Here is a 57671-nt window from a genome sequence, read left to right on the forward strand (position 1 = left end):
ATTTGATAGCACAAGTCGCGTCATGAAATGACTGACACCAATGGTGATGGCAAAATGGATAAATCATCCGTTTTTGTTGATGGACTCTTATTGCCCCGAATGATTCTTCCCCTAGATGATCGCATTCTTATCTGCGAAACAAATACGCTCGATATCTACGCTTATCGTGACACAAATAATGATGGTAAAGCCGATGAAAAGAAGGTCTGGTACAAGGGTGGTCCAAAGCAAGGGAACTTAGAGCATCAAGCCAGTGGTTTAATCTGGAATCTCGATAACTGGATTTATCTTACCAAGGGGACAAAGCGTTTTAAAATTGTGGATGGGAAAGTTATTACGGATGACCGTGGTAATGTCAGTACTCAATGGGGGCTGGCTTGCGATGATGATGGTCATTTTGCCACGGGTCACTCTGGACGAGAAGAAAGTTTTCAGTACTTTCAAACTCCGACAAAATATACGCGAGCAGAATTTCCAAATGAATTAGAAGAAGATTTTAATACAGTTTGGCCGATTGATAATATTCCCGATGCTCAGGGGGGACGCGCGCGTATGCGTGAGGATAATACGCTCAATCATATGACGGCTGCTTGTGGTCATGGTGTATACCGTGGTGAATTGATGCCTGAGTTTTATGGAAACTACCTCATTTGTGAGCCTGTGGGTCGTTTAGTGCGCATGGCAAAAGTCGACAAGAGTGGGGGTTATCGCCAATTGAGTAATCCTTATCCCAAAAGTGAATTTATACGTTCAACAGACGCCAACTTCCGACCTGTAAACCTAAAAACGGGACCCGATGGTGCACTCTATATTGTGGATATGTATCGCGGCATCATTCAAGAGGGAAACTGGACATCGAAGCGCTCTTATCTCCGTGGAGTGATAGATGAGTATGGCTTAGCTAAAAATAAAAAAATGGGGCGTATTTATCGTTTAGTCCCCAAGGGCTACAGTAAGAAATTTGAACATCCAAAATTTTTGGAGATGAGCTCAAAAGAATTGATTCCCTATCTCGGTCATCAAAATGGTAGTGTAAGAACGACCGTCCGCAAATTAATAGTTTTGAGAAATGAAAAAAGCTTACATACAGCTTTGAGAAGCGCTTTAAATCAATCCAAAAATACTCAAGAGCAAATTGAGATTTTGTGGGCGCTCGATGGGCTCGGAGCTATAGGCCCGGGCTTTATGCTAAAGTTTTTGAACAATAAAGCGGATGCTCGTTTAGCTCTCCATGGACTCCAAGCTGCAGATTCCTATTTAGCCAATGCAGATAAAGGCACCCTAAATGCTTTTAATAAGATTCTTGAGAATGAAACGCGACCAGAAATCTTAGCGCAAGCTTATTGGAGTATGATGAGTTATGGTCCCAAAAAGATTGCTGAAAATTTTGTAAAAGAATTTGAGAAGATACATGCGCAAGATCCTGTGCTAAAATTGCATATAGCGCAAAAAGCTAAAAATGATGAAGCTCAGCGCAAGCATCAAGTCTTTCTAGATGCGCTTAAAGGCAAGGGACCAATTTTTGAGAAGGCGATGCAAGCAGGTGAAAAGCATTACAAGGCTTTATGCTTTGCTTGTCATGGTCAAGATGGAGCGGGTGTGCAAATGACCGGGACTGATATGATGTTGGCACCAGCACTAAAAGGCTCTAAAAGAGTGCTTGGATCCCACGATAAACTTGCTCGAATTGTCTTGCATGGTTTAACTGGGCCAATTGATGGAAAGACTTATCCTGGAGCGATGGAGGCCTTAAAGAGTCACGATAATAAGTATCTGGCAGATGTGCTGACTTATATCCGTAACTCTTGGGGTAATTCAGCAAGAATGCTTACAGAAAATGATGTGCGACAGGTACGTAAAAAGTATCGCAAACGCAAGGCACCTTGGACAATAGAAGAGTTAGAAAAGTAACTAGGTTTAGACATTAAAATAATTTGGAGCGTGTTCTTTGAGAAAAATGTCGATCATTTTCATTATTATGAGCCTTCATATGTTTGCATTGAGTGTGGAGAGTCAAGGCAATGAGTCAAAAGCCTCCTTATCTCAGAAGGATGTTAAAGCAGATGATGGCTCGGGAAAAATGCCCGCGTTTAGTTGGGATAAAGTACCGCTTTATTTACATATTAGAAAAAATGAAGCATTTACTTCAGGTGAGCTTAAACTTATTGCAAAATATCCGCTTGTTACTTTTGAAAAAACGACTGGAATGAAAACTTTTGGAGGCTCAGAAAAGGGGACTTTATCTGCGGCTCAATCAGTAAAAGCTTTAAACCCAAATATCAAAATTCTTTATTACTGGAACGTTTTCATCTATTGGGCCAACTTTTATGAAGAGCAAGATAACATAAAATCAATAAAAAATGCTTTTCTTAAAAATAGTAAAGATGGAAGTAAGAAAATTGTTCGAGGACGTTTGCCTGCGTATGATCTAACCAAAAAAACAGTGCGAGATTGGTGGGTAAATCACTGTAAAGAAATGACTGAGCATTCGGCAATTGATGGTCTGTTTTTTGATGCCAATATAAAAGTTCTTTATGATCGTTATGCTAAGGGGGCTCTTGGTAAAAAAAAGAAAGAGAAGCTAGTTGAAGCTTATAAAATAATGATGAATGATGCTCGGGGGGCTGTGGACGAAAACAAGCTTGTAGTCGCTAATATCATACGTGCACTTCTGCCTGCAAGCGGTCTAGAATATATGAACTATTTTGATGGTTCCTATATTGAAGGTTTTTTTCCGAATGCGCCAAGTCCTACTTATGAGGAATACGTCATAAAAGGAATGGATGCTGTTATAAAAGCTGCACAATCTGGGAAGATTATCGCATTTTCTCCCGGATTTAAGAGAGCGCTGACTTCTAAAAATGCTAAAGGCAATATTACCCTGGATGATGTTGACCGTCGAGCAAAGAGCAAAAAAGAAGAGTTGTATAAAATGAGGATGAGTTTAGCAATTTTTCTAATTTGTGCAGAAAAATACAGCTATTTTAATTGTCATGCTTATTCAGCAGAAGAGAAGCCTTTAGATGATAGGTGGTATCCTGAATATGATAAACCTTTGGGGGCTCCAAAAGGCCCAGCAGTGAAAAACGGCTATGTATATACTCGTGAGTTTAAATATGCCTCTGTGTGGGTAGATATTAAAAATCAAAAAAGCAGAATCACCTGGCATGGAGAACAAACAAAATGACAATTAAACTGTATCAATTACGAGATATGGACTTAGTCACTAAAGGAAAAAGGATCAAAATATTCTTTATCACTCTATGTTTTGCTTCGTCGATTGTCTTCGCCGAGATCAAGATAGCGACAATTTTCTCCGATGGTGCGGTGTTACAATGTGAGAAGCCTTTACCCATTTGGGGGTGGGGCAAAGCAGGAGAGGAAGTGAAAGTGTCTTTTGCGGGTCAAAGTCAAAAAACTATTGTTGACGCTAAGGGAAACTGGCAGCTCAAACTCAAGGCCGTTAAGGGTTCTTATAAGCCTTATTCCATGGTGGTTCAAAGTGAGAACTCAAGAATCGTGATAAGAAATATAGTCGTTGGTGAAGTTTGGTTTTGCAGTGGTCAGTCTAACATGATGTACACTCTCGAAATGTTATCTCTTAAAACTAAAGATGTGGGTTATGAATCAGTACTCAAGTTTATGAAGGATGAAAAAGAACAGGCAAAAGATGAATTTTTACGTCAAATCAAAGTGCCCAATGTCGCCTCAGCACTCGAGACAAAAAAAGACTTCGAAGGTCAATGGCTTGCGTCGACACCGCAAAATAACGGAAGTTTTTCGGGAACGGCTTATTTCTTTGCTAAGCAACTGCGTCAGCATCTTGATCGCCCTGTCGGTATTGTAAATGTGACTTGGGGAGGCAAACGTATTGAATCCTTTATCCCCCCTTCTGAGTTTAATCAGGCGATTCATAAGCAATTGCTAACAAAAATCCAAAAACAAGTCAAATCCTACGATGCTCAATTAGCGTCAAAAAAATATCAGCAAGCCATGGTAAAATATCGTGAGGCTATAAAGCTCAATCGCAAAAAAGGGCTTCCGAGACCTAAGCGTCCCATCATGAGCGTTGTGCCATCCGCAAATTCGGCAACACCAGCTTCGATTTTTAATGGAATGGTCAACCCGGTCATTCCCTACGCGATTCGTGGAGCAATATGGTATCAGGGTGAGTCGCATAATCCCAATAGGGTCGAAGCACACCGTGGACTTCTTAAAAGTCTTATTCGTGGATGGAGAGCAAAGTGGCAGCAGGGAAACTTTCCCGTGTATTTTTGTCAGTTAGCTAATTTAGGAGAGTCTTTAAAAGAGCCCTTGCAGAAGAAAAATACTTGGGTGGAAATTAGTAATCAACTACGTCTCGGATTGGAAATTTCGAATACAGGTATGGCGGTCCTTCACGATATAGGGCAAGTTAAAGATATTCATCCGGTCAACAAAGTTGATGTGGGGAAAAGGCTTTCGCGTTGGGCCTTGCATGATACTTACCAAATTAACAATATTGTACCGAGTGGCCCTTTGTTTCAATCGGCAGAACGGAAAGGAGCGACTGTGATTGTTCATTTCAATTATAGTGAAAGTGGGTTAATCGTTGGAAAAAAACAGCTTCTTGAACCTGTAAAACCTGTCGAAAGAAAATTATCCGGCTTTGAGCTTTGTGGTGAAGATGGGGTATGGAAATATGCCACAGCAAAAATAATCAATCCAAATCAAGTATTACTCAGTCACAAGGACATAGTTAAGCCTAGAGGCGTAAGGTATGCTTGGCAGCAAAATCCAGCGAATGCTAATTTATATAATAAAGCAGGGCTCCCCACCGCCATCTTTTCAACAACTAAGGTTAGTTCCAAATGATTAACAATATGATTTTCTTTCAGTTCATTTTTATAATTTCGATGACTTTGTGTTCTATGGCAAAGCAATCGAAATCGCCTAATATTATTTTTATTCTTACCGATGACCAAGGTTATGGTGATATGGCCGTACATGGTCACCCTTATTTAGAAACACCGAATATGGATCGGCTACATTCTGAGAGCGTACGCTTTGATCGCTTTTATGTGAGTCCTTCATGTTCGCCTACTCGTGCAGCTCTGATGACGGGAATGCATGAATTTCGCAATGGAGTGACACATACGGTTCAGCCTCGTGAAAAGCTTTACAAGGGTGCGTTGACGATAGCCGATATTCTTAAGGAAGGAGGCTACAAAACGGGCTTTGTGGGTAAATGGCACTTGGGTAACGACAAAGGTTATGCACCGCAATATCGCGGTTTTGATTGGTATGCGAAGAACGCAAAAGGGCCCCACAATCATTTTGATGTGGAGATGATTCGCAATGGCAAACGTTTTCAAACAAAGGGTTTTCGCGAGGACGCCTTTTTTGATGAAGCAATGACTTTTATGAAAGAAGCGGGCGAGCAGCCGTTCTTTCTCTATCTTTGTACCTATTCCCCTCACACCCCCTTGGGAGCTCCTGAGGATTTATTGAAGAAATACAAGGCTAAAGGACTCAACGATAATCACGCCGCTTATTTGGCCATGATTGAAAACATAGACGATAACCTTGGGCGTTTAGATCAATTTCTAAAAAAAGAAAACTTATACGACGATACCATACTAATTTTCATGAATGACAATGGTGTTACAGTGGGACTCGATGTTTATAATGCTGACATGCGTGGTCCCAAGTGCACCATTTGGGAAGGGGGCACACGAGCCTTTTCTTTGTGGCGCTGGCCAAAAAAATGGCAGCCCAAGACAGTGGAAAACTTAACGGCTCACCTCGACGTTTTACCGACGCTCTGTGAATTAGCAGGAGTCGATGTTCCTGAAAAAGTACAGGGTGAACTCGAGGGTTATAGTTTAAGCCCCTTACTCAATGGCAAGGATTGGGAGCATAATAATCGTTTGCTCTTTCATAATGTGGGACGTTGGCCCAGTGGCACAGCAGCAGCCCATAAAAACGCTATGTGCGGAATTCGCAAAGGCAACTTCCTGCTGGTTCATAGCCAAGGTTGTGAGGATCCCATTTGTGAAAAATACCCCAGCCAATGTACGACACTGCGCAATGTGGCGAAGGGTTTCAAACACGCCACTTACACAAAGACGAATGCCCAGTTTCATTGGGGAGTTTCAGAGGGTTGGCAGCTCTATGATGTCAAAAAGGATCCAAGCAATCTAAATGATCTTGCAAACGCTCACCCTGAACTCGTGGATGAACTTAAACAAGCTTATAGTAAATGGTGGGATAAGCAGTTTCCTGTTATGGTGAAACGCGGTGGTGACGAGGGTAATCCAGATGCCAATAAGCGTGGTAAAAAGTAATAGTAAGAGCGCTCACTGGAACCGCCAAGCTCCAGCTTGGCAATTGCGTATAGGAAAGATCGCTGCCCTGACAGATCGGGCTTCGCCTGCAGTTGGCAGAATGAAGCATTACTAGGTAAAAGTTGGGGCTTAATATTGATGAATAGATTGAGTCCTGAAGGGATGATATATAATTAGCCCGGGGTGTGAACCCCGGGAAAATGCGCAACAAATTAATGGAGCCCTGAAGGGTTGGCAGCTCTTCGATGTTAAAAAAGATCCGGTATATTTTCACGTCTCAGACATTTATATTTTCGTGTCTCAGACACTTGAATTGTCAGCTGTGATTCGTTAAATTTCATGTAGTTCTCCTACTTATTTACTATATTCCAAGTCACTGCACTTAAGCGAGTCCTAATATCTTTGAGTACTTGCAAAATAGCCTGATCACTTGCTAATTCCCCATATACTAAGTCCTTGAACTGACCATGATACACTACTTTGAGCTCTTGCCATACGCTTTCGACATCATTGAAAATCAAAGATTCTATGGGGTGATGACTTAGCCAAGTATTATTATTTCTAAAACTCCGATAGTCGTCTCTAGCAACTTTTATGAGGAGTTCAATAAACCCCTCTGAATTAAAAAAAAATCTTAAGTCAGGATCTTCTAAAAGCTTACATAAGTCATATATGTGCCTGATCTTGTTTTTCAGGTCATTCATGGCATTTTCACTATGAGAAAAGCGAAGCAAACTCATTATTTTTTCACATAGAGTTCGAGTTGGATTTAAGACCTGAAGTTCAAAAGGCTCCAGCCCATACTCCTTCACCATAGCTTCTTGCTCCGTATGCATCATCATTTCATAGATATACGAACTGATGTTTTTTGTCATATAAGGTTCATAATAGCCCAGCCAGGTAGCTTCCAGGACTATAAATTCTCGTGCTTGGCCAAAATCGCCTTGAAATTGCTGCGCATATTCATGTGCCGTTTTACGGTTCATTCCCCGCTTTATCGTCAAGCCTTCGACTTCGTGTTCAGGCATCGTCTGATTAATCAACTGACTAATAGCGCGGATTTTCTTCTTAAGCTGATTATCACTTTCTCCCTCTTGGTGCTTAACGACCAAATCAATATCCTCAGAAAAACGATCGATCAAATCAAAGCATTTGGATAAGGATGTCCCCCCTTTAAACACTGTATATTCAGCTAGAGTCTCATTCGAAAATATTTCTAGTAAGGCATAAACCACCCAATAATCTTTTTCTATAAAGATCTCAAGCATCCCCATGCGCTGGGCCGTTGCCCGAACAGCTTGTTGAAAAAGCTCGCCATTTTCGTGCAAATTCATTGAATTCTCCAATCATCCGCACTCTTCAGCTCTCGTGTTACATCCGCAATCTTGTAAGTTGTTATGGGGTTTAAACTCTTTTTCAATGCACTCGTCATTTCCTCTCGTCCCAGATCACACAAAAAGGCTCCTAATAGAGCGCGACTTGCTGGTGGGTACTTCAACGCAAGATCAAGTATTTTTTTCATGTCTTCCTCTGAGAGTTCACCTAAAAGTACCTTGAGTCGCAGGCAAAGATCGCGAGTATTGCTGTCGGGAATTTTCTTTATCAGTCGCAGGCAATCCAGTAATTGTAACAAGGCAATATTTTCTTCGAGGATGATGTTTTTTTGCTTGAGAAAAGTTACTGAGTATATGCCACGTTTAAAGCTAGAGCGCACTTCATTCCTGCCGATTTGGATACTGCTGCTAAGCTGTGTCGTTAAGCCCAGCTTGTTAAAAATGCTTAAGCCCGTCAAATAACCAATGCGCTGACCATCTTTTTCGAGTAAATCCTTTACAATTTCATACTGATTGGGAGCCAAAACGCCAAAGGGACTCGCTTCGGCTTTAAAAAACTTACCCTTAGATAACTTGCAAAGACAACCTGATTGCACCATCCGATTCAAGGCCTTGATTACGGATTCTTTACCATCGACCTTATCCATGAACTCGAGATAGCTAAATACATAGCCATCGGCAAAGCTCTCGATCTTTTCTCTTATGTAAGCAGTGTTTTTCATCAGAAGTCTAAATTACTTGGCTTAAAACTTATGTCCAGTTTTTTCATGTATTTACTGGACATTATTAGGGTTTCCTAAGTCCTTCAGGGCAAATGTATCAGCTATATCTAGCTTGCATTTTTGCGTCTCAGATAACTAAGTCCTATGTAGCTAAGGGTTTCAAGCACGCCACTTATACAAAGACGAATGCTCAGTTTCATTGGGGAGTTTCAGATGCTTGGCAGCTCTTTGATGTCAAAAAGGATCCAAGCAATCTATATGATCTTGCGAATGCTCACCCTGAACTCGTGGATGAACTTAAACAAGCTTACAGTAAATGGTGGGATAAGCAGTTTCCTGTTATGGTGAAACGCGGTGGTGACGAGGGTAATCCAGATGCCAATAAGCGTGGTAAGAAATAAGCTATTGATCTGGCAACAAGATAGATAAAAAGATGTCAATTTTAGTGTCAAAGGAATAATATAGCTCAAGGCTGTCGAGGCAGTGTGGAAAATACTTTAAAGGTGCAGAGCACCGATAGATATTAGCGTGTGGCGTTAGCCACACGAATGGGGAAATAGTTTTTATCTGCCCGTATGGCAATACCTCGCGGATGTGAGTCCGGCATAGAGTGTCGGACCCAAGCTTGGGCCCTAGATTAATTCCCAACCCATTTTCATGCCCCTAACGGAGCATGCTAGATTCTAGCAGGCTCACACGTGAGCCCTGGTAATTTAGATATTCTGAGTCATGCTGTTTCGATGTATGCTAAAAGTTGTCGACCCTAATTCCTTTATGATGTGTTTTTCACACAGTCCCTAATGAACTATGTTGATATATACCGTTCCTTCAGAACTCTCAGTTGATCAATAGTTATGAATAATGTTAAAAATATAAGACCAAAAGTAATCTCTGTTAGATGGCGGTGTAGTAGCTCTAAATTAATCAAATTATTGGAGTTCTTTTATGGCTAAACTACTCAGTTTGTGCATCTTCTTTTTTTCCTTATCGGCTTTTGCGGATAAGCCTAATGTGGTATTAATCTTTGCGGATGACCAGGGCTATGGCGACTTGAGTTGTTTTGGTTCTGAGACTATTAAGACCCCCTATATTGACCAAATGGCTAAGGAGGGACGTAAATTCACTAGCTTTATGGTGGCCTCCCCAGTTTGCACCCCTTCTCGTGCAGCTTTATTAACGGGGAGTTATCCCAAGCGAGTTGGACTTCACAAGGGAGTTCTTTTTCCTCAATCTACTACAGGTCTAAATCCTGCCGAATACACGATTGGCGATCATTTTAAATCTTTGGGTTATGCAACGGCCTGTTATGGGAAATGGCATTTGGGACATCATCCTGAAACATTGCCAATCAGCAATGGTTTTGATGAATACTATGGCATCCCTTATTCGAATGATATGAATCATCCGGATAATAAAAATAAGCCGAAGGGCGGACCTGGTGGAATGGACCTTCTTTGGAATGATCCCGAATCGACTCTTACCAAATGGCAGACACCACTTATGGAAGGAGCTAAAATTGTTGAAATCCCTGTGGATCAACGTACGGTGACTCGCCGTTATACTGATAAAGCCATCAGCTTTATTGAAAGAAATAAGGAAAAATCCTTCTTTATTTACCTGCCTCACTCCATGCCGCATATTCCTCTTTATGTTCCCGACGAAATTCGCGATCCTGATCCGAAAAATGCCTACATCAATGTGATTGAGCATATGGATGACCAAGTGGGACGCATTACAAAAAAACTTAAAGAACTCGGCTTAGATAAAAACACAATTGTGATTTACACGACCGATAATGGTCCTTGGCTTCCATTCAAACATCACGGCGGATCTGCAGGTGAATTAAGAGATGGTAAAGGCTCAACTTTTGAAGGTGGCCAGCGCGTCCCTTGCGTGATGTGGGCACCAGGTTTGATTCCCGCAGGCACGGAAACAAACGAGCTCATGACAACTATCGATTTACTCCCTTCCTTGGCAGCATTGAGTTCTTCCACTCTACCTGGAAAGAATAAAATCGATGGCATTGATCAATCAGCACTTATTACTGGTAAAGCAGAAAGGAGTGCTAGAAATGAATTCATTTATTACTCAAGAAGTGGTGATCTAGAAGGCCTTCGTCAGGGCAAATGGAAGCTCTTAGTCAAGGGGCCCAAAAAATCTAAGAAAAGTAAAAAGTCCAATAAAGAAGCCAAAGTAACAATCTACCTTTTTGACCTTGAAGCGGATGTCGCTGAGCAAAATAACCTCGCGGATCAAAACCCTGAACTTGTTGCAAAACTCAAAACGCGTATGCAAGAACTCGATGCAGAAATCACGGCTAACGCTCGACCTGTTTGGGTGAAGAAGTAAGTGTAGGCGACAGTCAGTTTTGGAGGAGCTTTAGCCAAGCTATTAATTCGGCACAATATAGATTGAAAAATGTCAGTTTTAATGCCGAAGGCATGATATAGTACGCCTATGCGTACACAACATCAGCGAGGTGAAAGACCTCGTCAGGGTTGACCGTCAGCCCTGTAGTCGAAGTCAACTGCGTCGTTGTGAAACGGGGTGGGTAGTAGGGCCTAGACGAAATATCAGTCCGTAGGATGACGAACGCGTTTCGGCCGGTCAGGGTGTCGAGCCTGCTATATCATGGCGAAGACCAGAGAGCGGGAGGAAGAGCTGCGTAGCCTGAGGGCGAAGTAAGCCAACTGCTCAAGTTATACACGCTGAAGAAAGGCGGAAAGAAAAGCGGTGTATAGACGCTGACAGGTGTTTGGTGACGGAATGGTGTGAAGGTGTTGTGGATCAAGTAGGGAGACCTGTGTGGGCAGTACGGATTAATCCGCCACGCAGGAGTCAGAGCCCTCATAGTAGCGATGAAGGTGGTGAAAGTCACTGGAGCAAAGGGGGGCAGGAAGGTGAAACTGAGAAGAAAAGAATAGAAGGAATATAAGAATGTCAGAAATGGCTAAACAAATATTACGACGAGATGAACGCTTTGTTGAAATACAAGCGTGGGCGTCACCTTCTGTCTGGACGGATCAGATGCTGAAAACTCTTCATAGAGGAGTTGAAAGAGGCAAGTGGTACAGCTTATCAGATAAGCTGATGCGTAAGAATAATATTATGGAGGCTTGGGAGAAAGTGTGTTCAAATAAGGGCAAACATGGAGTGGACATGGTATCAATCGAGCGCTACGAATCAGAGCTGGAGTATAATAATGCTAAGCTTCTCGAAGAACTGCAAGATGGAAGGTATGATCCCAGTGCAGTGCGCCGAGTGGAAATCCCAAAAGGTGATGGTCGAAAGACCAGACCTTTGGGAATACCCACAGTGCGTGATCGAGTAGTTCAAACAGCTCTGAAACATGTGATAGAGCCGATATTCGATATCGACTTCTCGCCCTACAGTTTTGGATTTCGTCCAAAGCTGGGTTGCAAGGATGCACTTAGACGAGTGAATGAATTGTTAAAGCAGGGCTATCTCTATGTTATGGATGCCGACATCCAAAGCTACTTCGATACTATACCACATGAGAAACTCATGAGTCGAGTCAAGGAAAAGATCATTGATGGTAAAATTCTTGATCTGATCGAACAATTCCTCAAAGCCAATATCTTTGATGGTCTCAAACATTGGGAACCTGAAGAAGGTACACCGCAGGGAGGAATTATCAGTCCTCTGTTAGCAAATATCTATCTTGATCTCTTTGATCACAAGATGACCGAGGCTGGATTCGAGATAGTGCGCTATGCAGACGATTTCCTGATCATGTGTAAAAGTAAAGAATCAGCCAAAAGGGCATTGCGCAAAACGCGAAGGTGGATGAAAGCCAATGGGCTGAAACTTCATCCAGAAAAAACGCGAATTGCCGACATGACAGAGAAGTGCGAGTACTTCGAGTTTCTCGGATACCATTTCGAGAGAACGCGAAATACACATCGCATTAAACGTTGGCCAAGGAAGCAGAGCCTGAAGAAATGCAAAGATGCCATACGCAAGAAAACGAGGAGAAGCAATAAGGACTCAATAGAGGACATAATTGCTTACCTTCGGCCAAATCTTCTCGGATGGTATCAATACTTCAAGCACTCCACTGTGTATGCAATGCGAGGTATAGATGAATTTACACGCAGAAGACTGCGCAGTATTATAGCCAAATATAATCGCAAGAAAGGTTCTCATCGCATGATTGATACTCGTAAATACAATAAAGCCTACTTTACAGATCTAGGCTTCTTTTCACTGGAGGAAGCCTGGAAACTGGAATTTCAGTCTCTTCGGAGTAAGCACTGACTGGAGAGCCGTATGCGGGAGAACCGCACGTACGGTTCGGAAGGAGGGGAGACTCCGCAAGGAGTCTTCCCTACCCTTATGTACGCCTATGCGTACACAACATCAGCGAGGTGAAAGACCTCGTCAGGGTTGACCGTCAGCCCTGTAGTCGAAGTCAACTGCGTCGTTGTGAAACGGGGTGGGTAGTAGGGCCTAGACGAAATATCAGTCCGTAGGATGACGAACGCGTTTCGGCCGGTCAGGGTGTCGAGCCTGCTATATCATGGCGAAGACCAGAGAGCGGGAGGAAGAGCTGCGTAGCCTGAGGGCGAAGTAAGCCAACTGCTCAAGTTATACACGCTGAAGAAAGGCGGAAAGAAAAGCGGTGTATAGACGCTGACAGGTGTTTGGTGACGGAATGGTGTGAAGGTGTTGTGGATCAAGTAGGGAGACCTGTGTGGGCAGTACGGATTAATCCGCCACGCAGGAGTCAGAGCCCTCATAGTAGCGATGAAGGTGGTGAAAGTCACTGGAGCAAAGGGGGGCAGGAAGGTGAAACTGAGAAGAAAAGAATAGAAGGAATATAAGAATGTCAGAAATGGCTAAACAAATATTACGACGAGATGAACGCTTTGTTGAAATACAAGCGTGGGCGTCACCTTCTGTCTGGACGGATCAGATGCTGAAAACTCTTCATAGAGGAGTTGAAAGAGGCAAGTGGTACAGCTTATCAGATAAGCTGATGCGTAAGAATAATATTATGGAGGCTTGGGAGAAAGTGTGTTCAAATAAGGGCAAACATGGAGTGGACATGGTATCAATCGAGCGCTACGAATCAGAGCTGGAGTATAATAATGCTAAGCTTCTCGAAGAACTGCAAGATGGAAGGTATGATCCCAGTGCAGTGCGCCGAGTGGAAATCCCAAAAGGTGATGGTCGAAAGACCAGACCTTTGGGAATACCCACAGTGCGTGATCGAGTAGTTCAAACAGCTCTGAAACATGTGATAGAGCCGATATTCGATATCGACTTCTCGCCCTACAGTTTTGGATTTCGTCCAAAGCTGGGTTGCAAGGATGCACTTAGACGAGTGAATGAATTGTTAAAGCAGGGCTATCTCTATGTTATGGATGCCGACATCCAAAGCTACTTCGATACTATACCACATGAGAAACTCATGAGTCGAGTCAAGGAAAAGATCATTGATGGTAAAATTCTTGATCTGATCGAACAATTCCTCAAAGCCAATATCTTTGATGGTCTCAAACATTGGGAACCTGAAGAAGGTACACCGCAGGGAGGAATTATCAGTCCTCTGTTAGCAAATATCTATCTTGATCTCTTTGATCACAAGATGACCGAGGCTGGATTCGAGATAGTGCGCTATGCAGACGATTTCCTGATCATGTGTAAAAGTAAAGAATCAGCCAAAAGGGCATTGCGCAAAACGCGAAGGTGGATGAAAGCCAATGGGCTGAAACTTCATCCAGAAAAAACGCGAATTGCCGACATGACAGAGAAGTGCGAGTACTTCGAGTTTCTCGGATACCATTTCGAGAGAACGCGAAATACACATCGCATTAAACGTTGGCCAAGGAAGCAGAGCCTGAAGAAATGCAAAGATGCCATACGCAAGAAAACGAGGAGAAGCAATAAGGACTCAATAGAGGACATAATTGCTTACCTTCGGCCAAATCTTCTCGGATGGTATCAATACTTCAAGCACTCCACTGTGTATGCAATGCGAGGTATAGATGAATTTACACGCAGAAGACTGCGCAGTATTATAGCCAAATATAATCGCAAGAAAGGTTCTCATCGCATGATTGATACTCGTAAATACAATAAAGCCTACTTTACAGATCTAGGCTTCTTTTCACTGGAGGAAGCCTGGAAACTGGAATTTCAGTCTCTTCGGAGTAAGCACTGACTGGAGAGCCGTATGCGGGAGAACCGCACGTACGGTTCGGAAGGAGGGGAGACTCCGCAAGGAGTCTTCCCTACCCTTATATATAGCCCAAGTGCGTCAGCCTTGGGGATAATGACAAAAGTTCATTCATGCGAATGCTGTAAGTATGAAATAGAGATCTATACCGTTCCTTCAGAACTCAATTACTTTTTCAAAAATCACAGACCTAGTTCTGACGAACTAGGCTGATCTATACCGTTCCTTCAGAACTCGAAGTCCATCAATTACTCGCCGAATTAATAGAGCTTGGTGTTCCCAGGAATACTGTCACTCTTTAGTCTTGTTCTTAGTTTGTCCCGCTTCATGAGTGATTATGTCTTTAAAAGCTTTATTTGTAAATGAACCAGCTCGTTACTTTGGCATTTTGAGTACTTGTGGCTCTAACCCAATAAGCTGAGAAACCCTCGGGGAAAGTATGGTTGAGAGCCTGGCCTGCTTTGAGCTCAAATTTCTTGTACTCAACCCATAGTCCAGTGCCGTCGATATCAACTTCAAGTTTGATCGTCGTTTCTTTGTCTGAACTCAATTCAACTGATTTTTTATCGTAGCCGGTCATGAGGTAGGGATCGGAAGGTACCCCAGCCTTAACTTGTGTCTCTTTCCAAGGACCACCAAAACCTCGAGGTTTGCCGAGCTTCCAGAGTTCATCAATCACACCGGCCCAAACAGCAGCATGGTCATTTTTAATAACGCGATCATTGCTTCTGTCTGTCAGTCCAGTCATGAACATGAGACCGAAATGCGAGGCATAATCATCTATCGCCAAATTGTGAGTCGAAATGGGGCGGATTTTAGCGAAGCCTTGAGCATTACGGGCAGGAAGTTCGTAAAAAGTGCCGTGGAAATTAAAGAGGTCGCGCTCAGTGGCAACCTCACGGCAGATGCGACCTTCGATGTTTTTATAAGCATCATTCTTGGGGATGCGGTAGCGATTGCCATCTTCAATAATGAGGGCAGAAGCTTCGTCAACTTTGATCATGTTTTGAGGCTGTTCAGCACCTTTGAAAAGTTTTGATTGATCATCAGCTGAATTGAGTTCGAGATTCGCGTTTACCGTAAAAAAGCCTTTGTCGTTCTGAAGACTGAGAACTTTGCGATTACTGCGAATGAGTCCTTTACTCGTTTGAGTTTCGCCAATTTTTGCGATGGGCGCAAAAATGGCATCGTTTTGTGGTGAGCGCAGGTCTTTGTTGGAGTAATTGAAGTGAATCGAGAGTTCTTTGGCATCGCTCTGAGCCTTGACGCGAATCCATGTGCCTTTAATTGCTTTGGAGAATTGATGAATGAGAGACTTATTCACTTTAAATTCGGCAAGTTTAGTCCATGTGTTATTGCCTTCTTTATCAATTTCTATCGTGAATTTCACTGGTGTACCAGATTTATGAGTAATGACCATATTACGATAATCATAGCCGGAAAAGAGGTAGGGGTCAGAAACTTGATTTGCTTTCACATCATCGCGAAGCCAAACGGAACCACGACCAATGACGGGGCCCATTTGATCCAGCTGAGCTGGGTCAATAAACCAAAGGTTTGAATTGGATTGAGTGGGAGCGCCTTGAGTGGATTTAAAGGGGCGGTGATTGAGGAACTCCTTCTGAGCGGAGTCATCACAGCCAAGGATGAGCTTGTCTTTCCACATAGAGAAATCGCCAATGACTTTTAGGTAGTTTGAGCGAGGTGCGATGCCCGCAGAATTTTCTTTGCTAAAAGTTTTTGGGAATTTCCAAAAAGTTCCGTGCATGGTGGCCAAAAGGTCTTTTTCTTCAATATCGCGGATGCGTGGCCACTCAGTATTCCAGCCATGAGCTCCATCATAAGAGTGACTGGCTTTAGGCAAGCGGTAGGCATGCCACTTTTTGTCCTGGAGTAGCATGAGAATGAGTGAGCGGTAATCCCAGCCCATGGCCCAAATTGGATCGGAGTCATTGGCATTGCCATAGATTCCACCAGGGCCAGTGACTTCGGTGAATTGATTGCGGCGAATGAGTTTCCAATCGCCTTTTCCTTGCCATGAAGCAAGAGCACCGGATGAAGTGTCAGGACGAGTGCGGGCATCTCTGCCATGTTCACCATTGTTGGCATAAATGAGAAAATCCTGCCCGGAATAGAGGCCTTTGCCGTGATAGCCGGGAAGCTTTGATTTTACGCCATTGCCAACAGCGGCCTGATTATTGCCATCCTTGATGTGTTCGACAAATTCTAAAGTATCGACGTCAACTGAGTAGAGCCCTTCTTCCATAGTGGCGATATAGACTTTATTTTCCGGATCAGTCAAGTGGCGTGCGGTTCCTGTATGGCGTCCAGGCATTTTTTTAGGGTCGAGAGTTCTTACAGTGCCATCCTTTTTTATAAAGTAGGGGCCAATATTTAATTGTTCTGATTCCTTATGAATTAAACGGTTGGCAGGTGTACCACCGACACTTTCGGGACGAATGATTTGTTTGAGTTCGGGTGTTATTTGATAGAGTTTATCTGAGGAACCACTAGGTTTATGAGGTGCATAAGTGATGACCCAGAGGCTATCTCCCCAAGGGACCACTGCTCCTGTTCCACATTCACCTTCATTATTATACATGGTGAGGGAGGGGTAAACGCCGGCAATATTTTTTGCTTCATCTGCCTGGCTAAGGCTCGCTAGACTTGCGACAAGCGCAAAGGTTTTTATAAAGTTTTTGATCATGTGTTTTCCTTTTATTTACTTTGTCTTGAAAGCAATTGTAAGAGCGTGGAGGGATGACACATGATTTTAGGTGTTATTTAATAAAAAATGCCGATTTCGCAATGATATTCATTAGCAGAGCGGTTTTTTGTAATCGATTATCGCATTAACAATGCCTTATGATCTATGTGCCGTTCCTTCAGAATGAGCTGAGTGGTGAAATTGAAGTCCTATGCTTAAAAGAGGTTATGTGAAAAATAAATAAAAAACGAAATAACTATATTGTTAGGGCTCACCTGTGAGTCCGCTAGAATGTAGCATGTCCCGTGAGGGGCATGAAAACGGCTTTAGAATTAAACTAGGGCCCAAACTTGGGTCCGACACTCTATGCCGGACTCAGATTAGCGAGGTATTGCCATACGGGCGAATATAATTTTAGGCTAGCGCTATATGCCGATTACAAATCGGCGCTCCCTGGCTGCTGCCGCAGGGGCGAATATAGTTGAATCAGTATGTTTTGTACGTTGTCCACGCTTTAGCGTGCGTATTTGCGGACTCCACAAAGCTGTTTTTATAGAAGTGAATTTAACCACGGATGAACACAGATCAACACAGATTTTATTGTGAGAGTGTGATGGTTTTTTGTACTATTTAATAATTGATTCTCTTGTTCACGATAAAAGTGATTTTAAGCACGGAAAATCACTAAATTGCACAGAAACGGAAAGCTTATTCTTAGATAAAATAAGCAAGATTCATTTAAATAAATCCGTGTTAATCCGTGGATGAATATTTATCCACTCTTATTAAAACCGCATTGGAATGCGGGGCTCCCAGGCTGCTGCCGTAGGGACGGATAAAAAATTTAATGATCCTGTACGTAGTCCACGCTTTAGCGGGCTATGTGAAAAATAAATAAAAAACGAAATAACTATATTATTAGGGCTCACCTGTGAGGTGTTGCCATACGGGCGGATAAAAACTATTTTCCCGCAGGTGTGGCTCACACCACACGCTCATTTATTCCGGTACTTTGTACCTTTAAAAGATTTTTTTCAACACACTCTAAAACCCATAGGCTGAGTTATGCTTCGTGCCTTCGGCACGATCTCTTTCTTGATTCAAAATAAAGAGATTCATCATTAACGGGTAATCATGTGCTTTAATAAAACACGATTACCCACAATAAGGGGTATGATGCGACCCATACGATAAGAACGCTGTCTCTCTCGAGCTCACTCTGCAAGATGCTGCCGTATGGGCAAATGCTTTTTATCCGCATGTCTGGTAAGACTCTTGACCAGGCGACTAGGGTCTTTGCGCTGCTTTATGGGTAAGTATGTATTTTTTTATAGAGGGATGACTTTGCTTGCATGGTCTAGTGCAATTTTTTCATTTTCAGGCAATTCATCAATTAAAGTATTAGCTTTAAGTCCTTGCGCAAGGTTTTGAATTTGCTGAAACCATTTAGAAGCCATTTTTTTCGCACCATCGGAATTGGGGTGAACCTTATCGCTTACGGTGTCTTTTTTCCAATCAAAGCCTGCGGCCTGATCAACAAGAAAAACACCTTCAGTCGATTTAATAAATTTCTTTAATTCTTTGTTTAAGTCAGGGATATAAGCATATTTCGGGAGTTTACCACTGGGAATAATAGTGGCTAAAAGAATCTTGGCATTAGGATTTATTTTCTGAATAGCCTTAACAATAGCTTTATTATCTGCAAGAATGGTGTTTATAGGTTTATTCTTGGCAAAATGGTTGTGCCCAGTGTGGATTAAAACTATTTCAGCAGGATGTGAGCGATAAAGCCTTGTGATGACGCTGCGCAAGTGTGAGCTATTTCTACCGCTGTAGCCTGCGTGATGAGATGTATGGTCTTTTTTAGGCCCAATGAACTTATAATCTTTATTTTCTGCACTCAAAAGTTTTATCAAATAGGGACGATAATTCGCTGCTGATCTAGACCCTTCAGTAATGGAGTCACCCAGAGCTAGGATTGTGCAAGTCTGCATCTCTTCAGCGGACAAATTTAAGCTTAAGTAGCAGCTTAGTAAAAGTATTAATCTAACAATATTTTTCATATGTTAAGCATGATTTATTTTTGTGTTTTCCAGAACCATTCTCGGAGTTCTTTTCTTTCGGGGCAGTCTTTTAGTACCCAAGTATCGCTATGTTGAGGAAATGACATTTCTAAGAAGGTAAATTCGCCATTTGGGTAATTAGTTTTGAGATATTGCTTTGTTTTAATAATGCTTTTTTCTTGGCTGATAAACTGCGGTCTCTTAGCGAGTCGTTGTAGACGTGATTTAGCAGAGGCTTTGTCGCTTTCAGCGTAGGGCCACTTTCGAAGGCCATCATAATGACTATGGCAGATAAACCCTTTCCATAATGAAGCGATTTCATCATCGTGAAGACCGATATAATTACAGGCAATAGATCCGCGCGAAAATCCCGCAATAAATACTTGTGCGGGGTCACCTCCGTATTGAACACAGACCTCATTTACAGTTTTTTTACAGTAAGCGACTGTAGCATCAATATTGCCCCACCAGCTTGCGGCATTAGCTTTGTTTTTTTCGTCGACATAAGGTAAGCAGAGCCAGATGACCCCTTTGCCAGCAGAAATACCGAAGCCAATTTTACAGCCTTCAATTGTTCCTGGGTAATCCCTCCACTTATTCCCCGCATACTCGACAATCACTGGGTACTTTTTCTCTTTTTGCCAATCAGAAGGAAGATAAAGACTATGGTAGATTTGAGTTCCTAAATACTTTTTGTGAAAGATTTTCACTCGTTTGCCATGCCTAGGGACTTGATGAATTATTTTGGGAATGACTAAGTCATTTTGAGTATGATCATTTTCCAGAGCATATAAATTATGGATTAAAGTCAAAACTAATACGACAGCAATGGTTTTTATCATCATCTGTATATTTATTTTCTTGAGGGACTAGAATCCCAAATAGTATCTGAAATATCATTTATACTAGCAATACTTCCGTCTTCTTTGAGTAAGGTACTAAGTAGGGTGAGCTTTTCTACATGACCATCAGTCATTAAAAAGTTTGGCTTTTCACCATGTGGAGTTAAGCCAAGTTCATATCTTTCATTCAAATCTTTAGCTCTTTCACGATCATGTCTTCCATTGCTTAAATTTGACCATTTGTGGTGGTAGTCAAAGATCATTATAGTTTTAGAGGGTTTATTTATATCTGTAAATTTTCTCGATACAGAGCTATGTGAAATCCCCATAAATTCGGTATGAGGATTAGAGTTATCTGCTCTGTATTTATATGTCATGGAATAACTCCTGCCAAGGATTTCTGTATCTGGACCATACTCATTTTGGATCTCATCTGTAGGGCATCTATAAACAGCTCCATGTGATTCACCCAAGTCTTCTATTTTTGCAGTCGGATTAGCAAACAGTAAATTACTATCCTTACTACGCCCATCATGTGATGATAAATAATCATCCCAACTCGTCCATCCTCCTTTGCTCAATGGTGCGAAAAAGTCATTATCATCAGAATACATAATAATGATAGTGTTGAGTTGTTTTTGGTTACTCGTACAAACAGCTATTTTTGCCCGTGTTCTGGCTTTGCCTAATGTAGGTAGTAGAAGTGAGGCGAGAATACCAATAATGGCAACAACGACGAGTAGTTCGATCAGTGTAAATCTTTTGAATTTCATGATATGGATTCTATTTAATTTTTATGAGTTAAAATTAAATACAAAATCTATTCTTCGTCTGTTACAACTTTTTCAATTTTTTTGTTCTAAAGGGAGTTATTATTCATGAGGTTTTGAATTTGCTCTTGATCGAGAGCTGCGTCGAAAATAAAGATTTCATCGAGCCAACCGCGGAAGAATTTATCTCTAATTTCTTTGTTACGATTCAGTCATTTGTCCGGTAAGTATCGCTAGATACTAAAAAAGTGTAGTGTCCCCTTATAAATTGTTCTACCAAAAAGCAAAAAATAAGGAGCACTACACCATGAGTATACAAATAGCGAACTCTCAAGAAAATCAAAGTCGTCGCTTATCTTTAAAAACAATGAACCAGCAAATGAGTCACTTGGCGGTTCATGGAGCGGGCCTAAGTCCCTGGGAAGCCAAAGAACTGGTTCGCATGATAGATGAGGTCTATTTTTCCTATAGCCAAAAGGAACTTAAAGAAGGTCAACTCAAGTACAACTGCGTCTCGACCAAGGAAGGTGCAGGTAAGGCACTCAAAGACTGTGAAATGATAAGCGTCACTCTAAGTGTATTCAGTGATTTTGACGAAGAAGAGTTGCCCAATAGAAAAAATAAACAACGGCAAGTTGTTCGCCGTCAGCGTAGGTTAATACGTTTGAGCGAAGAGGCTCGCGATCAAGGAGGTCTATTAAGCCAGGAGGATTTGGCCAAGCTGTTGATGTGCGATACAAAAACGATCCGACGTGATATCAAACACTTACAAGAGGAAGGTATTGTCATTCCGACGCGTGGCCAACAAAAAGATATTGGTCCTGGAGTTACACACCGTGAATTGGTCATTCGTCATTGGGTGGAAGGCAAAGAAGAAGTTGAAGTTGCGAGTGCTACAAAACATTCGATGGGCGCCGTTGAGAGTTACCTTCAAAAGTTTAAAGTTGCGGTTTACTTACGGGTAGGGAAGAGCTTCACTGACCATGAAATCGCGGTAGTTGCAGGAATCTCACAACGCGGCGTGAAGACATTCCTTAAGATTTACGACGAGTTTAAGAATAAAGATATGTTCAAACATCGTCTGGATGAAATCCTGCTTACAGGAGATGAATACTATAAGGAAGTTGGCGAAAAAAAAGACTCACTACTGTCGAATCTATCAAATCCCGTATGGAGCAGAGCATGAAGACGCATATTTCAGCGAATGAAGCAACTTACGGACCACAACAATATAAAACTTTTGCTGGAGCTTTAACAGCTTTTTTCTCAGAGGAGTGTCCGCAACTGGGAGGAATGAGGACTCGGCAAGTTTTGAGCTCAACTATTATCTCTATGGTCAATAAATTCTATCCCGAAACTTCTCATTTAAAACAGGGTCAGACGCCATGGGTGACCACTGACAAAAATGCGACTAAATCATACGGAAAAAAGATCAATCAAACACCTTTAGTGAGTGTTATCCTAGATTTAGTACGAGCAGAAGATATTCAAGAGCGCAAAGACGGTAAGAAGCTCAGAGACATAAAAAAGGAAGCTGTTGCAAGGATGCTCAAACAAAGTTATAAGCAAGGTGGCTGTATGACCTCGGTTGAATTAGCCATTCTTTTAAAGATCTCTCCACCAACTGTGGGTAAGTATATTAAAGAATGGGAACTGGAACACAATGAGGTCTTACCTCGAAGAGGTTCAATACATGATATGGGGCCAACTCTCACGCACAAAAAAATTATAATTGAAAAACTTTTCATAAAGAAACTCAGCGTTCAACAAGTAAGTCGTGAGACTTATCATTCATTCCAGGCTATCCAGCGTTATATCAGCAAATTTAAACAGGTTCTTATCTGTTATAAGAAGGGCATGAATATCAATGAGATCGCCAAAGTTATTGGAAATACACCCCGGTTAATCAAAGAATATGAAGCTATCATCTTGGAGTACAAAGACCGAGGGTTTGTTTTAGAGCAAATCATCAATACGGACGCAAAGGTGGACTCACAATACGAAACCATCGTCAATGACTTGAACTCTCAGAAAAACTAAATATCTGTACGTAAGGGGACAAATACACCTCACGGACAAATGACCTTATTTATCATAATCAAATGCCATATTGCGACCAAAAATTAGCGGACGTGATTGTTTATGATCAAGAATAGTATCGATTCTCTGTACGGCTTTATGGGAAGTGTTTTCCAGTTTGCCATCAATGTAGAGTAAGATGTGAGTTGAAGTATCGACCTCGCTACCACCATACATCACAATAGCGATATGATGCCAGCGACGATCTCTTAAATCAGTTTGTCCAACTACAGGAGCCTGCATAGTACCAATTCGTAGACGCCCCAGAGGGCCTTCGCTTTTTAGTGGATTGGGTGATATTTGCCAAGCTTTCCCAGGTTCATGAAGCCCCCAGCTAATCATGCCATAACCATTGTTGATAGTGAAGTCCTCTGGGATTTTAGCCCAAAAAGCTACCGTTCTTGGCTCAGTTCCACCAATTCCTTTAAAAGCAGTTTCTACATAGGCATCTTTTCCGTTGAAGAATAGAGCTTTGCCAAATTGACCATTTTCAAATTTTGGCCCAAGGCCTTCTTTGAAAGCTTTGAGTTCTCCAGAAAATTGACTGACATCAAAACCTTTTCCTTTGGCCGTAGTAAAATTGGCTTGATCATCAAAGGACCAATGAAGATAATCGGGATCTTCAGGTGATTCTCCCGGGAGCGATCGACGAAAGCGCATAGGGTTACTTTCAATAATACTCATCTGCTGCTGAGCGTCGAAGGCGCGGGCATCATCTTTGAAGAGATTGACGAACTTATTGTTTTTCAGCGAGCGGGCTTTAACTTCACCCTGCATGACGTGAACTTCCGATGCACCTGATTGATTAACGCCCACTGCAAACTCGGTTCCCAAGTCGATGATTTCTGAGCTTGGTGTCAGCACCGTAAAGCCAATAGCTTGTTCAGGAACATTGGCAACGAGGTTACCCTCCAGAAGATGAATGAGGTCGGGGTTTTTAAAATCGATCTTGATGGGAGCTTCAAGAGTGAGTTGTACTCCATTATTGAGTACAATTTCTGCGTAACCCTCCGCAAGTTTAAAGAGTCCAGCATTGAGTTTATCACCCATTTTATAGCTCGGATTGCCAATACTTTTTGCTATGTTCGCAATGCTGGGGATTTTCTTTGCTTGAGTCTTGCTTGAGAAATAAAAGACGGGAAGCAGAATTAAGCATGCTACTGCAGCAATTTGATAAAATTTAAGACTTGAGCTTTGTTTTTTGGCGAGTTTTTCTTGGAATTGAGCAGTGAATTGATCTTCCTTTTCAGTTTGTAATCTCGCCTCAAATTCCTCGACAAATAAATCGTCTTCTTGAGCGTCGAATTTAAGTAAGCGTTCGGTCGCTACTATGTCAGCTAAATCTTTCAAGAGCTTTGTGTTCACTCGACAAGCTTCCAAAAGCTCTTCATCCACATCTTCACCAGCCAAGTAATTTGCTATGAGTTTTTCTTCGTATTCGTTCATAATTGGCATGTTCCACGAGTTTCGTTTATACATCGGCGGAGCTGATCACGCATACGGTGAAGTTTCATCGTCATTGCCGAATGCTTGATATCAAATTGTTTGGTGAGTTCACCTACTGAAAGACCATCATGATAATGAAGTCGAACAATCTTTTGTAGATTTTCATCTAGCTTTTTTGTACAAATTTTAAGAGCTGCCAGTGAATCAGATTCATTCTTTTCCGAGTACTGGAGACCGATTTCTTCATCAACGAGAATTTGAAGTTCAGCCGAGCCACCAACAGCATCGGGTTTGTGCTTACGCCAGTAGTTTTTGAGAAGGTAAAAAGCAATACTGCGAATCCACGGGCCAAAGGCTTTTGTGCTATCGAATTCATTTATTTTTCGGTAGGCAACAAGAAAAGCTTCTTGAGCGAGGTCATCGACTTCAAAACGATTTGTGAGTCGTACAGCAAGGCAGGCACGTACATTGCGCTGGTAATTCTCCACTAGCTGAGAAAAAGCCGAGTTATCGCCGTTCTGCGCCGCTTCTATGAGTTCTGTATCGGTCATGGTTTCCTGTAATTAATAAGCTTATTCTACTAGTTCATTGTGCTGAATTACAGCTTTGACACATGACTTTCGAAAAAAAGTCATCATTTTTTGAATCAAAATACTATTGTATTTATCTCAAAAATGTGGGTATGGTTTTTTATGAAAATTTGTAGAGTATGTACTCTGTGGTAAACTATAGATTAAGTGGCGTAATCGCATGGGGCAGGTGCTACATAAGTGGAACGAAAGAACTCATAAATAGGTGGTGGAAAAAGTGACAAAAGAAGTGCGACACTGGACTGTTTGTTGCGAATGTAAGGGGCGAGGTAGAAAGACAAGGAAAGTCACTAAGAAGCGCAAGCGTCGTTATCAGGATGAATTAAAAGAATTTGAAAAAAACAATCGACTTGGTGAAGCTCCCATACGACCAAGGGGACATCAAGATGCGTGTAAGGTCTGTGGGGGCTCAGGCTTGTCTGTTGCAGAAAAAAATACATTGGTCGATACAGAAAACTATCCGCATCTTGCGATTATTGGTGGGGGGATTGGAGGTGTGGCTCTTGCCATGGCTTGTTTACATCGAGGAATTCCATTCACGATTTATGAACGCGATAGAGGTTTTAGCACACGGTCACAGGGCTATGGGCTTACACTACAGCAGGCGAGTAAGGCGATTGAAGGCTTAGGTATTTTTAATTTAGAAAAAGGGCTGACTTCGACAAGACACGTTGTGCATAATATTGATGGTAAAGAACTCGGGGAATGGGGAGTGAGGAAATGGGAGGCTTTAGCAGAGAAAAATCCATCAAAACGCAGGAATATACATATTGCACGACAATCCTTGCGTGAGGCTCTCTTAGAGCAACTAGGAAGCCAGGAAACAGTACAGTGGGGACATCACTTAGTTGACTTCCAAGAGGCTGACGATGGCACTATAGACCTTCGTTTTCAAATAGATGGAGAAGTTAATGATCAACATGCCAAAGCAGACCTAGTGGTCGGAGCTGATGGCATTCGCAGTTCTGTACGTAGACTCTTGATAGGTGAGGAGCTTACTCCTTTACGTTACCTCGGTTGCATTGTGATTTTAGGGATATGCCCTTTGGCCAATCTCGGAGGCTTGGAGCATGAATTATTAGATTCGTCCACGGTATTCCAGACGGCGAACGGCCATGAACGCATGTACATGATGCCTTATTCATCGGATGCAATTATGTGGCAGCTTAGTTTTCCTCTTTCAGAAAATGACGCCAAAGAACTGAGTTCTCGAGGCCCCCAAGCCCTCAAAGATGAAGCTTGCCAAAGATGTCAATGGCATGACCCCATTCCCCAGATTTTAAAAGCCACAGAAAGTACGCAAGTTTCAGGATACCCAGTTTACGATAGGGCATTACTCAAGTCAAATGACCTTAAGAATGCCGGGCAAGTTACTTTAATTGGCGATGCAGCCCATCCAATGAGTCCTTTTAAGGGGCAGGGAGCCAATCAGGCTTTGTTAGATGCATTAGCTTTGGCTAGATCAATTACAGCTCAGTGTCGGCCTTTGTCGAATTGGAAGGCATTGGGGATCAGAGAAGCCGTGCTCAATGACTTCGAGTCAGAGATGATAAGTCGCAGTTCGACAAAAGTGCAAGAATCAGCGGCAGCGGCAGAATTTCTTCATTCGGAAATAGCTCTCCATGAGAGTGATCAACCAAGAGCAAAGTGCCGTAAGAAGGAGTCGTGAAGGATTTAGAAATTGTTTCTTACTGAAACATTTTTGAGTGGGCAATACTGGACTCGAACCCTCTTCGATGTCAACACAGGCACAAAAAAAGACAGTCTCTAACGAAGCTGTCTTTTGAGTGGGCAATACTGGACTCGAACCCTCTTCGATGTTAACGAAGGCACAAAAAAAGACAGTCTCTAACGAAACTGTCTTTTGAGTGGGCAATACTGGACTCGAACCAGCGACCTCTTCGATGTCAATGCCTGTGATTAAGTACAGAAAGACATAAAATGGCTGAATTTAATACAGTTATTTAAGGAAATTGAGCTAATTGGTGCCCTGAGGTGCCTCAAAAGTCCTCCATGTAACGTTTTTTTTACTCGCGTCATTTCTATCTCAAAATGAGGGAAATAAACACGGAGAAATGACCATGTCAGTAAGAAGAAAGAAATTAGCATCGGGTAAGTATGTAAGGGATTATTATTATGAATTTAGAATGAATGGGGAACCTTATCGAGGAACTACAGGCTGTTCAGAAAAAAAAGATGCGATTAATTTTGTGCGAAAGTTGAAGCGGGATTTAAAAACTGCGATTAATGCAAAAAAACATAATAAAAGTTTGATTCACTTTCGAGAAAGTGTTACAGAAGGTCTCATTGGGACCAAGGTTAAATTAGAAGATGTATTTCCTATTTTTAAAAATGAATTCCCGAAATTTATCACAAAAACTCCCAGTGAAAAACGATGGGAATTGAAGGAATCAATTTGGAGAGACTTTACCGCTTTTTTAACAAGTAAGGGCGTATGCAATATTCATGAAGTAACGGAAGAAAATGCGCGGGAATATTGGGCTTATTTACGTCGCAATGGTCGTTACAATAAGGAAGTGAAAAATGCCCAAGGACGTAAAAAATATAAAAGTAAACGTGTAAAACTTTCTAACACTACAGTTGATGAATATAGATCGCAGTTACAGCAGGTGTTTACCGTGATGATGTGCTATGCGCGGCTCATCGACAATCCATTTAGGAAAATAGCTAAGTTGGAAAGCGATCGTAGGAAAATGGATATATTTACACCTGATGAACTTATCAGAATTAATGAATTTATTTATTCTGATAAAATAGTTCCTTTTTGTTTAAATGGAGAGTTAAATAAGTTGATTGTAAGAGCTGTATTTATTATAGGAATTAATACAGGCATGAGATTAGCAGATATAGCTTTGTTAAAATGGAAGGATGTCTCTTTAAGTGAACGAATGATCACTATATTTATGTCTAAAATTAAGACTCCTGATCCAGTTGAAATTCCGATCTCAAAAAAATTATTGGTCTTTTTAAAAGAGCAAGAAAAACTAAGGCTTAATGATTATGTTTGCCCAGAGTTAGCAAAGTTATACTTGGAGGATGCAGGTAAGATTTCCTTTCGATTTTCACAAATGCTTAAGTATTTAAACATTGAAACCTGTGTGCTACATGAAGGTCGTGCTCGTCAAAATTGTATAAAAGGAATACATAGTTTAAGGCACCAGTTTTGTTATTTGGCAGGTATGAGAGGGGTTCCGGAAAATCTTTTACAATCAATAGTGGGTCACATGAGTAAGGATATGACACGATACTATATGATGCATAAGACTCATGAGTTAAAACATAAGGCAATCGCGGTCATGGATGATTTTGAAGCAGTTCCTGACAAGAACAAACCTTCTTCTGAAGTTTTTACGGATATAAAAAAATATAGTGCTGAAGACCTCTTAAAAGCAATAAAAGACATGATTGGGTAGGTGTTATTATGGAAATCAAATTAACGGATATAATTCAGAAGTATAAAAAAAATCATGAATTATCAAGACAAGAAAAATGGTTCAATATCTATAAAGAGAGTTTAGCGCAAACACATGTTGATGTAAATCAAAATCTAACCGAATACTGTATGCAGTTAATAGTTAAATGTAAGTACCTTCGTTCTACAATTTCGATCTATCGAAATAATAGAAACCGACAGGTTAAAGTTCATATAGATGGTAATTACAGTATGAATAACCCATTAACAATAAAACTGTTGGAGTGGAAGGAGAAAATTGATTATCAATTAAATTACGATGATAATCAGTTGTGTGATATATCGTTATTATAATAAAAAAAGGAATGTAATTATGAGTATTAATTTAGTAGAATTAGCTGAGAAAGTTGCTCGTGAAGCACATCAGGGACAGTATCGTAGAGGTGGTGTTGTTCCTTATATTGAACACCCTAAAGCAGTCGTGAGTCGTGTAGGGAATGATGTTGATGCTCAAGTAGTCGCGTGGTTACATGATGTGATCGAAGACTGTGAAATGACTGCCGAAGACTTACTTGATAAAGGCTTTTCAGAGATACAAGTTAACGCAGTTGAACTGTTAAGTAAAACAAGAGAAACTGTATATACAGAATACTTAGAAGCAATTTCTCAATCACCTTTAGCAACTAAAGTAAAAATTGCTGATATGATTTCAAATTTAGCAGATATACCAACAAAAAAACAAATAAAAAAATATGCAAAAGCTTTATTAAGATTATCTAAAGAGTTATAAAATTAATCTTTAATTAGTTTAATTAAACAAAGTAAAACTAAAGGATAATCTATAACTCTCCATAATCGAACACTTTTTGAGCATAAAATGATTAGTCAATACTGTCCGTATCAATAGCAAAAAAAGTTATGTGAAAATCTTTAGTTTTAGTAAAACCTCTCCGTATGTTCGATTTTGAAATGAGACATGGTGATATAATCCCATCTATATTTCTTAGTAGAGTAGTTAGCCCATTTTATTTCGGGAGTAGATCCAAAATGTATTTGAGGCATACCATTTCTTTTTTTTCTTGGAACATATTTATCGACTGCGTTACATATGATTGTATGAGCAAATTCTTTTACTTTATCTAAATTCTTAGGTATGTTGATTCCACCGTGGTAATGTAAATGCCCGTTCAATCCATTAGATGTATCTATAACGGTTGAGGGACATATTTCGGGTACATAAATACCAATAATAGGGTTGTGGAGGCTTTTTCTTTTATGGTTGTTACCAAGGATGATCTTTTTAAATCTTTGATGCACGTAAAATAAAACAGAGGCTCCAATTGTTGGATCAACTATAGCATTTAAACTTACCGTGATGGGTGTGTTCAGTTGAGATAATTCATCGCGAAGTAATCTTTGATAGACCTCTACTTCTCGTTTTGTATAATTCATGACCTTATAATCCTTTATAGTTATTTATAAGGCATTATAAGATAAATAGTTTAAATGTTCGGATTAACTTAAAATAATCAATATTTCTTTAAGGATTTGGGCAGATAAAAGATAAATAGGCTAGTGATTTTTTTGCTTGTACGTTTTTGACTAAGCAATTTTTCTAAGAGGTCTTTTAAGCACTCGATCTAAACCTTGACGCGTCCAGAGTTTGCCAGACTGAGTTAGCTTACCTTCATCATTAAGCATATCAGCAATTTCTTGAACAGAGTGCCGTTGACGTTTGAGTTTTCTTGCGTATTTAACCACCTCTTGCTCCTCAGGAGTTTCGCCATATAGCTTTCTACCTTCACACTTACCTGTTTCAAGTTTTTTTGCTTCGCGGGCTTTCCTGAGTTTTGCGACCAATTGGCTTTTGTCCCATTCTGCGAAAACGCCCATCATTTGTGCCATGGCGCGTCGTGTAGGATCTGAACGGTATGCTTCGGTAATGTCTTCACCAGTTTCGGCAGAGACCAATGTTAAACCTTTTGTCATTAAGAAGTAGATGGTTTGTTCCTGTACACGCATTTGGCGCGCCAGACGATTTAGAGATTCAACATAAATAGTTTTAACACTATGAGCGTTACAGTATTCAATCATTTCGCTGAATGCGGGACGGTTCTCATGATCACTAGTTCCTGTTATTATATCTTTAAAGACTTGGTAGTCACCTTTTCCCGCGCATTTAGAGCAGGTTGCTAATTGGCGATCAAATCCATGTCCATCACGATTTGTTTCGGTGCTAATACGAAGGTAGAAAACGTGCATAGTAAAAACCTCTCAGTTAATGGTAGTGAAACTGCAACAGTATCTTCGAAAATAGTTGCAATTATGTTATATAACTATATACAATATAGTGCTTTATGACTAAATTTCAATATAATCAAGTGGGCGTTTTTTACAGAATGTTCTCTTAAAACGACAAGAGGTCAGGGAGTCATAGAGTAGGTGGATATGATTGGGCGCATGTAACCTGTTTTAGGAAAGTATAAATAACATAAAAGGATAAGAGTATGGAAATAAATAAATTAAGTCATTTACTTAAAATTTCAGAAGTAGCTGAAATTTTAAGCGTACATCGGAATACGGTTATGGGACTAGCTAAGCAGTCGTATAAAAGGCTTCCACTGATAAAAATTAGTCCAAGGAACTACAGGATATCTGAGGAAGCACTTATCGGTTTTATAGAAGGTAGGAAAGCTTCAGAAGAATCTAAAGATTTTTATAAATCGCGGGTAGAGGATGTTAAAAATAAAAAAAAGTAAGCCTGAAAATAAACCTGTTGATAGCAGTGATGTAGTCATCTTTGATGACGTATAACTTAAAGACAAGTCAATTATCATTTAAGGAGTGGCGGGAATTAATGATTAAAGAAGATTCCAGTTTTAAGGATAGAATTGAAAATGAAGAAGCAGAGTTGATTAATCTTAAAATGAACTAAAGTTCACACATTCAAATACACTTCTGCCATTGCATCGAGCTTTGGCTTAATCTCCTTCCAGTTAGGCATTAGCTGCCCCAGAAGCTGATAAAAACGAGGACTGTGATTGTGTTCTTCAAGATGACACAACTCATGTAAGATTACATAATCAACGCACTCTCTAGGAGCTTTAACAAGATGAGGATTCAAAACAATGTCACCTGAAGGAGAACAACTCCCCCATTGCTTTTGCATAGATAATAAACGCATCTTAGGTAAACCTTGCCTTGTCCATGGTAGCAAAGTCGATATCTCTTTAAGACGGCTATGGAAATAACTTTCGGCTTTCACTTTATACCAAGCGGCTAATAAAGTTTTCACATCAAGAGAAGAGCGACAATACACCTCGAGCTTACCTCGCCACATTTTCACAAATTTGTCATCACTCTCTACGACTTTTAGAACATAACGACGACCCAAATAAAAATGGCATTCGCCACTTATATATTTTCTAGGCCTTACATCTTGATTATGGAGTCGAATATCATGAACTTGCTTAATGATCCAACGAGCACGCTTTAGCACCTTATTTTTCACAATATTGAGGGGCGTCCCTTCAGGGCAGGAAACCAAAACAGATTCATTGTTTTTTACTTCAAATTTTAGTTTTGCTTCACTTATATAACAGCACTCAAAATGTATTTTCTCCTCTCCGTATAAAACGGAATGTATCATGCGTCTTTACCTGCACCAAAACGTGTGATTTGGATGACTTGCTCCAAAACTTCCTTAACCCTATCCATACCAATTCCCATTTTAAAAATCTGCGGCAGCAAATCTTTGCGAATCTGATTTTCAATATTTTGTGGACTAATAGAGTTCTCTGCTACAGCTTTATTCACCGTTTCATCAATGAGAAAAGATAGTTTAATAGCCTCGTTTTCAGGGATGTTCGAAAAGTCTTCATTTAAAACAATTTTAAACACACCATAGAAAGCTCTGGCATTTAAATTATCCGCAAAAACTTCAGGCAAATCATCAATCTGTCGATCGTTTAATTTATCCTCAAAATTTTTAAACAATGCATAGCCCTTGTAAGGATGGTTAAACATCGCTTTCGCTTCGGCAATGGCTTGGTTCAATAATTCCGAAAAAACCTTCTGAGCGTAAGGGTCATCCTTCAGTTCTTCATCAATAATTTTCTTGACGCGACTCTTGATGATATCCGTCTCATTACGAGTTTTCTCTTCAGTCCAATCCTCAGGCTTGCCCAGTTCACTCACCACGTAGACACCTTCAGGTTCACGAACTTCAGTTCCCGCAACATGCTTATTGAGTAATTTCCCAATGCGTTCTTCATAGAGGCTATAATCCACCGTTTCATTGGCATCATTACGGATGATTTTTCGTAGATTATTAAACCACTTTAAATCTCTTTTGTACTCTGATCTTTGCTCCTCAGTAAAACTTTTATCATCGTAATAATTTACCGAAGCTAAGGCCACTTTTAAACATGAGGAAAATTCATTTAACGCTTCATAAAAATCTTCTCGAACTTTTAGACGCTGATCATAACTATGGCCTTCGTCATCTGTTACTAATGATGGGATTAATAATTGACGGTACTGCTCGATGTCAGCTTTGTTTTTAATGTCTTTAAAGAGATCCCACAAGTCCGCATGAAGCTGGGGTAGTTTCTTATATTCAACACTCATTTCTGAGTATAAACCCGCCAAATCTTCTATATCATAACCATGCTGAGTACGCTCCGCTAAATCCTGATATGCTTGAATCGTCGTATCAAGCTCTTTCAGAATCCCGCGATAATCAATCAATAAGCCGAATTTCTTCTTACTATGCAGGCGATTCACTCGAGCAATAGCCTGAATGAGGTTATGAGCCTTTAAAGGTTTATCCATGTAGAGCACGGCATTCTTTGGTTCATCGAAGCCTGTGAGTAACTTATCAACCACAATCAGTAGATCGACACCATCTTCACGAGCGAAGTCCTCTATAACGGCCTTCGTGTAAGTCTGTTCATCTTCCTTACCCACATTCTTCTTCCACCACTCCTGAACTTCAGGCAACTTAGCTTCATCAACTTCTGTATGGCCCTCTCGAGTATCAGGCGCAGAAATAACCACTGCACTTGAGACTATACCAATCTCATCGAGGTATTTCTTATAACGAATGGCATCGAGCTTACTATCCGTAGCCAATTGACCTTTTAGACCACGATCAATATTTTTCACAAAGTGATCAGAAATATCATGAGCAATCAATTCAATGCGCCCATCTGTTTTATAGATCTGCCCCTTTTTGGCGTACTTCTTTTTTAAATCGACTTTTTGCTCTTCTGTCAAACCTTCAGTAATGCGTTCGAACCATTTATCAATAGCGTTTTCATTGACCTCTAACTCAGGGATGCGTTCCTCGTAGAGCAAGGGCGTTGTGGTGCCATCTTCAACCGATCTCTGCATTGTGTAAGCATGAATGATTTTGCCAAACTTATTGGTCGTTTTATCATCTTTGAGCAAAGGAGTTCCCGTAAAGGCAACATAAGCCGCATTAGGCAAAGCCTGCCTCATGCGCTCGTGATTCTCACCATTGTGGCTGCGGTGCCCCTCATCAATGAGCACCACAATGTTTTCACTATCGTTATAACATTCTTCCTGTTTAGATGCCGTATTAAACTTATTGATGATAGAAAAGATAATTCTTTCAGTACCTCTCCCTATGCGCTGAGCTAAATCACGACCTGAACTGACTTTTGATTTGGCTTTATCTTTTTTGCCACTTATCGCTCCACCACTCTTAAAAGTATTGTTGAGCTGTGTTTCCAAATCAACTCGGTCTGTCACCACAATAATGCGACATTCCGCGAGAGATTCATGCAAGAGTAAAGCCTTGCTCAAAAACACCATTGTGAATGACTTACCTGAACCAGTGGTATGCCAAATAACCCCACCTTCACGACCACCCTGTGGCTTGCGAGTATTAATTCTTTCTATGAGGCTACGAATACCAAAAAACTGCTGATAACGTGCCGCAATCTTCCCCGTCTTTTGATCAAAGAGGATAAAGAACTGAATGAACTCCAAGAAGCGCTTGGGTTCTAAAAGACTAATAATAAGTCGATCTTGATCTGTGGGCAATAACTCACCCTGAGCTTCACGCTCGGCAAAATATTTTTGAATCCATGCGGGTCGATGCTCAAAGAGCTGAGATTTTTTCGCTGAACTCAAGGCAGTATTTTTTAGACTAATGAAGTCCTCTTCAATGATGTTCTCCTCACGCCATTTAGCCCAAAACTTGGCAGGTGTTCCCGTGGTGGCATAACGGCCATCCAAGCCATTGATCGACATGAGCAACTGACTGTAAGCAAAAAGTTGAGGGATTTCTTTTATCCCCTGATTGCGGATATTTTGAGATATACCTTCTGCAAGCATGGCTTCATGAGTTTTACTGCCATCAGGTCGCTTGGCTTCGATCACGGCTAAAGGCAAACCATTGACAAAACAAATAATATCGGGACGACGGTTATGCAGTCCGTCTTCTGCAAGGACTTCCATTTCATCCGTAACATGAAAACTATTTTTATGGAATTCCTTCCAGTTAATGATTGGAATGGTTGGCGAAGCTTTTTTGCCATCAATAAATTCGGTAACAGTAATGCCCAAGGTAAGCTTATTATAAATCTTTTCATTGACCACCATCAAGCCTTCATTCATGCTCGGAGTTAATTCTCGAATGATTGTATCAATGGCATTATTGGAAAGCGGATGTTCCTGACCCTTCCATACAAAAGTCTGCTGCTGTAAGTACTTAATCAGCACATCACGCAAAATGACATTGGCGGTATTTCCTCCACGGTGCTTCAGAGCTTCTTCGGGATTCAAATACTCATAGCCAAGATTCATCAAAAGCTTAAGCGCGGGAATCTGTGAACTCAGTTCTTCTTTAGTTTGAGGTAAAGTACTCATTCTAAGACAACCAGCCCTTGATAAGAGACCACCCTGTTACACAAACAGGTATAACCAACATAAATAGTACTACTAGTATCATAGTAACAGTAAGTGTTAGGGGTACCTTATCTCTAAAAAATTTAAACTTTTTCTGTTCTTCAATCCATCCTATTTGATGCTCCCAAAAAAACTTATAATGCGCCCACCATCCACTAAATAATACCTGATCACTAATACAGGAGTCACAGTATTTAGCCTCAATTGAGTTCAATGTTACATTATGGTTTTCCAATGATTCTGGTGAGGCTTCTTTTACTTTAAAGTATAATGTCTTTAATTCATTAAACATTTTGATTAATTTATTCCCAGTTGCTTCATATTTATTGTTGTCCCTACTTCTCATTGAAATGTAAAGACCTATAATACCTAAAATAATTAAAGCTGCAGAAACCCAGTTAGTTGAGAAATTTTTACAAACTAATGCCAAAATCCCTACTGCCATTGAAAGGAAACTTATAACTCCAGGTGCTTTATTAACGATATCAAATGTTGCAAAGTGCTTCTTAGCGCCGAAACCTACATTGTAACCAGTTTCAGCTATATGTTTAAGTAGGTCATTTCTATCCATTCTATCCTCTCTGTATTGGTACTAAAATTAAATCTCTCGCCACTACATAGCCATTGTGAACAACATAACATTCAACTTCATGGTCCCCTCTAAAGTCAGAACTTTCTTTTTTAAGCATACTTCCCTTATCATTTAAAATTCTACCTCGGACGCAATCTCTTCTTTGAGCCTCTGTTCCCTTATTTAATATTTTCCACTTAATTGTGTATGGCTCAGGAATGTCATCTATACTTTTGACTTTAAACTCTAAGTCCTTATTGGGTTTAAGTCTCACTCCATTTATTATCATATTTAAAAGTGAGTCAGGCCTGAAACCTGTTTGAGTAACAGTACAATCAATCTTGAGAGAATATCGAATGTCAACAGGGTACTGGTCTTCAATAAATTCTTCTGTGTTGCGCCAATGTACTGTAAAGTTTTCAACCACTTCAGTGTCATCTTTAGGAAATTCACGTCCAAATATTTCTTTCCATTTGTTATGTGCCTTAGCTCCATCACCAGCTTCAATTGCTTTCAGGGAATCCTCATACGCTTGTTTTGCTTTCTTTTGAAATTGTTTACGAACTTTAACCTGCTGATTACTTCCTGGCGCCATATAATATTTTTGCTTAGGTCTGTTCTTTAAATATTCAAAAAAATCTCTAACAAGCCAATCATAATATGTATAGCTTTTATCATCGTAATATGTTGTCGACTCAAGATAGTTATAAGCTAGAGTATCTAACAATAAGCCTCCCATTGGTACTCCATTTTTATTCTTCCATGCGCGAATCATTTTACAAAGATGCCGAAGATTTTTATTTTTCCTATCGTTACTCGCTTTTATTTCATCCATTTCATGTCTTGGCTTAGTATCTTTCCAACTCCCACCATTATACGTGTCAGGATACTTAAAATAACTTTTGTCATCTTCTGCGTCCTGTTCAAAAGCAGGTTGAACTTCAACGTGAAAATTTTTATATTTGACCGTCACGACCAGTCTATCAACTTTAACGTCAGTTGTAGGGTATCTAGATTTAATCGCATTTTTCGCGTCTGTTAAAAGCTTAGACTGATCAGTTTTGTAGTCATCCCATTTTCCGCTTGGCATAATATATATCATATCCAAGTCCGATATGCCTTTGATACCAGTGTAGCGTCCATAAGATCCAACTTGTAAAGTATTATCCGTTTTAGATTCTGTATCTCTAAACTTTTTATTTAAAGCACTGGTAATTTCGCCATAACGCAGACTGATTTGGTCGTAATTATCTACCTTCATATTGCTAAGGAATGTTTTAAACATTTCTGTTGTCGTCATGATGACACTTCCCCAATTTTATTCGTTTTACTGGTGAGTAGTTGCTGTATGAGAGCTTTTTTCTGGCTATTTCTAATATTCTGTGCTACGAAATTACGTAAAGATTCTGACTGTGGAAGAAAGTCAGTTAAGAAGACGATGTTATGCCCTGCCTCAAAAGCAACATTTAGTGGCCCGTTTGTACTTCCTCGTTTTTCGTCAAGGGATAACACTATATCAACGACTGATCGGGCCGCTAAATCAATATCTGCTTCATTTTTGTATAAATCGGTAGACGCTTTTTTAGCTTGGTCTTCTCTGGAAAAGCGCTCTTTTAGAGTAGCTCTAAAGTTTTCGATTTCGGAGCAGGACCAAAAACCTTCATCCCAGCCTCCTGAGCGTTGCTTTTCTTCGGAGTGTCTTTCGTCTTTGAAGCCAAATAAAGAGCGCACTTTGACTCCTCTGTCACGAGCAGACCTGATAAACTCAATTTTCTCCTGTTGGTTTTTGATCGCTTCAGTCTCAAAGGAGACTTCTTTAGTAATGCAAATATCAAAAAGTTCAGTTGGAAACTCATCATGGATGTTGATCTGGTTTTCGAAAAGAAAGTCCCAGATATTATTATCAAGATAAATAGTGATCTTTTGGTGTTTTACCTCCCTCATTTCTTACGCCTCCTCTTGGACGCGTTTTTTACCTGTGAGTAGTTGCTGCATGAGAGCTTTTTTCTCGATGATGAGTTTATTTCGTTGAGACTCTAGTGAATTGATTTCTTTATCCTGTACCACAAAGATTTCAGTAAGTTTTTTCTGTTCAGTAATGCTAGGTAGAAACATAGGGATTTTGAGCATGTCACCTTTATTTAGTTTTGCTCGTGTGCCGCCATTTACGTAACCAAGTATATTCTTGTGAACCAGTGAATAATAAATCCATTCATTAGTTGTATTTTCTTTTGCCATTAAAATATGAGCGTGGTTATTGACCCATGACTTTCCATATGAAATATTTGCTATAGGACGAGTAGAAAATTCAGAGAAGTTCCCTCCATCTTCAGCGAGCAAAACTATGGTTTCATCGAAAATAAAATCATCAACATATCCTTGGATTCCATTCGCTCCCCAATACGGGATATCTCCTTTTCTTTTTTCACGTTCACTAGAATTAAGAGGGATTCTTCTATTATCGTGTGAATTTGCACACTCGGCCAACCTAATTTTTCTCCATTCATCAGTGAAACCTGGCAGTCGTTTTTTACCTGTGAGCAGTTGCTGCATGAGGGCTTTTTTTGTGGTCTTGCTATTGTCGATAAGTTTATCGAGTTTGTCGATGGCCTTGTCCCAAGTCCCTAATATTTTTGCGATCTTCTTTTGTTCAGGAAGGGGAGGCAGATTAAACTTGAATTTAAACCATTGATCCAACTTGAAAATCATTTTCTCAATATGAACGCCGATACTAGAATGGAAGCAGGTTTGTTGAAAAAACACTGAGTGCGAATGGTATTTAAGGAACTCCAGACAAATTTTACCATTTGAATCAAGAATTGAATATTCGTTTGATACAATAGAACCGTCTAATTCTTTAGGTACAATACCACAAGCCCCGTGGACAATCTGTCGTTTAGAAATAAGAAAATAGCCTTCCTTTAATAAGAATTGACTCTTTACAGAAATATTTTTTCCGAGTAGATGTTCGCGTCGAACTAAACCGCCCCTAGCACGCTTAACTGTTACTAAATCATACTCTTTATCATCTTCTAATTTTACTTTGTCCTTAACCTCAATAAGATAATTTTTTAAAGAAGATTGAGTCCACCCTTCGGGGACAATTTTCAGCTTGGGTATCCCTGGCTGAACCGTTGGTGGATATGCTGATTGATTAGCCATTTTAATAGCCTAGCTCTTTGAGAAAGTCTTCCATCTGAATTTCGATTTCGCCTAATTCAGCTTTTAACTGCTTTCGTTCTTTGAGGACGACCTCTAAGTCAATTTCTTCTTCCTCTTCAAAGGTATCGACATAGCGTGGGATATTGAGATTGAAGTCATTTTCTTTAATTTCTTCAAGGCTGGCGAGGTAGGAATATTTATCTATAGCCTCACGGTCATTAAAGGTTTTGATGATTTTTTTAACATTCTCACTACTGAGTTTGTTTTGATTCTTGCCTGAATCAAATTCGCGTGAGGCGTCGATGAAGAGGACTTTTTTGTCATCTTTTTTCTTTTTGAAGTAGAGAATTGCGGCAGGAATTCCCGTGCCGAAGAAGAGATTAGCGGGTAAGCCAATCACGGTATCGAGCAAGTTTTCTTCAATGAGTTTAGTACGAATTTTTCCTTCACTGGAACCACGGAACAAGACGCCATGGGGAACAACAACTGCCATGCGCCCTGACTGAGGCTTAAGGGTTTCAATCATGTGGGAAATGAAGGCGTAGTCACCCTTAGTTTTCGGTGGGATACCACGACGGAAACGCCCAAATTTATCATCACTAGCCCCATCATGCCCCCATTTATCTAAGGAAAAGGGAGGGTTAGCAGTTACGATGTCGTACTGTAAGAGCTGTCCTTGAGAATCAATGAGCTTGGGATTGCGCAGTGTATCGCCCCATTCGATGCGGTGATTATCTTCACCATGGAGGAACATATTCATTTTCGCTAATGCCCAAGTAGAACCAATAGATTCCTGTCCAAAGAGAGCGTAGTTTTTTGAACCATTATGATTTTGCTGAACCTTGCGACCGCATTTCATGATTAAAGAACCCGATCCTGTGCAGGGATCGCACATCTCGTCACCTTCCTGAGGATCGAGGATTTCTGCCATGAGGTCAGAGACTTCAGGAGGGGTAAAAAATTGCCCCGCCGTTGAGCCTCCACCTGCTGCGAACTTCGCAATTAAGTACTCATAAGCATTGCCAATGATATCGAGTTTACCCACGCGGCTGGGACGTAAATCCAATTCAGCTTCCGCAAAGACCTCGAGTAAATCCTTGAGGTGTTCATTCTTTTGCTTTTCTTCACCGAGCTTATCCGAGTTAAAACTAATATCCTGAAATACCCCGCGAAGCTTTGAGAGATTGCTTTCTTCAATTGCATGGAGGGCCTGATCAATTCTTTCGCCATTTCCAGCTTCGTGCCGCTTCTTGTAGAGGTACTTGTAATTGGACTCTTCCGAGAGAATAAAACGTTCACTCTTCATCATCTCCGCAATCAGTTCAGGCTCATCGCCATATTGCTTTTTATAATTATCATAATGATCCTGCCACACATCCGAGAGATACTTCAGGAAGAGCATGGAAAGGATATAATCCTTGTAAATATCCGCCGAAATTGTCCCCCTAAAAATATCGCAGCACGACCAGAGCTTCTTATTTATATCGTCTTGGTTAATTTGAGTTGTCATGATTAGTTTCCCCTTGTAAAAGTTTAGAAAGTTTTTGTGCGTGAAAATATGGGCTGTGAATAAAATAAATTGTAGCGAATGAAATTGAGGTGATCAATATTTGAGCTGTCCAGTTTATCGGTGAAAAACCGCATATAACTGACATGTTTATAGATATTATTACTGCGATTACACTTATCACTAAGGACCAAAATGTAATTGACATAAATGTTTTATTAGAATTCGGCTTACATTGAAGGTCATTATTCGAGATTTCACAATACGGCATAGCTTCCTTAACTAAGAATTCAGGAATCGAAGGTCTCTTTTCAAAAAACGATTTAAGTGTTTGTGCATTTAGATGTGAGAATTCACGACCAAACTTATCCTTCATGTAAATGGATAAAGCACTCCTTTGTATATAGTTCTCTTTAGAGTTTAATAAATCATCAAGCATTTTGAGTTTATTAAACCCTATAGTAGTTCTGGTAGTTTTTGACTGTAGATAGTCAATTAGTTTTAGTAATACTTCAATCATTTCCCCTCCTTAAGAATTTGATTAGTTAAAGCTATATTTGCTACTGAGTTATTCTTTAGCATTTTTTGTAAAGTTAGTTTTTTTTCCAAATGTAACTTATGTAAAAGCACAATTTTTTCTTGCATTGCTATGCTTGGGGTTTCTATAAGCATTGCTTCCATCATTGCTCTAGTTATTGTAGGGAGAGCAGATCCTTGTGATGCTTTGAGTAAATGTTTTTTTGCTGAATAAGAAACATTGAGAAACCACGTCAAATATTCAGGTAGAATTTTGGACGTATCATTGACACGGATATGGATAAAATGCTGTGATAGTACTGTCGGCAATTTAATTTCTTTGGCACATACAGCATAATTATGATGACCGCGGGATATAAAGGCTATGTCGCCATCCTCTAAGGTTATTGTGGGTTTGCGACCAGGTAGAGCTGTACGAGTAAGGGCATTTATATCAATGCCATTGTCAATATCGATGTTTTTTAGCTGCACGACTAAAAAATCACCATCTAAAGCAGGGGTGATTTTTCCTCGAAAAGAATAGCCAGAACGTATGCTTGCTAATTGATTTAAAGATGGCTTCATAGGAATAAGTGCATTTCAGTTGATGATACACTTATCTTAGTGGCCTTTAGTGATGATTCAAATGTGCTTTATAAAAAAAAATGCGTCATTAACTAAAATGCACTTATTTATAAATATCATACAAGGTGTTTATTATAAAGTATTTACGTAACTTACTTTATTTTATGTGATGAAAAGATTTACTTTTTCTTCCTCCGTCACACATGTTTAATTATCAAGAGTCGACCTTGGTGTCTTTTAAAACCTAAAGTAAGGAGCTATAAAAATGGCTAATATTGAAGCAAAAACATTGTTCTGTGAAATTGAAAACAGAAAAATTGCCCAAAAAGTGAAAAAAATCACTAAGGGCGTTATTGAGAAAAAGTTATGGAATCAAAATGATTTTGGAGTGTCATTGTCTTGGTGGGGAAGATGCACGGCGATTTTTCCCTTTAATTTAGTGGAACTTAAAAAGGAATTTCCAGAAGTTGATTTTTATCTTATCAATCAATACGAAAATGATTTTGTGTCAGTGACTAAATATGAGGGAGATCATAAAGCGCGGATCTTAACTTTTATTGAAAATGCTGAGTTTTTCAAAAAGGTTCCCAAAGAAAAATCTGAATTGACAAACCTAGATCTAAAGAAGTTATTAGAAATTGATTCAATGTTTTTTAGTCCATCTGTCCCGATTGATGTTGATAGTGAGGAATATGACAAATGTTATTTTAAACATCGGTTTATACAAGAAGAGGGCTTTTTAGAGTTAGAGAAAGTTGAAAGGCTGAAACTTTTAAGTGGTGTACTTTTCAGTAAATGTCCTTTTCAGAATGCTTACGTGAGAAATAAGTTTGCAGCAAATGAGCAAGAGGTGCTTTTGGATATGACGCTAGATGAGTTAGATCAAAAAGAAAACTGTCAGAGCATAAGTGATAAACGAAAAACGGTTTATAAAATGTTAATGGAAAAAGCAGATGATTTAGAGTTTACAGGGGAGGTGTAGTTATGGGTACTTTCTATAAGAATACGTTGACTTTCATGGGTAATGATGAACAAATATTTGAGCTACAAGATCTGTTGAAATATAACGATTTTCCCATTCATAACAAGAGTTTTTATTCTGACGAAATATGTAATGCTACTAATGTTTTTGGCTCAAGAAGTGGTATTGAGGTTCATGATATAGATGATGAGCATGGAATGAAACTAGAGTGGGAAAATTTTGATGGTGGTTGTTCAATCCGTTTTTATACGACAAATGGGTCAGCATTAGTGTTTTTAAGTTTGCTTGGGGTATGGTTTCCTGATCTTGACTGTTCGTTGATGTACACCAGTCAAGAAACTAATTACGAAGAACATGATTGCTATGAAGTAGACGGATTTGGGAATGTATCGTATAACCATTCTGAACTGCATATATACTCTGATTCTAATGGTGTATACAATAGTCCTTTTTTAGATAATAGAGTGGTTAGTTGAGGCGGGTAGAATGGAATTTTCATATACTTCAGAGACGCTTAAATACTTGCGTCATCATTTACAAGCAGGGATTGCTACAGGTAATATTACGCTTAAAGAGTTTACAGGTGTGATGTCGACATTGGAAAATACTCTAATTATGGATAGAACGAATGATGAGAGTGATAATTGGCTGAAAGTTAAAGACGTTCAATTAAGGTTGTCTGTTAGTAGGCAGACTGTTTCACGATTGATTCAGGCGAATAAACTGAAAGTTAAAAAGGTTCGTAGATCAATAAGGATTAGCGAAAAATCATTAAATGATTACTTAAGGACAAGTTAAAACTCCTTTATTAAGGATAGCTATCGCCCTTACAGTAATGTGAGGGCTTTTTGTTTGTTTGTGTTCTATGAATGTATAAATTTTATAAAGTAACTTAAAAAATGGGTGGACCTTGATATATTAGATGTAGGAAATGGCGTAATAAATGGCGTAATAAATGGCGTACATGTAAAACTGTTATCTTAATATGCCCTTGTGTACCTGATTGCAGACAAGTGAAACAAAAAAGCACTTACATTGCTGTAAGTGCTTATTTTGAGTGGGCAATACTGGACTCGAACCAGCGACCTCTTCGATGTCAACGAAAAGTTCTTGAGCACAAAATACAAAAAATATCGTAGTTTGTATCGTAAATTTTTCGGTGGAGGGTAGTTTGATTTGATCAAATTTTATCAATCATGCTCATGAGGGTTCACGCTATGAAAACAGGAAGAGAAGTTACCACAGGCAAGAATATCAGAAGGCTCAGACAGTCGAACGGGAAGTTGACTAAGTACTGGCAGTATTCATTTATGTATAATGGCAAAAGGTATGGCGGGAGTACTGGATGTGTAGATAAGAACGACGCTGAAGAATTTGCAAAGAATAAAAAAGAAGTTTTGAAATCAGAGTTTAATAAGGGCTCAAAGAAAATAGATCGTTATATTCAAACTAAAGCAATAAAAAGTTTTACTGAGAAGGTGACTCGCGACGTTAAAGGCGATTCAATAGTATTAGATAAAGTCTGGGATATTTTTAAAAAAGAAGCGCCAGCACTCATGAAGCGCGAACCATCCCCAACTAAATGGAAACAAAAAGAAAGTTGTTGGAATGACTTTAAAGATTTCTTGGAAAGTAAAGAGGTCGAAGATTTGCGCCAAGTCAGTAAATCTCATGCGCAAGAATATGTAGGATTGTTGAAAGATTCGGGAAAGTTTAACAAAAGAATTATTTCAAAAAAAGGGTCATACACTTCAGAAATTAAAGAACTTTCACCATCTACAATTAACGAGTATATGACCCATATAAAACAAGTTTTTACTCTTCTACATGATAGAGCTAACTTGTTAATAAATCCCTTTGACGGCATCCCCAAAGTTGATGGTAAGAAAAAGAAACGAGATGTTTTTGAAATTAGTGAACTAACAAAGATTAATGATTTTCTTGTTAAGGGCAAAAGCTGGAAATACTCAAGCAATCCAAAATTAGATATTTTGATTCTGCGAACTTTATTTATTGTAGGTCTGAATACTGGACTTAGACGCGGTGATATTTGCATGCTGGACTGGCCAAGTGTTGACCTAGATAAGAATCGAATTTCTTTAGAAAACTCTAAAACAGAAGTGTTCGTTTCTATTCCAATTTCAGCGCCTTTAATGACTTTTTTAAATGAACGCCATGCCATTACTGGCGGGAGTGGCTTTGTAGTGCCTGAGCTGGCTGATATGTATCAAAATAATAGTGACGGGATAAGCTACAGATTTCGTCAGATGTTGGATAAGTTAAAAATCAAAAATACTAAAGAGGTAACAGGTCGAACGGTTGCGGTATCTAATAAAGATATTCACTCTCTAAGGCATACTTTTTGTTATCTCCATGGGATACAGGGGACGTCTATTCAAGAATTGCAGTTGATGACTGGACACCTTACGCCAAAGATGACAGAAGCCTACATGATGCACAAGACCGAGCAACTAAAGGAAAAGGCGCAAAAAAGTATTGAAGAATTTACAGATTTTACTCAGCTGGAATTGAAAGATAAAAAGAAATTGACTCGCGATGAGATTTTGAAAATGGTGTCGACTATGACGGCTAAAAACTTTCAGAAAGTGAGAAAGGAGATTTTGAAAAATGGATGATAGTTCGATAGGTGGAGAACCGTTAGATTTAGGCGATGATTTATATTTTGATGATCTTGTGGGAGTACCCAAAGAAATTGGCGGGATTCAGCTAAGTGATGACCAAAGAGAATTCATGGGTTCGATTCATCCGAATAGTCCTATTTATGATTTTCTCAATTTAGGTTTACCCAACGGATTAAAACCAAGCGCTAATCCAATAGCTGAACAATATACAAAAGAATACTGGGAGGAGTTAATAGCTTATGAAGGATACACCTCTCTAAAGCATATGATATACCATGAGTATGATAAAAAATTCTTTCGCTTTGATGAAGACCTAAAGGATGAAGAAATTAGAGATATGGAGTGTAATCAATTTGGTTACTTCGATGCTATAACAGATGCTAAGAAAATTTTGAATAATGGAGGTGGATTTCAAGGTTTAAAGGATTTAGCGCGTGAATTAATTGCTAATGAAATAAAGGAAGAAATAAAGAAAACTATATCAATTGGTGACCAAGATGCGCTTCTTTATTGTCTCGCATATTTTCAGATTTACTTTTATGCGTTTGAACAGTCAGCTTTTAAATCAGCCTATTATGACTTATTGGAGGAGGTTAATCATTTTGGTGATGAGAGTTATAAAAAAGTTCTTGGTATAGCTCAGAAGCCACCTTTAGTGGCAGAGAGTTGGGAAGATATAATTCTGTTAACTGAGAAGTATAAAAGCACACTAAAATATGATACTGATGGCAACTTTATGTTTGATTTAAAAGTGTATGTGAAGAGTCGTGGTGAAGGAATAAATATTGATCGTGAAAAACTATATGTTGATAAAGTGCCTTCCGCATTGGCGCGGTTTGTTAGGAGATATCAAGGCACAAAAATACAACAAGATGGCTATCTCCTTATGAAGGCTGGTTCAAGGCAACGAAACAACACGTTTAAAAACGAGGTGAGTCGTTTAAGAAAAGCAATCTTAGAAACTATTAAGGTGGAAGACGCGAGAGGTGATATGAGGAAAGGTGAAAAATTTGTGTTTGAAATTTTAGATAAAGGTAAGGTGGGAGTGGCTAAAAAACTCCTCTCTATGGATAATATAGAGAAAGATATCGAAGAGTAAAGGAGGACGTAAACCGCAAATGATATTGAATAAAATTGATCATTTTTTTTCATGCTCAGCAATGGATTTAAGTAAGGAAATGTAATCATTACTCTCAAATCTAGGAGTAATTACTCCCGAAAGTTAATTCTCGACACTGATGTCAAAATGAGAAATTAATTAACGAGAGTTATAAAATGATTGATAATAATCCTTATCCTAAAAATATTGCAGAAGCTGCTTATTGCCTATTAGTCGCGTTCAATCCTCAGCTAACACTGGATGACATTCAGTCCTTTGGAGCTGGCAAGCCTCAAGGCGCGTCATTGTGTCGAGTTAAAGAAGTGGCGCGAGAGCTAAGCGTATCTGAAATAACTGTTCGCCGTATGATTAAAGACGGTCGCTTAAAATCCATTATGATTGGTGGCAGTATTCGCGTCTTCCAAGATTCAGTTAATGAATTGATGGGGGTGGCGTAGAATGAAACTCAAAAAAACTTTTGAATTAAATATTCAGCATAATGAAATTCATCATCAAATAAGAGTAGATGAAAAAGGTAGATTTTGCCTTACTGACATGGCTAGATACTTTCCAAGAAAAAGTTTAAAGCAATGGCTAAAAAATCAATCAACAAAAGAGCTTCTTACAATTACAGAGGATTTTTTAAATGGGGTAGATTTGCCCCATTTAAAAGTTCTTTCTACAAAAAAAGGTCGACACAATTCCGGCACTTATGCCCATGAGATAATCGCCATGGACTTTGCAATGTGGCTAGATCCCAGGTTTAAATTAAAAGTAATTCTTTCATACACGGAAGGAAAGGACGCTTTAAAGGGTTGGAACATCGACAGGCAATTATCTGCACGAGCGAATAAGGTTCAATGTGAAGCCATTGAAGAAGTGAAGGAGTCCCCTAAGCCATACCATTATTCAAATGAGGCTAAAATGATAAACAAGATTGTTTTTGGCTATCATGAAAAGAATATAAGAGACCAAGCGACAAGTGAGCAATTAGAAGAAGTCTACAAGCTGATGAATTTTAACGCGTGCCTCATGAAGCAAGGTCTAAGCTATCAAAAAAGAAAAGAGACGCTTAATGACATTGTGAGGGCGGATTCATGCGCATGAGGAATTTTAACTTTCAAAACCTAATAACGGCATTTATTGCGGGTGCTGTTTTCATGTTCGCAATCGTCACAATTATTCTATAAAACTATACGCCCCCTTAGGGGGCAATCATTAGGGCTAATATAATGAAAATCACTAGAGTAGTAAACAAAGATATTTTACTGAAAGAAAAAGGTTATTCCATTTATCCAGTGGAGTTGGACACAATGGATTTAACCTCTCAAGAGTTTCGGCTATGCGTCTATATAGCATCAAAACCTAGCTCTTGGGACTTCGCCTATGACAGGATAGCAAAAGACCTTAAAATCAATCCTCGAACCGCTAAGCTGTGGTTAAAGGCTATTGAGAAAAAAGGAATTTTAGAAAGAATAAAAAATGCTAAAACTGGTCGTACTAAATATATATTAAAGGTCTGTAGGTTTGAGAAAGAAGATACAGAACCATCATCAAAAATTGGTCAGCTTTCTTATGATTTTGCTAAGAAATATATGCTTTTTGTAAAAACACAAGTAGCCAAAAAAGAACTTATAGATGAAGATGACCCCAAGCACGCAAAAGAGATTTCTGAGCTGGTAAATGTGGATGGTGTTAGTTCAGATAATCTATCAAGAGTTATTGATTCGATAATTTGTAACTATCTCGAGTATAGGTATTGGGATGTTTCCGATACTAAAAAATTGCGTGAAAACTTTGATACGGTTCACAAAAAAACTTTAGAGCTAGAGGCTTCATTACCAACAGAGGAAAAATTACATATTATCTGAGAAGCTAGGGGAAAAATTTTGTAAAGCTAGGGGGTATTTAATGTAAAAGCTAGGGGGTATTTAATGTAAAAGCTAGGGGGTAGTATTGCCCCCCTTAAGTAAAGAGTTAATAAATAAAGAATTAATAAAGTAAAGAGGGCACTCACTTTTTATTTTAACTAAAAAAAACAAGCTATTATGATATAGTATATAAAGACAGTAAATAATAATTCAGAGGTAATTTAGATGGCTAAAATTCTTAGCAAAGCAAAGCAGATTTTGAAAGAGAAAGCTGAAAAGAGAATCGAACAGAAACAAACTCAAGAGCTTTATCAAACCATGGTACAAATTGAGAGAGAAGAGGCCACCGCCAAACTAGAAGCGGAGCGCAAGAAACAACACGATGAAAATGAGAAGCAAATTGCAGAACAGAAAGCCTATCAGAATGAACAGAGAAGCCTAAATATGGCTCTTTCACAGGTTCAGCAAGTATGTAGTCATTACGACAATCAAAGTGATGCTCAGAAGGCTTATATTGTTGCAAGAGATAAATTCTTGAAAGCCGTTAAGTCAGCAGGCATCAAGACCCCTATGCTAGACACGCTCACATTTTAAAACAAAGAAAAACCCTCCTTAGTTTTGCCCCAGTCTTTAAGTTATTAGCCAACTTTGAGAATGGGGTTTTTTGTTCTCAGAAAAAGTGTTGGTGCTTTTTTTTGATTTGAAAACATTTCACTACAAAGGGGAAAGCCAATAATACCCACACATAGACTAATTTTACTAATCCAAACACAAGGGACTTAACAAAATGATTGACTCACAACGTAAACCCAAAGTAACTTGCAAGCTACACTCTGAAGTGATTCAAAGTTTACAGGAAACGAAAACACTCTTCCATGCTTCAACTTATGACCAAGCTATTTTGGAGCTGGTCAACTTTTATAATGATCATCGACCCGCACAAGGCTCACGAAGAGAGTTAAGGACTATTCACACGCCAGTTATCAGTTAGTATTATATATCAGCTTTTTGAGTTGCTTAAATATTAATATTAACAGAGTAATAATAACCATCGGTCTTATACTTAATATTATTATTGATAACGGTTAATTGGAGATTTAAATATGCAAATAGAGATAAGAAAAGCTGAGGAAAGTGATTTAAATGAAATTCATGGGTGGTTAGTTGACCATGATCGCAAAGGGATAAGAGAGAATTTTTTGTGTAATTGGGAAGTTATAAAAAGACAAGCTCAAAATGCAGATATGCTTATAGCGATTGAAAGCGTGACTAGTAAAATCATTGGTTTTATGACTGGTGGCCTGATAGATAATGGAGTCTTACAGGTACATAATGATTATAGAAGCAATAGTTCTAGAAGTTATGGTGTGGGCAGTAAATTGGTCAAATTTGCATGTGATGAAGCGAGACGCAATGACACCCCTTTTCTATGGGTTGAATGTGCACCCAGTTCTTCAGAAGAATTTTGGAAGAAACAAGGTTTTACTATAATTAGAAAAGAACGACAACATCCTAAAGGTTATAAAGTTTTAGAGGATGTCGAACAAACACACTCAAATGAAAACCAAGATATAAGTGAAGTTGTCATTAGTTTCTATGATCAACGTGCTTTATATAGTGCTTCAGCTGAACCAAGAAAAAAAGAATCTATAAAAGCTTACCTGTATAATGATTCTGAACTCAAGTTAAGTAAAAAGATTTACTGCCATAGAATGAGGACTGAAGGAGATACAGTTATAAAAATTGAAGTAAATGGAGTCACGAAACTTTTTGGTAAGGCTAAAGGAAGTGAAGCAAAGGAGATAGGAGTCAGAGTTACTGGTTCGGGTGACACTAGAATACATAAGATATCTTTGGATGAGCTAAATACTTAATTCGATTATTCATTAATAAGTTCTTTTACACTTTTACCATGTAGTGCTTCTCTAGTTACTTCTTCCACTCTCTTACCCCATGCCTCACTCGAGTAATTTTTATTCATGTGTATCCCCTCCCTCAGCGCCTTGGTCTTTGTGTTGCCTATTGCCATCTGCAACTTTTGCCACTGCTCCTCACTGAGCTTTCCCTGTATATCAATAAGACAAGCTTGCCTCGCTTTTTCACTGGAGTAATCAAGTTTAAGTTCATCTAAGTTTGGTTCACTACATGACACCAACAAAATGAACATGATTATAATGATTTTTTTCATTTATCCCCCTTTTTTACTCCATGAATCTAATATTAGATGAGGGTAAACTCAAATTTTATCAGTAATACATACCGTTATTAACGGCTAAAGTGCCTTATTTTGATTCAGTATCGTAAAATATCGTAGTTTGTATCGTAGTTTCTACGGTGAACAGATATTGTCAAGCATAAGCAAAAAAATAGCCAAGCACATGAGATATTCATAAGTGCTTGACTATAAGTGGGCAATACTGGACTCGAACCAGCGACCTCTTCGATGTCAACGAAGCGCTCTAGCCAACTGAGCTAATCGCCCGATTAGGTGGGTAGATAATAGGCGGAAAGTTTGAGCTTTCAAGTAATAAAAATCAAAAAAATGAGCTATTTCTTCTGTGATTTTTGATATTTTTGCAGAGCTTTGCGATAGTTATCGATGATTTTTTGATTTTCGGGACTGATACTTTGTTCATCGCTATCAATTTCTTGTTGGCGCTGTTCGAGTTTTTCTTCGCTACCTTTGATATCCACTTCTTGCTTTTCAATGGGGCTGTCTAAGCTTGGAGTCGAAGAATTTGTTTTCTTCTGCGCGGCTTTGTCATCGGTATTGAGGCTCTCATTTTGACCTTTTTCGCCAATGGATTGTAAGTCGGAATCGGATTTCTTGGCATTATCCGTATTTGCATTCTTTCTGTCTTGTGGGTCGACTTTAGTGGGCTCTTGGCCAGGACCTTGGTCAATACTTCCCTCACCGCCTTGACCAGGTTGATCCCCTGGCTGACCTGGCTGATCTCCAGGCTTGTCCCCGGGCTTATCACCGGGTTGATCTCCGGGCTTATCACCGGGTTGATCTCCGGGCTTATCACCGGGTTGATCTCCGGGCTTATCACCGGGTTGATCTCCGGGCTTATCACCGGGCTTATCACCGGGTTGATCTCCAGGCTTGTCACCAGGCTTGTCCCCGGGTTGATCTCCAGGCTTGTCCCCGGGTTGATCTCCGGGCTTATCACCGGGCTTGTCCCCGGGTTGATCTCCAGGCTTGTCCCCGGGTTGATCTCCAGGCTTGTCCCCGGGTTGATCTCCAGGTTTGTCTCCAGGCTGATCTCCAGGCTTGTCACCAGGCTTGTCACCGGGTTTGTCACCGGGTTTGTCACCGGGTTTGTCTCCAGGCTTATCTCTAGGTTGATCTCCAGGCTTGTCCCCAGGTTGCTCCCCCGGCTTATCTTTAGGTTGATCTTCAGGCTTGTCCCCAGGCTTATCTCCAGGTTGATCTCCGGGCTTATCACCGGGTTGATCTCCAGGTTGCTCCTCGGGCTTGTCTCCAGGCTTGTCTCCAGGCTTGTCTCCAGGCTTGTCTCCGAGCTGCTCCCCCGGCTTGTCTCCAGGTTTGTCTCCTGGTTTATCACCGGGTTGATCACCGGGTTGATCTCCAGGTTGCTCCTCGGGCTTGTCTCCAGGCTTGTCTCCGAGCTGCTCCCCCGGCTTGTCTCCAGGCTTGTCCCCGGGCTTGTCCCCGGGTTGATCTCCAGGTTGCTCCTCGGGCTTATCCCCGGGTTGATCTCCCGGTTTATTTTCTGGCTGCTTCTCTGGCGAGCTTTCTGAGCTCGGTTTAGCCTCTTCTGGTGGTGCAGCTTGAATATTGATAGTGAAAACGGGACTTTGTGACTTTTGACCTTTTATATCGTGCGCTTCGAAATAAAACTGATAGCTCTCAGGAGCTCTTAATTCTGGGAATAATTGGCGGAGGGGGATGTGGCTTTCCAGTTCTACTTTTGTGCTACGGTCAAAGCCATCATAATAATTTTTACCAATGAACTCATTTTGGAAGCGCTCTTTGATTTTTAAATTTAATGACTTGAGTCCCCAATCATCGGTGACTTTGATAGCGATAGGAAAATTCTGTTGGTTTTCGGTGATTTGATTTTCTTTTTGAAAATTAGGGAAGCTAATTTTTGGAGCCAGATCATCAAGAGCGGTGATTTTATAATTTGAGCTTTCGACGTAGGGAGCGAGTTCTGATTCTTTGCTGATTAAAGTGAAAGTCGAGTTTTCTGTGACTTTGAGGTCTTTGATGAAAGCGGTTCGATTCCGGAGGACGAGGGGAATGCTTCTTGACTTGAGTTTGAGCTGACTACTAATGAGCCCGCGGTCAAAATTCACATTTACATCAAGCAAGGAGCCTTTTGGGAGGCTGACATCTGGGCCGACAGCTTTGTAAGGCTTTTTCATTAAGTATTCAGGTGGGTGAATAAAGTATTCTAGTTCTTGTACTGTGGGGGGCAGTTTGACATCGATGTAAAAAACCGAGCTCTCGGCATCACCTAAAAAAGCTTTGAGATAAAACTTACTTTGAACCGCGGGCAATTCAGTAATGAATTCTTTTTGTGAATCTTGGAGGAGGGCAGCCGTTTGCCATTCATTTTCTGGTATCAATGGATCAAAACTGTATTTAATGTGACCTTGCTGTGGGGTCAGTCCTGCTATATTGATTTTTAAAAGCCAATTTTTGGACTGATAAGTGATGCTTGAGGGAGCAGGAGAAATTGTCTGTATACGCGTTTTTGAAGGTGAGGCAAGCTCATTCCAAGGTTGGAAGATGCGTTGAAGACTAAGCTGGCTCGGATAGGGGCTGAGGAGGGTGTAGGCAATTAAAGCTAGGATTGAAAATAGGAGAGGAGATAGATTTTTTTTCTTAGGGGGCAGTTGGAGATGTGCGGGCTCTAAATGAGAGATTATTGTGTCCTGCTGAATACTTAGGCAATGACTCAAGCAAGATTTGAGTTCAGGACGAGCTTTTTCAATTTTTCGAGCGACGTAAAGAAGGTTAAGCTTAACTTGAGAGTTCTTTATACTTTGCACTAAAAATAGGCAAGAATAAATAAAAAAGAGCAGAAAGAAAACCCAGCGCAATGAGGGGCTGAATTTTAAGAAGTGATCACTAATGATGAAAGCCGTTAGAAAAGGAATGAGTAAGCTCAAATAAGTCAAGATTGACTCACGTAATGCGCCTAGACGCTCCTTTCTAGAGTGGCTTTCTAAGTAATTAATCAGTTCTTGTTGCGTCATTAACAATATCTCGACTTAATTCCCGTACGCCAGTACCTTTGAGGCTCGAAATCCAAAAAGTTTTTTCGGGCTTTGAGTCCTGCAGGAGCTCTTTGATTTCTTTACGGCGCTTTGAAGTGGCTTTTTGGTTGAGTTTATCAGATTTTGACAAAACGACTGTGACTTGAAAACCGTGATCTTTAAAAAATTGCATGGCATCGAGGTCGGAATCAGCCGGTCCATGGCGACAATCCGTGACGAGAATGATGCGCTCGATATTATCTCTGTCGGCATCCAAATAACTGGTGATCAGTTCTTCCCATAGTCTTCTTTCTTTTTTTGTACGTTTGGCAAAACCATAACCAGGTAAATCGGCAAGGACCTTTTTTAAGAAGCTGCAGTGAAAAAGGTTGACTTTTCGAGTCTTACCCGGCTCACGTGAAATTTGGGCAATTTTACTTCGTGTAAGGCAATTGAGCAGGGAGCTTTTTCCCGCATTCGAACGACCAGCAAAGACAATGCGTTTTTCTGATTTTCCTGCTAAGGCACCACTCTCTTTCAAAAGGGCCTCGAGCTGTTTGGGGTCGCCAATACTGGTCATGTAATTTACGGCCATGGATTTTTCCTAGAAATTTTAATTATGACTAAATATTATCCCCATAGCTTACATTTGCAATGAAAGCTCAATGATCAGAACTTCTTAGCTTAGGAACTTAAATGCGGCGAATATATTCGCGCGTGCGTTCTTGCATAGGTAATTCCATATGAAGAAGCCTTTCATATTCTTCTTCCGAGATAAAATTTAGCGCTTCTTTTTTTATCTTCTTGCGCTGATTTTGTCTGGTTAAGAGAAAGTACCTTCTGTAGGATTTAGATGCAGGCTCTAAGTCATTGTTTTGTTTTCTTGCCCAGGCAAGTCTTAACCAAAGATCAGATTGATTGGGATGATTAAAAGCCGCTTGTTTGAGACAATATTCAACAAGTAAGTTAGTTTCTTTACGATTAAATTGACGCAAAGACTTTGAAAGAAAATACCAATTATGCCATGAATGAGCTTGGTATTGCAAATTAAGGATTAGCTCGTTTAGATTAGCTTTTTTATGGTAGCTGTACATATGTTTAAAGCGATATGAATTATCGAACATTTTGTAGAAATCAAGTGTACTAAAAATAGCAAGAACCGGTAATATATAGGCTGTTAATGAGAAATATTTTTTATTAGGATTATCAATGCCTATCTGGTATTTTGGTGCCTTGCATAATAATAGCCCAAAAAATATCACAATTGTATAGCTGTAAACCGGGACTTCTATAGGGTTATCATATAAGCCGTGGATAAGAAAGCATATGACGGCAACTAATGATGCTGTTTTAATTCGACTAGAAGAACTTGTATTGTTATAATTACGAACAGCGACTTTTGTTAGGAACAAGACTAATATGACTAAAATGATTGAGAAGCCTATGCCATATTCTAAGATGATTTGAAGATATGTGTTTTCTGAATGATTTGCCATCCTATTGCTATGATGCTCTTTTGTAATGTAAGAGGCTGCAGTATGATAATAAGCACCGGGGCCAAGGCCTTGAGGATAATCTAAAAGGATTTCCGGCGCCTTCATGTAGAGTTTGAGTCGAGTCTCTGATTCAATGCCTCTTTTGTTGAGTTCACGGTCTATGGCCGAGGGTGTCAGGGCTGCAAAAAGAATGATGAAAAAGCTTACTAAAGTGTACTTAATGGATTTTGTATTAAACTTCTTATTTTTGTACAATAGTAAAGAAGCAGTAAAAGCAATAGCACAAATTAAAAAAGCACCCCTAGAGCCAGAAATTAAGGTTCCATAGATGAAAAAAATTAGCAGAGCACAATGTGCGATGATTAAGGAAAGCTTTTTCTTTTGAATAAAATTAATTATTTGAATAGTAATGAAAGGTAAAAAGAAACATAGGTAGACACCATAGTGATTAGATAAACCAAAAACCCCAAGAGGTTTTTTGATGCCTATATCAAAAATGCCCCACACTTTTCCACCAAAGTTCACAAAGTTGGTGGATAAATAAACGGCAATAATATTAAATGAAGCCAGACAAATTAAGCTGTAGACTAAAATGATTTTATCTTTGTGCGTCAAACTTGCAGTCAAAAACAAACTAGCTGGAAGCATGAGCCAAATTAAATAAGTATGTATTCCAAGCCAATAAGATTGACCGAGGTAAGTTTGCATTTTCTGTGCCTCAATGAGGCCAAGAGGCTGCAGTTGATCAATTAAATAATGAACAGATTCTCTTGCGAGCCTAGTTTCAGCTGAGCTAATTAAGTTAAAATCAGCTATAAAAAAAGCTTGAGCCAAAAGATAAAGAAGCAAAGTGCCCAAGATAATTATGGGATCATATATTCTCCCTGCTTTAATTTGTTTGTACAATTCTAAGCAGGCAGTTAAATTAAGGATTAAGCAGGCGCTATAAAGGGCTTCAGGTACTAAGCCCCCTGCAAAAAAATGCAGAAGGCTGGCACAAAGGATCAGTACAAATATATTCAAGTCTAGTTTTAATAGGAATCTTTGTAAGTCGAGTAAGAGTTGTACGAATAGGCGTAAGCATTACTTCCGTAGGCATTGTTTTCTGATTGCGAAGTAAACTTTAAATCGGACTGTTTAAAGTCGTTCATCACTATCCCAACAACTTTATCCTTAGGAAGACGATTGAGCGTGGCCTCCACATCTTTCGGATAAGTTCTACCCATACGTGCAACAATGATTGTGCCATCTGTTTTTTCAGCTAGATGTACAGTGTCGACAACTCTAACGGCTGGCGCCGTATCAAAGATAACTAAATCATAAGTATTTCTCAAATGAGTCAATAGAGTTTCCATTTTTTTGCCGTCTAAAAGTTCAGTCACATATTCATCATTATTTCCAGCAGGTAAATAATCCATCTTTCCTGAAGCTTTACTTATAATATAATCTTCTATGTCATGATCGTCACTTTTCAAGAAATCTAGCAGGCCCTTGTGGGGCATCTCAGGAAAACTTTTCCTCAAAGTAGAACGACGAAAGTCAGCATCAATCAAGAGGATCTTTTTGTCAGTCCATGCACAACAGAGTGCTGTATTCAAGGAAGTGGTGGTCTTCCCTTCCGCGGGGCCAAATGAAGTGAACATAATGAGTTTACCGCTGGATTTTTGCTCAATATTGAGGCGCAAAGAACGATAAGATTCTGCTAAGACAGAGTTCTTGGGAAGTTCATTGAGGAATTGTGGATTCTTTTTGGCTAGAGAACTAGCAAACTTAGGAATCACGCTAAGAATTGGTGCCTGGTAATCATTGATGACTTTAGCAAAATTATAGCGCTTAGATTTACCATAAAAAAGAATGATAACAAGAAATGATGAGGCCAAATTAAAGAGTAAGGCCCCAGCTAAAGTGAATTTTGGTATCGAGGGGAAAACGGGGTTTTCTTCAGCAAAAGGTTCACGAATGATTCGCGTTATGTATTTGTCATCGACATTCTCATTAAGTAAAATGAGTTTGGAACGAATATTGGATTTGAGTTCATTTAATTGATCTAAACGCCCTTCAAGACTTTCAATTTCATTTATAAGCACGCCACTATTGGCAAAAGTTTTTTCAAGTTCGATTGCGCGAGCAATGTAGGACTTGTATTCTACTTTCAGTGTTTCAACCCTGCTTTTGATCAAGCGAACAATATTTTTTCGGTAGGCTTGTATTTCCTTTGTAATAATATCAATTTTTTTCTGCAGCTCTTCCATATTTGGATGACCTGGTTTGAATTTTTCTAAAAGAATATCGTATTCAGCAATGTAGCTACCCAAAATGACTTGCCTCGATTTCCATTCACTTACGTCTTTGAAGACAAACTCTGATTTTTGATCCCCTTGTATAGACATGAGGGCATCAATAACTGATGAAAATTTGCTATCTTCCATGTTGGAGAGTTCAAGTTCATCGATATTAGCTTCAAGAACCCCTAGTTGTAATTTTTTTTGATTCGATTTGCTAAATAATTCAGAAATATATTCTTTATCAAATTCATTTTTTGTTGACATAAAAACATAATT

Annotated in this window: 52 protein-coding genes and 1 tRNA gene (1 of these 53 running past the window's edge); 28 read left to right on the forward strand and 25 right to left on the reverse strand. The window is 39.6% G+C overall.

Going from position 1 to position 57671, the window contains the following annotated elements:
• The first annotated feature begins 27 nt into the window (after positions 1 to 27).
• Genes LNTAR_RS20640 through LNTAR_RS20655 form a run of 4 tightly spaced genes read left to right on the forward strand, consistent with a single transcriptional unit; the run spans position 28 to position 6326 of the window.
• Entirely contained in the window at positions 28 to 1911 is a 1884-nt protein-coding gene (locus tag LNTAR_RS20640) for a DUF7133 domain-containing protein (RefSeq protein ID WP_007280707.1), read from the forward strand.
• Positions 1912 to 1957: 46 nt separating this feature from the next.
• Positions 1958 to 3187, forward strand: a complete 1230-nt coding sequence (locus LNTAR_RS20645; protein ID WP_007280708.1) for a putative glycoside hydrolase — start codon at positions 1958 to 1960, stop codon at positions 3185 to 3187.
• The gene (locus LNTAR_RS20650; protein ID WP_007280709.1) at positions 3184 to 4854 is read left to right on the forward strand and encodes a sialate O-acetylesterase; all 1671 of its coding nucleotides are present in this window, start codon (positions 3184 to 3186) and stop codon (positions 4852 to 4854) included. The genes LNTAR_RS20645 and LNTAR_RS20650 overlap by 4 nt, the downstream gene beginning before the upstream one ends.
• Positions 4851 to 6326 carry an arylsulfatase gene (locus LNTAR_RS20655; protein ID WP_007280710.1) on the forward strand — a complete coding sequence of 492 codons (1476 nt, stop codon included), beginning with the start codon at positions 4851 to 4853 and terminating at the stop codon, positions 6324 to 6326. Before LNTAR_RS20650 ends, LNTAR_RS20655 begins: the two co-directional genes overlap by 4 nt.
• 350 nt (positions 6327 to 6676) lie before the next feature.
• Here LNTAR_RS20655 and LNTAR_RS20660 read toward each other — a convergent pair whose 3' ends face one another.
• Both LNTAR_RS20660 and LNTAR_RS20665 read right to left on the reverse strand, forming a co-directional pair.
• Positions 6677 to 7660: a nucleotidyl transferase AbiEii/AbiGii toxin family protein gene (locus LNTAR_RS20660; RefSeq protein WP_007280711.1), complete on the reverse strand. Its 984-nt coding sequence runs from the start codon at positions 7658 to 7660 to the stop codon at positions 6677 to 6679.
• On the reverse strand, positions 7657 to 8382 hold the full coding sequence (locus LNTAR_RS20665; RefSeq protein WP_007280712.1) for a DUF6088 family protein: 726 nt from the start codon (positions 8380 to 8382) through the stop codon (positions 7657 to 7659). The genes LNTAR_RS20660 and LNTAR_RS20665 overlap by 4 nt, the downstream gene beginning before the upstream one ends.
• 92 nt (positions 8383 to 8474) lie before the next feature.
• On the opposite strand from LNTAR_RS20665, the gene LNTAR_RS20670 reads away from it, so the two are divergent.
• From LNTAR_RS20670 to ltrA (LNTAR_RS20685), 6 genes are all read left to right on the forward strand, one after another.
• Positions 8475 to 8783, forward strand: coding sequence for a hypothetical protein (locus LNTAR_RS20670; protein ID WP_007280713.1), 309 nt, complete (start codon positions 8475 to 8477; stop codon positions 8781 to 8783).
• 544 nt (positions 8784 to 9327) lie between these two features.
• Complete coding sequence (locus tag LNTAR_RS20675) at positions 9328 to 10731, forward strand: sulfatase family protein (RefSeq protein WP_007280714.1); 1404 nt, start codon at positions 9328 to 9330, stop codon at positions 10729 to 10731.
• 409 nt (positions 10732 to 11140) lie between these two features.
• The gene (locus tag LNTAR_RS27375; RefSeq protein WP_007276686.1) at positions 11141 to 11317 is read left to right on the forward strand and encodes a hypothetical protein; all 177 of its coding nucleotides are present in this window, start codon (positions 11141 to 11143) and stop codon (positions 11315 to 11317) included.
• A 2-nt stretch (positions 11318 to 11319) separates the two neighbouring features.
• Positions 11320 to 12660: a group II intron reverse transcriptase/maturase gene (ltrA, locus tag LNTAR_RS20680; RefSeq protein WP_007276687.1), complete on the forward strand. Its 1341-nt coding sequence runs from the start codon at positions 11320 to 11322 to the stop codon at positions 12658 to 12660.
• Positions 12661 to 13049: 389 nt separating this feature from the next.
• On the forward strand, positions 13050 to 13226 hold the full coding sequence (locus LNTAR_RS27380) for a hypothetical protein (protein ID WP_007276686.1): 177 nt from the start codon (positions 13050 to 13052) through the stop codon (positions 13224 to 13226).
• A gap of 2 nt (positions 13227 to 13228) precedes the next feature.
• On the forward strand, positions 13229 to 14569 hold the full coding sequence (gene ltrA / locus LNTAR_RS20685; protein WP_007276687.1) for a group II intron reverse transcriptase/maturase: 1341 nt from the start codon (positions 13229 to 13231) through the stop codon (positions 14567 to 14569).
• 367 nt (positions 14570 to 14936) lie between these two features.
• Here the strand turns inward: ltrA (LNTAR_RS20685) and LNTAR_RS20690 are convergent, their stop codons facing one another.
• The 4 genes from LNTAR_RS20690 to LNTAR_RS20705 form a co-directional block, all read right to left on the reverse strand.
• Positions 14937 to 17291: a hypothetical protein gene (locus tag LNTAR_RS20690; RefSeq protein ID WP_007280715.1), complete on the reverse strand. Its 2355-nt coding sequence runs from the start codon at positions 17289 to 17291 to the stop codon at positions 14937 to 14939.
• Between the two features lie 1328 nt (positions 17292 to 18619).
• The gene (locus tag LNTAR_RS20695; RefSeq protein WP_157473750.1) at positions 18620 to 19285 is read right to left on the reverse strand and encodes an SGNH/GDSL hydrolase family protein; all 666 of its coding nucleotides are present in this window, start codon (positions 19283 to 19285) and stop codon (positions 18620 to 18622) included.
• An 83-nt stretch (positions 19286 to 19368) separates the two neighbouring features.
• Positions 19369 to 20199: an alpha/beta hydrolase family protein gene (locus LNTAR_RS20700; RefSeq protein WP_007280717.1), complete on the reverse strand. Its 831-nt coding sequence runs from the start codon at positions 20197 to 20199 to the stop codon at positions 19369 to 19371.
• A gap of 8 nt (positions 20200 to 20207) precedes the next feature.
• Positions 20208 to 20969, reverse strand: coding sequence for a type II secretion system protein (locus LNTAR_RS20705; protein WP_007280718.1), 762 nt, complete (start codon positions 20967 to 20969; stop codon positions 20208 to 20210).
• A 304-nt stretch (positions 20970 to 21273) separates the two neighbouring features.
• On the opposite strand from LNTAR_RS20705, the gene LNTAR_RS20710 reads away from it, so the two are divergent.
• Positions 21274 to 22152, forward strand: a complete 879-nt coding sequence (locus LNTAR_RS20710) for a DUF1670 domain-containing protein (protein WP_007277561.1) — start codon at positions 21274 to 21276, stop codon at positions 22150 to 22152.
• Positions 22149 to 23006, forward strand: a complete 858-nt coding sequence (locus tag LNTAR_RS20715) for a DUF1670 domain-containing protein (protein ID WP_007277560.1) — start codon at positions 22149 to 22151, stop codon at positions 23004 to 23006. Before LNTAR_RS20710 ends, LNTAR_RS20715 begins: the two co-directional genes overlap by 4 nt.
• 45 nt (positions 23007 to 23051) lie before the next feature.
• On the opposite strand, the gene LNTAR_RS20720 is transcribed toward LNTAR_RS20715, so the two are convergent.
• Together LNTAR_RS20720 and LNTAR_RS20725 are read right to left on the reverse strand one after the other, a co-directional pair.
• A complete protein-coding gene (locus LNTAR_RS20720; protein ID WP_007280719.1) occupies positions 23052 to 24491 on the reverse strand; it encodes a FecR domain-containing protein in 1440 nt (479 codons plus the stop codon).
• Positions 24488 to 25042: an RNA polymerase sigma factor gene (locus LNTAR_RS20725; protein WP_007280720.1), complete on the reverse strand. Its 555-nt coding sequence runs from the start codon at positions 25040 to 25042 to the stop codon at positions 24488 to 24490. The genes LNTAR_RS20720 and LNTAR_RS20725 overlap by 4 nt, the downstream gene beginning before the upstream one ends.
• A 247-nt stretch (positions 25043 to 25289) precedes the next feature.
• Here LNTAR_RS20725 and LNTAR_RS20730 point away from each other — a divergent pair, with 247 nt between their 5' ends.
• From LNTAR_RS20730 to LNTAR_RS20745, 4 genes are all read left to right on the forward strand, one after another.
• Positions 25290 to 26750 carry an FAD-dependent oxidoreductase gene (locus LNTAR_RS20730; protein WP_420798232.1) on the forward strand — a complete coding sequence of 487 codons (1461 nt, stop codon included), beginning with the start codon at positions 25290 to 25292 and terminating at the stop codon, positions 26748 to 26750.
• Positions 26751 to 27162: 412 nt separating this feature from the next.
• A complete protein-coding gene (locus tag LNTAR_RS20735) occupies positions 27163 to 28515 on the forward strand; it encodes a tyrosine-type recombinase/integrase (RefSeq protein WP_007280722.1) in 1353 nt (450 codons plus the stop codon).
• Between the two features lie 8 nt (positions 28516 to 28523).
• The gene (locus tag LNTAR_RS20740; protein WP_007280723.1) at positions 28524 to 28868 is read left to right on the forward strand and encodes a hypothetical protein; all 345 of its coding nucleotides are present in this window, start codon (positions 28524 to 28526) and stop codon (positions 28866 to 28868) included.
• A gap of 19 nt (positions 28869 to 28887) precedes the next feature.
• The gene (locus LNTAR_RS20745) at positions 28888 to 29304 is read left to right on the forward strand and encodes an HD domain-containing protein (RefSeq protein WP_007280724.1); all 417 of its coding nucleotides are present in this window, start codon (positions 28888 to 28890) and stop codon (positions 29302 to 29304) included.
• 146 nt (positions 29305 to 29450) lie between these two features.
• Here the strand turns inward: LNTAR_RS20745 and LNTAR_RS20750 are convergent, their stop codons facing one another.
• Together LNTAR_RS20750 and LNTAR_RS20755 are read right to left on the reverse strand one after the other, a co-directional pair.
• The gene (locus LNTAR_RS20750) at positions 29451 to 29966 is read right to left on the reverse strand and encodes a hypothetical protein (RefSeq protein WP_007280725.1); all 516 of its coding nucleotides are present in this window, start codon (positions 29964 to 29966) and stop codon (positions 29451 to 29453) included.
• A 150-nt stretch (positions 29967 to 30116) separates the two neighbouring features.
• Positions 30117 to 30776, reverse strand: a complete 660-nt coding sequence (locus tag LNTAR_RS20755) for a recombinase family protein (protein WP_007280726.1) — start codon at positions 30774 to 30776, stop codon at positions 30117 to 30119.
• A gap of 245 nt (positions 30777 to 31021) precedes the next feature.
• Between LNTAR_RS20755 and LNTAR_RS20760 the strand changes: the two genes are divergently transcribed.
• A complete protein-coding gene (locus LNTAR_RS20760) occupies positions 31022 to 31273 on the forward strand; it encodes a helix-turn-helix domain-containing protein (protein WP_007280727.1) in 252 nt (83 codons plus the stop codon).
• Positions 31274 to 31452: 179 nt separating this feature from the next.
• Here LNTAR_RS20760 and LNTAR_RS20765 read toward each other — a convergent pair whose 3' ends face one another.
• The 9 genes from LNTAR_RS20765 to LNTAR_RS20805 are packed head-to-tail and all read right to left on the reverse strand — an operon-like array spanning position 31453 to position 41791.
• Entirely contained in the window at positions 31453 to 32163 is a 711-nt protein-coding gene (locus tag LNTAR_RS20765) for a M48 family metallopeptidase (protein WP_007280729.1), read from the reverse strand.
• Complete coding sequence (locus tag LNTAR_RS20770) at positions 32160 to 35411, reverse strand: type I restriction endonuclease subunit R (RefSeq protein ID WP_007280730.1); 3252 nt, start codon at positions 35409 to 35411, stop codon at positions 32160 to 32162. The genes LNTAR_RS20765 and LNTAR_RS20770 overlap by 4 nt, the downstream gene beginning before the upstream one ends.
• 1 nt (position 35412) lies before the next feature.
• Complete coding sequence (locus tag LNTAR_RS20775) at positions 35413 to 36021, reverse strand: SLATT domain-containing protein (protein WP_007280731.1); 609 nt, start codon at positions 36019 to 36021, stop codon at positions 35413 to 35415.
• 1 nt (position 36022) lies between these two features.
• The gene (locus LNTAR_RS20780) at positions 36023 to 37321 is read right to left on the reverse strand and encodes a nucleotide-binding domain-containing protein (RefSeq protein WP_007280732.1); all 1299 of its coding nucleotides are present in this window, start codon (positions 37319 to 37321) and stop codon (positions 36023 to 36025) included.
• A complete protein-coding gene (locus LNTAR_RS20785; RefSeq protein ID WP_007280733.1) occupies positions 37318 to 37965 on the reverse strand; it encodes a hypothetical protein in 648 nt (215 codons plus the stop codon). Before LNTAR_RS20785 ends, LNTAR_RS20780 begins: the two co-directional genes overlap by 4 nt.
• Positions 37966 to 37968: 3 nt before the next feature.
• The gene (locus LNTAR_RS20790) at positions 37969 to 39183 is read right to left on the reverse strand and encodes a restriction endonuclease subunit S (RefSeq protein WP_007280734.1); all 1215 of its coding nucleotides are present in this window, start codon (positions 39181 to 39183) and stop codon (positions 37969 to 37971) included.
• Position 39184: 1 nt separating this feature from the next.
• Positions 39185 to 40693 (reverse strand): type I restriction-modification system subunit M, encoded by a 1509-nt coding sequence (locus tag LNTAR_RS20795; protein ID WP_007280735.1) that lies wholly within the window; start codon positions 40691 to 40693, stop codon positions 39185 to 39187.
• Positions 40677 to 41210 carry a hypothetical protein gene (locus LNTAR_RS20800; protein ID WP_007280736.1) on the reverse strand — a complete coding sequence of 178 codons (534 nt, stop codon included), beginning with the start codon at positions 41208 to 41210 and terminating at the stop codon, positions 40677 to 40679. The genes LNTAR_RS20795 and LNTAR_RS20800 overlap by 17 nt, the downstream gene beginning before the upstream one ends.
• Complete coding sequence (locus LNTAR_RS20805; protein WP_007280737.1) at positions 41207 to 41791, reverse strand: restriction endonuclease subunit S; 585 nt, start codon at positions 41789 to 41791, stop codon at positions 41207 to 41209. Before LNTAR_RS20805 ends, LNTAR_RS20800 begins: the two co-directional genes overlap by 4 nt.
• 265 nt (positions 41792 to 42056) lie before the next feature.
• Between LNTAR_RS20805 and LNTAR_RS20810 the strand changes: the two genes are divergently transcribed.
• The 11 genes from LNTAR_RS20810 (at position 42057) to LNTAR_RS20860 (ending at position 50259) form a co-directional block, all read left to right on the forward strand.
• Positions 42057 to 42773: a hypothetical protein gene (locus LNTAR_RS20810; RefSeq protein ID WP_007280738.1), complete on the forward strand. Its 717-nt coding sequence runs from the start codon at positions 42057 to 42059 to the stop codon at positions 42771 to 42773.
• Positions 42774 to 42775: 2 nt separating this feature from the next.
• Positions 42776 to 43249: a hypothetical protein gene (locus LNTAR_RS20815; RefSeq protein ID WP_007280739.1), complete on the forward strand. Its 474-nt coding sequence runs from the start codon at positions 42776 to 42778 to the stop codon at positions 43247 to 43249.
• Between the two features lie 10 nt (positions 43250 to 43259).
• Positions 43260 to 43571, forward strand: coding sequence for a helix-turn-helix domain-containing protein (locus tag LNTAR_RS20820; RefSeq protein WP_007280740.1), 312 nt, complete (start codon positions 43260 to 43262; stop codon positions 43569 to 43571).
• A gap of 419 nt (positions 43572 to 43990) precedes the next feature.
• On the forward strand, positions 43991 to 45409 hold the full coding sequence (locus tag LNTAR_RS20825) for a tyrosine-type recombinase/integrase (protein WP_157473752.1): 1419 nt from the start codon (positions 43991 to 43993) through the stop codon (positions 45407 to 45409).
• The gene (locus LNTAR_RS20830; protein ID WP_007280742.1) at positions 45402 to 46514 is read left to right on the forward strand and encodes a hypothetical protein; all 1113 of its coding nucleotides are present in this window, start codon (positions 45402 to 45404) and stop codon (positions 46512 to 46514) included. Before LNTAR_RS20825 ends, LNTAR_RS20830 begins: the two co-directional genes overlap by 8 nt.
• A gap of 176 nt (positions 46515 to 46690) precedes the next feature.
• Complete coding sequence (locus tag LNTAR_RS20835) at positions 46691 to 46972, forward strand: helix-turn-helix domain-containing protein (RefSeq protein ID WP_007280743.1); 282 nt, start codon at positions 46691 to 46693, stop codon at positions 46970 to 46972.
• A gap of 1 nt (position 46973) precedes the next feature.
• Entirely contained in the window at positions 46974 to 47621 is a 648-nt protein-coding gene (locus LNTAR_RS20840; protein ID WP_007280744.1) for a KilA-N domain-containing protein, read from the forward strand.
• A 125-nt stretch (positions 47622 to 47746) separates the two neighbouring features.
• Positions 47747 to 48385 (forward strand): hypothetical protein, encoded by a 639-nt coding sequence (locus LNTAR_RS20845; protein WP_007280745.1) that lies wholly within the window; start codon positions 47747 to 47749, stop codon positions 48383 to 48385.
• Between the two features lie 225 nt (positions 48386 to 48610).
• On the forward strand, positions 48611 to 48979 hold the full coding sequence (locus LNTAR_RS20850) for a hypothetical protein (RefSeq protein ID WP_007280746.1): 369 nt from the start codon (positions 48611 to 48613) through the stop codon (positions 48977 to 48979).
• Positions 48980 to 49172: 193 nt separating this feature from the next.
• Positions 49173 to 49376, forward strand: coding sequence for a hypothetical protein (locus LNTAR_RS20855; protein ID WP_007280747.1), 204 nt, complete (start codon positions 49173 to 49175; stop codon positions 49374 to 49376).
• A 112-nt stretch (positions 49377 to 49488) separates the two neighbouring features.
• Positions 49489 to 50259, forward strand: coding sequence for a GNAT family N-acetyltransferase (locus LNTAR_RS20860; protein WP_007280748.1), 771 nt, complete (start codon positions 49489 to 49491; stop codon positions 50257 to 50259).
• A gap of 5 nt (positions 50260 to 50264) precedes the next feature.
• Here the strand turns inward: LNTAR_RS20860 and LNTAR_RS20865 are convergent, their stop codons facing one another.
• The 6 genes from LNTAR_RS20865 to LNTAR_RS20890 form a co-directional block, all read right to left on the reverse strand.
• Complete coding sequence (locus tag LNTAR_RS20865) at positions 50265 to 50573, reverse strand: hypothetical protein (RefSeq protein ID WP_007280749.1); 309 nt, start codon at positions 50571 to 50573, stop codon at positions 50265 to 50267.
• Between the two features lie 220 nt (positions 50574 to 50793).
• Positions 50794 to 50867, reverse strand: a tRNA-Val gene (locus LNTAR_RS20870).
• A 65-nt stretch (positions 50868 to 50932) separates the two neighbouring features.
• Positions 50933 to 53614: a hypothetical protein gene (locus tag LNTAR_RS27610; protein ID WP_007280750.1), complete on the reverse strand. Its 2682-nt coding sequence runs from the start codon at positions 53612 to 53614 to the stop codon at positions 50933 to 50935.
• Positions 53592 to 54209, reverse strand: a complete 618-nt coding sequence (gene yihA, locus LNTAR_RS20880; protein ID WP_007280751.1) for a ribosome biogenesis GTP-binding protein YihA/YsxC — start codon at positions 54207 to 54209, stop codon at positions 53592 to 53594. Before yihA ends, LNTAR_RS27610 begins: the two co-directional genes overlap by 23 nt.
• A 97-nt stretch (positions 54210 to 54306) precedes the next feature.
• Complete coding sequence (locus LNTAR_RS20885) at positions 54307 to 56133, reverse strand: O-antigen ligase family protein (RefSeq protein WP_040915480.1); 1827 nt, start codon at positions 56131 to 56133, stop codon at positions 54307 to 54309.
• An 8-nt stretch (positions 56134 to 56141) separates the two neighbouring features.
• Positions 56142 to 57671, reverse strand: the 3' portion of a protein-coding gene (locus LNTAR_RS20890) for a polysaccharide biosynthesis tyrosine autokinase (RefSeq protein ID WP_007280753.1). The gene runs 621 nt beyond the window's last position; 1530 of the gene's 2151 nt are visible here — the last part of the coding sequence; its start codon lies off the right edge, out of view; its stop codon occupies positions 56142 to 56144.

Origin of the sequence: Lentisphaera araneosa HTCC2155 (assembly GCF_000170755.1) — a bacterium.
GTDB classification, from domain to species: Bacteria; Verrucomicrobiota; Lentisphaeria; order Lentisphaerales; family Lentisphaeraceae; genus Lentisphaera; species Lentisphaera araneosa.

Coding starts and splice junctions, on each gene's coding strand:
- LNTAR_RS20745 (WP_007280724.1), top strand. CDS start 28,888: ATGAGTATTAATTTAGTAGAATTAGCTGAGAAAGTTGCTCGTGAAGCA.
- LNTAR_RS20820 (WP_007280740.1), top strand. CDS start 43,260: ATGGAATTTTCATATACTTCAGAGACGCTTAAATACTTGCGTCATCAT.
- LNTAR_RS20750 (WP_007280725.1), bottom strand. CDS start 29,966: ATGAATTATACAAAACGAGAAGTAGAGGTCTATCAAAGATTACTTCGC.
- LNTAR_RS20675 (WP_007280714.1), top strand. CDS start 9,328: ATGGCTAAACTACTCAGTTTGTGCATCTTCTTTTTTTCCTTATCGGCT.
- LNTAR_RS20850 (WP_007280746.1), top strand. CDS start 48,611: ATGGCTAAAATTCTTAGCAAAGCAAAGCAGATTTTGAAAGAGAAAGCT.
- LNTAR_RS20645 (WP_007280708.1), top strand. CDS start 1,958: ATGTCGATCATTTTCATTATTATGAGCCTTCATATGTTTGCATTGAGT.
- LNTAR_RS20845 (WP_007280745.1), top strand. CDS start 47,747: ATGAAAATCACTAGAGTAGTAAACAAAGATATTTTACTGAAAGAAAAA.
- LNTAR_RS20740 (WP_007280723.1), top strand. CDS start 28,524: ATGGAAATCAAATTAACGGATATAATTCAGAAGTATAAAAAAAATCAT.
- LNTAR_RS20710 (WP_007277561.1), top strand. CDS start 21,274: ATGAGTATACAAATAGCGAACTCTCAAGAAAATCAAAGTCGTCGCTTA.
- LNTAR_RS20660 (WP_007280711.1), bottom strand. CDS start 7,660: ATGAATTTGCACGAAAATGGCGAGCTTTTTCAACAAGCTGTTCGGGCA.
- LNTAR_RS20860 (WP_007280748.1), top strand. CDS start 49,489: ATGCAAATAGAGATAAGAAAAGCTGAGGAAAGTGATTTAAATGAAATT.
- LNTAR_RS20835 (WP_007280743.1), top strand. CDS start 46,691: ATGATTGATAATAATCCTTATCCTAAAAATATTGCAGAAGCTGCTTAT.
- LNTAR_RS27610 (WP_007280750.1), bottom strand. CDS start 53,614: ATGACGCAACAAGAACTGATTAATTACTTAGAAAGCCACTCTAGAAAG.
- LNTAR_RS20825 (WP_157473752.1), top strand. CDS start 43,991: ATGAAAACAGGAAGAGAAGTTACCACAGGCAAGAATATCAGAAGGCTC.
- LNTAR_RS20650 (WP_007280709.1), top strand. CDS start 3,184: ATGACAATTAAACTGTATCAATTACGAGATATGGACTTAGTCACTAAA.
- LNTAR_RS20775 (WP_007280731.1), bottom strand. CDS start 36,021: ATGGATAGAAATGACCTACTTAAACATATAGCTGAAACTGGTTACAAT.
- LNTAR_RS20805 (WP_007280737.1), bottom strand. CDS start 41,791: ATGAAGCCATCTTTAAATCAATTAGCAAGCATACGTTCTGGCTATTCT.
- LNTAR_RS20725 (WP_007280720.1), bottom strand. CDS start 25,042: ATGACCGATACAGAACTCATAGAAGCGGCGCAGAACGGCGATAACTCG.
- LNTAR_RS20790 (WP_007280734.1), bottom strand. CDS start 39,183: ATGGCTAATCAATCAGCATATCCACCAACGGTTCAGCCAGGGATACCC.
- LNTAR_RS20735 (WP_007280722.1), top strand. CDS start 27,163: ATGTCAGTAAGAAGAAAGAAATTAGCATCGGGTAAGTATGTAAGGGAT.
- LNTAR_RS20785 (WP_007280733.1), bottom strand. CDS start 37,965: ATGAGGGAGGTAAAACACCAAAAGATCACTATTTATCTTGATAATAAT.
- LNTAR_RS20815 (WP_007280739.1), top strand. CDS start 42,776: ATGGGTACTTTCTATAAGAATACGTTGACTTTCATGGGTAATGATGAA.
- LNTAR_RS20655 (WP_007280710.1), top strand. CDS start 4,851: ATGATTAACAATATGATTTTCTTTCAGTTCATTTTTATAATTTCGATG.
- LNTAR_RS20800 (WP_007280736.1), bottom strand. CDS start 41,210: ATGATTGAAGTATTACTAAAACTAATTGACTATCTACAGTCAAAAACT.
- LNTAR_RS20755 (WP_007280726.1), bottom strand. CDS start 30,776: ATGCACGTTTTCTACCTTCGTATTAGCACCGAAACAAATCGTGATGGA.
- ltrA (WP_007276687.1), top strand. CDS start 11,320: ATGTCAGAAATGGCTAAACAAATATTACGACGAGATGAACGCTTTGTT.
- LNTAR_RS20705 (WP_007280718.1), bottom strand. CDS start 20,969: ATGAAATTCAAAAGATTTACACTGATCGAACTACTCGTCGTTGTTGCC.
- LNTAR_RS20700 (WP_007280717.1), bottom strand. CDS start 20,199: ATGATGATAAAAACCATTGCTGTCGTATTAGTTTTGACTTTAATCCAT.
- LNTAR_RS20665 (WP_007280712.1), bottom strand. CDS start 8,382: ATGAAAAACACTGCTTACATAAGAGAAAAGATCGAGAGCTTTGCCGAT.
- LNTAR_RS20765 (WP_007280729.1), bottom strand. CDS start 32,163: ATGATACATTCCGTTTTATACGGAGAGGAGAAAATACATTTTGAGTGC.
- LNTAR_RS20715 (WP_007277560.1), top strand. CDS start 22,149: ATGAAGACGCATATTTCAGCGAATGAAGCAACTTACGGACCACAACAA.
- LNTAR_RS20640 (WP_007280707.1), top strand. CDS start 28: ATGACTGACACCAATGGTGATGGCAAAATGGATAAATCATCCGTTTTT.
- LNTAR_RS20780 (WP_007280732.1), bottom strand. CDS start 37,321: ATGACGACAACAGAAATGTTTAAAACATTCCTTAGCAATATGAAGGTA.
- LNTAR_RS20770 (WP_007280730.1), bottom strand. CDS start 35,411: ATGAGTACTTTACCTCAAACTAAAGAAGAACTGAGTTCACAGATTCCC.
- LNTAR_RS20690 (WP_007280715.1), bottom strand. CDS start 17,291: ATGATCAAAAACTTTATAAAAACCTTTGCGCTTGTCGCAAGTCTAGCG.
- LNTAR_RS20840 (WP_007280744.1), top strand. CDS start 46,974: ATGAAACTCAAAAAAACTTTTGAATTAAATATTCAGCATAATGAAATT.
- LNTAR_RS20865 (WP_007280749.1), bottom strand. CDS start 50,573: ATGAAAAAAATCATTATAATCATGTTCATTTTGTTGGTGTCATGTAGT.
- yihA (WP_007280751.1), bottom strand. CDS start 54,209: ATGGCCGTAAATTACATGACCAGTATTGGCGACCCCAAACAGCTCGAG.
- LNTAR_RS20720 (WP_007280719.1), bottom strand. CDS start 24,491: ATGAACGAATACGAAGAAAAACTCATAGCAAATTACTTGGCTGGTGAA.
- LNTAR_RS20670 (WP_007280713.1), top strand. CDS start 8,475: ATGTATCAGCTATATCTAGCTTGCATTTTTGCGTCTCAGATAACTAAG.
- LNTAR_RS20795 (WP_007280735.1), bottom strand. CDS start 40,693: ATGACAACTCAAATTAACCAAGACGATATAAATAAGAAGCTCTGGTCG.
- LNTAR_RS20810 (WP_007280738.1), top strand. CDS start 42,057: ATGGCTAATATTGAAGCAAAAACATTGTTCTGTGAAATTGAAAACAGA.
- LNTAR_RS20855 (WP_007280747.1), top strand. CDS start 49,173: ATGATTGACTCACAACGTAAACCCAAAGTAACTTGCAAGCTACACTCT.
- ltrA (WP_007276687.1), top strand. CDS start 13,229: ATGTCAGAAATGGCTAAACAAATATTACGACGAGATGAACGCTTTGTT.
- LNTAR_RS20830 (WP_007280742.1), top strand. CDS start 45,402: ATGGATGATAGTTCGATAGGTGGAGAACCGTTAGATTTAGGCGATGAT.
- LNTAR_RS20695 (WP_157473750.1), bottom strand. CDS start 19,285: ATGCAGACTTGCACAATCCTAGCTCTGGGTGACTCCATTACTGAAGGG.
- LNTAR_RS20760 (WP_007280727.1), top strand. CDS start 31,022: ATGGAAATAAATAAATTAAGTCATTTACTTAAAATTTCAGAAGTAGCT.